The following is a 56265-nucleotide window of genomic DNA, read 5'->3' on the forward strand; positions in this document are numbered from 1 at the left end:
CGGGGGGCGGCGCAAGCCGACATATCGGAAGAATATCGTCATGCGCCGCCCCCCGCTGCCCGGCCAGGGAGACAACTCGTCTCACGGCGGCGAACCAGGGCATGGGGAACCGGGTAGAGTGCGAAGCGGAACGGGTGTCCAGGGGGCCGAAGGCCCTTTGGCCGCCGGAGGCTTCTTAAGCCGGTTCTACTTGAGCCCCAGTTGCGCCCGCACCTCGGTCTTGGCCTGGGCGAAGTCGCTCTGGAACTGCGGGCTGGCGTACAGCGCGGGCAGCAGGAGCGCGGCCTCCATCTGCCCGGCGGTGACATCGGTGGGCCAGTGCGCCCCCAGGATCAGGCGGTTCAGGCCGAACTGCACGCCGTAGGTCAGCAGCTGGTCCTTCTTCTCGGGCACCATGTCGGCCAGGATGACGCCGTCCACAAAACCCAGCAGGGTGTGCGCGCTGGGGTAGGAGTCCGGGCTCACCGGTCCCTGGCTGTGGTAGAGCTTGTCCAGGTTTATGTTCGTGTTTTCGATGTTGATGATGACTTTGTTGAAGAAGGTGTTGGTCACGGGCAGCTTCTCCGCCGAGAAGTTCGGCCCCAACACCTGGGAGAAATCGAACACCGAGGGGTTGGCGTCCCACTGGGCCGCCGCCACCATCTGCGGGGTGGCCGTGCTGCTGACGATGTTCAAGAGCTGCACGTTGGCGGCCTGGTTGGCCGTGCCGGGCTGCGGGGGCGCGGGCAGGAGCGTCAGGGCCTCCAGCGTGGCCGCCTGGCTGGGGAAGTAGGGGTCCGGCCCGAGGACTTGGGCGCGACCGTGGCCGGGAGAGGAAAGAATCGGAAGGGCCAGGGCCGCCAAGACCATCAAGGACCGTAGCAACAGTGACTGCATGGTTCCCCCTCGTGTGAGCGTCGCGGGCCGTGCTCAGACCCGCAGCCTGACGGTAGCGGTTTGCATGTTTGGCGTCCATCGGAAAATCGCTACAATACCGAGTGGATGCATCCACCATACTGTAGTCCGTTGAGGCAATCCGCAGGCCGGAGGGGGGTGAAGGCGAAAGGGGCTCCGCCCTGCACCCGCCAGGGGGATGATCCCCCCGGACCCTGCGATTGGGCGGGGCAAGCCGGAATATGCGCCATGAACGCGAAGCGATATGGGAGTCGAGAGGGAGGAACTCCCTCTCGCGGGGTCCAGGGGCGGCGCCCCTGGCCGCCGGAGGGCTGCCGATTGTCTCGGCCACGGCTGGCCCCGTTACGGTTCACCGCGCCTGAAACGTGGCAACCATGCAAGGCGCGCTCTCAGCGAACCGGATCAGCGGATGTACTGCGGGATGGCCAGGATCAGGTCCCGCGTGAAGGCGAGCATGGTGTCCATGAGCCATGGAAAGGCGATGATGAGCGTGATGAACATGGCGACCAACTTGGGCACGAAGGTGAGCGTGGTCTCCTGGATCTGGGTGGCGGCCTGGAACACGGAGAGCACCACGCCCACGATGAGGCTCACTGCCAAAAGCGGCAGCGAGAGCATCAGGGTGGTCTCGATGGCCGAGCGGGCCAGGGTGATGACTGTTTCGGGCGTCACGGCGTGCTCCGGCGATAAAAATTGCTACAGGCGGCCTAGCTGAAGCTGTTGACCAGCGAGGCCGTCATCAGGGCCCAGCCATCCACCATGACGAAGAGCAGCAGCTTGAACGGCATGGAGACCATGGCCGGGGGCAGCATCATCATGCCCATGGCCAGGAGCACGCTCGATACCACCATGTCCAGCACCAGGAAGGGGATGTACACCAGGAAACCGATGGTGAAGCCGGTCTTGAGCTCGCTGATCATGTACCCGGCGGCCAGCATCATGGTGGGCACGTCCTGCTTGGTCTTGGGCTGCTCCATCTTGGTGATGGTGTAGAAGATGGAGAGGTCCTTCTCCCGGGTGTGCTTGAACAGGAACTCGCGCAGCGGGGCCTCGGCCTTCTTGAGGGCCTCGTTGAAGCCCATGCGCTCCTCCATGTAGGGGTTCAGGGCCTCGTCGTAGATCTGCTTGCCCGTGGGGTACATGATGACCACGGTCATGAAGATGGCCAGGCTGGCCAGTATCTGGTTGGGCGGCATCTGACCCGTGCCCATGGCCTGGCGCAGAAAGGAGAACACCACGATGATGCGCGTGAAGGAGGTGACGCACAAGACGATGGAGGGCGCCAGCGAGAGCACCGTGAGCAGGAAGAGGATCTCCAGCAGCAGGCTGACCTTTTCCGGCTGCGGCTGCCCCCCCGCCAGGTTGAGCGTGAGGGTCGGCTCAGCCGCCAGCGCCAGTGTCGCCAGGCCCAGCGTCGCCAGGACGCTGGCGAGCGTCGTCAAGAGCGGTCTTGAAATCCGTGCTTTCATCGGTGCAGTCCGTTTGCGAGAGCAGGTTGATGCTGTTGTCGGTGACGCCAAGGAGCAACAGCTTGCCCGCGAAGCGCACCACCATGAGCGACTTGCGGGGCCCCAGGCCCATGTGCCCCTCCAGGCGCAGGCCGTGGGGCCTGGCCATGGCGCCGAGGCCCAGGCGCGGCCCGAAGCGGCGCAGCATCCAGTACCCCAGCAGGATGATGCCCAGGATGAGCGCCAGGGCCAGGGCCATCTGCAGCACCGTGCCCCCCAGGCTGACCTGGTGGACCGTGGAGATCGTCTCGGCCGCGTCAGCCAAGCTGTTTCACCCGCTCGATGGGGCTGATGATGTCGGTGAGGCGCACGCCGAACTTCTCGTTGATGACCACCGCCTCGCCCCGCGCCACCAGCTTGCCGTTGACGTAGATCTCCAGCGGCTCGCCGGCCAGCTTGTTCAGCTCGATGACGGAGCCCTGGCCGAGCTGGAGAAGCTCGTTGATGAGCAGCTTGGTGCGCCCCAGCTCCGCCGAGACGTCCAGGGGGATGTCCAGGATGAAGTCCAGGTCGCGCCTCCCGGTTTCGGGCCGGGGGGCCTTGGACTCCTGGGTCATGTCCTTGAAGGTGGCCTCGCGGCTCTTGGAGGCCAGCTGGGCCTGGGCCCGCTCGTTCTTGACCGAGACCTCCTCGTCGCCCGCCAGGGCCGAGGCCCACTGCTCGGCCAGGGCCGCGTCGCCGCCGCCTCCGCCCGCCGCGCCCAGGGCCTGCTCAAAGGGGTCCAGCGCGCCGTTGGAACTGTCGGTCTCCTCCAGGGCTGCGGCCCATTCTGCGGCCAGCTGGTCTTGATCTACATCGTCGGCCATCGGAGCCTCCTCCGCTTAGAAATGCGTTTCCTCTTCCCGGAGAACCTGGAAGGCTTTGTTCGATTTCACCGTGCCGGGGATGCCCCAGAACTTCCTCACGCCCTGCACTTCGGCCTTGAGCAGGGCCTCCACGTCGGTGTTGAGCAGCAGGATGTCCCCCTCCTTGAGGGAGAGCAGCTGCCTGCCGGAAAGCTGCGTGGTGCCGAACTCCACCTTGAGCTCCACCGGGGTCTCCATCAGGCGCTCCTTGAAGCGGCTGATCCAGGCGTGGTCCACTTCCAGGCGCTCGGACTGGAAGGACGCGTACAGCTTGGAGCGGATGGGCTCGATGGTGGCGTAGGGCAGGCAGGCCACCATGGAGCCGATGGCGTTCTCCAGCTCCACCTCGAAAGTCACGACCACCACCACGTCCGAAGGCGGCACGATGGCCGCGAACTGGGGGTTGATCTCGGAGCGCACCAGCTCGATGTGCACCTCGTGCACGGGCCGCCAGGCGTCCTCCAGGTTGGCCAGGGCGATCTTGACCACCTTGGAGATGATGGCCTGCTCGATGGGCGTGAAGTCGCGGCCCTCCACCTTGGGCTGGGAGCCGGCCCCGCCGAAGAAGTTCTCCACCAGGGCGAACACCAGGCGCGAGTCCACCACGAGGATGGCGTTGCCGCGCAACGGGTCGAGCTTGAAGATGTTGATGGAGGTCGGCACCGGCAGGGAGCGCATGAAATCCCCGAACTTTGACATGTCGATGGAGATGGGGTTCACGTCCACGCGCTTGCGCATGGCGTTGGCCATGGCGTTGGTGGCCAGCCGGGAGAAGCGGTCGTTGATGATCTCCAGAACGGGCATGCGCCCGCGGATGATGCGGTCCTGGTTGGAGAGGTCGAAGGGCACTATGCCCGAGTCGTCCTCCAGGATGTCCGTCTCGGCCTCCAGCTCGCCGCCGGTGAGGCCGCGCAGGAGGGTATCGACCTCGTCCTGGCTGAGAATCTTGCTCATGGCCGTTCCCTATTGGATCACGCGGTCGGTGATGAACACCTGTTTCACTTTGCCCTGGCCCATGATCTGGTTCACCCGGGCCTGCAATTCGCTCCGGAAGGCGATCATGCCGTCCACGGAGGAGAGGTCCTCCGAGGTTTTGGACCACAGCAGCGTGAGCACGGCGTCCTTGATGCGGGCCTGGTACTTCTCCTCGAACTCTGCCTGGGCCTCTGAGTCCTTGAAGTCGAACTCCACGGAGAGGCGCACGTAACGCCTGCCGCCGGAGTCGGCCAGGTTGGTGACGACGTTCTGCAAGCCCACGGGGGGCTTCTTCTCGTCCTTCTTTCCGCCCTCTTTCTTTTCTTCCTTCTTCTCTTCTTTCTTTTCTTCTTTCTTTTCGGCCTTTTTCTCGTCCTTCTTCTCTTCCTTCTTTTCGCCCTCGGCTTGCCCCTCTTCCGTTGCGGGCTGGGCCTTGAAGTACTTCGGATAGACGTAGAAATACCCGGCGGCGCCCAAGCCGCCGAGGATCACCACCAGGATGATGATGAGCAGCAGCTTGCTTTTCTTCTTTTTGGGCTGCTCTTCGCCTTCTTCGATCTTGGCCATGTGCGGCTCCTTGAGAGTGTGCCAGTCAAGCTGCTGTCATCGGGCGCAGGGACGTTGCCCGAAAAGGTCCGTTCCCACGCGCACCAGGGTCGCGCCCTCTTCCACGGCCTGCTCCACATCGTGGGACATGCCCATGGAGAGCTCCGGCAGGGCCAGGCCCAGGTTCCGGGCCAGGGTGTCGCGCAGCTGGCGCGCCTGGGCGAAGAGGCCCCTGTTGGCCTCGGGGTCCGGGTCCCAGGGGGGCATGAGCATCAGGCCGTCGAGCCTGAGCCCTTCCATGCCCATGATGGCCCGGGCCAGCCCCTCGGCGTCCCCCGGCTCGCAACCGGCCTTCTGCTCCTCGTGGGCCAGGTTGACCTGCAGGAGCACCGGCTGGACCAGGCCCAACGCCGCGGATTTTTTATGCACAATCGATGCCAATTCAAGGCTGTCGATGGTGTGGAGCAGGGCGAACTTCCCTGCGATGTATTTCACCTTGTTCTTCTGCAACCGGCCGATGAAGTGCCAGGCCAGCGTCCGGCCTTCGCGTGCTTGGCCCGCAAGCTCCGCCATCTTGGGCAGGGCCTCCTGCACGTAGGACTCCCCGAAGAGGTCCTGCCCGGCCGCGTGCAGGGCCAGCACGTCCTCGGCGGGGTGCGTCTTGGAGACGGCCACCAGCGTGACCTCCGCCGGTTTGCGCCCGCACCTGGCGCAGGCCCGGGCGATGCGCTCCCGCACGGCGTCCAGGCGTTGTCTCGGGGTCATGGCGTCTTGCATGGCTGATGCCTACCACATTCGGAAGCGTTGGAAAATGGGGCGCGACCCCGCGCCGGGGCTTGAATTGCCTGCGGCAAGGCGTACTGATTTTCCCAGACAAGGAGTGCGCCATGCGAGACATCGTCCTGAACGTAGCGGCCTGGATGGACGACAGGTCCAACAACTCCATCGAGCCCGGGTCGGACCTGCCGGCCTTCGACACCCCGCTGCTGGGCTGCGCCTCGGGCGCGGACCCGCTCTTCGAGCGCATCAAGGCCGACATCGGCCCCGAATTCTACTGGACCCCCCTGGACGCCTACCGCAAGGCCTTCCCCGAGGAGGCCCCCGACCCGGCTGAACTCTCCGTGATCTCCTGGGTGCTGCCCCAGACGGCGCACACCCGAGCCGCCCAGCGCAAGGCCGGGCCCATGCCCAGCATCGAGTGGAGCCGCGCCCGCCACTTCGGTGAGATGGTCAACCGGGGGCTGCGGCTGTTCATGGTCGAGCTGCTGGAGCGCCGGGGCGTCAACGCGGTGGCGCCCGTGATGCTGCCCGCCTGGGGCCGGGCCATGTCGCCGCGCCACGGCTTCGCCTCCATGTGGTCGGAGCGGCACACCGCGCACGTCTGCGGCCTGGGCACCTTCGGTCACTGCGACGGGCTGATAACCCCCCTGGGAAAGGCCGTGCGCCTGGGTTCCGTGGTGGCCCGCATCGAGCTTGAACCCACGCCGCGCGCCTACGCGGCGCATAACGAGTGGTGCCTGCGCGTCTCCAAGGGGGTGTGCAAGGCCTGCATCAAGCGCTGCCCCGCCGGAGCCATCACCGAAAACGGCCACGACAAGCGCAAATGCAAGGACTACATCCGGGGCGTCACCGGACCCTTCGTGGAGAGCGACCAGCTTGGGTTCAGGGTCAACAGCTGCGGCCTGTGCCAGACCGGCACGCCCTGCGAGGCCCGCAACCCCAGCGCGCCCAAGGAGAAGAAACAAGAGGAGACGGCATAGCCTCCGGCGGCCAAAGGGACTTCGTCCCTCTGGACTCCCATCAGGCTTCGCGTCGCGTCCCCGCTAGTCGTCGCGCTTGGCGAAATTGCGTTGCGGGCCGCCGCACCCGGGGCAGGTCCACTCCGGGGGGAGCTTGTCCCCGGGGGTGCCGGGGGCGATGCCCCCTTTGGAGTCGCCGCGCTTGGGATCGTAGGTGTAGCCGCAGAGCAGGCAGACATACCGGTCGTTCATAGGTTTTCCTCCGTGAGGGGTTGGCGTATACTCCCTTGATGCGCATCCCATCAAGTTGGACCCTTCTTCGTCTCTGGCCCTTCGTGGCTCCGTACCGAAACCGCTATCTGTTCGGCATCGCCGCCAATATTCTGGCGCGCTCCTGCGACCTGGTGCCCATGGTCATCGTGGGCAAGGCCGTGGACGCCATCACCGCCGCCAAGGACGGCGCCGCACCCGGCGCGGACACCCTGGTCTACTACGGGCTGGCGGTGCTCCTCTCCTTCGTGCTGCTGGCCGTGTTCCAGTCCGTGTCGGACTACACCCTGGACGCCCTGGCCCAGCAGGTGCGCCACGACCTGCGCGTGGCCCTCTACGACCACCTCCAGCGCCAGGATATGCACTTTTTCGAGGAGCGCCAGTCCGGCGACCTCCTGAACATCGTCTCCTCCGACGTGGACACCCTGGAGAACTTCCTCTCCGACGCCACCACCTCCACCATACGGCTGATCATCACCTTCGTGGGCACCTTCGCGGTGCTCTTCTGGATCGACTGGCGTCTGGCCCTTTTGCTCATGGCCCCCATGCCCTTCGCATTCGCGGCGGTGCGCACCTTCTCCACGAACATCCGGCCGCGCTACCGCCTGGCGCGCCAGGCCGTGGGCCAGGTGGCGGGCATCATCGGCAACAACCTGCGCGGCATGGGCGTGATCCAGGCCTTCACGGCCGAGGCCGAGCAGTCCGCCCGGGTGGCGGAGCAGTCCGCGCACTACCGGGACGAGGCCATCGGGGCCTCCCTGGCCAGGGCGCGCTTCGTGCCCATCCTCTACGCGGTGGCGGGCGTGGCCTTCGCCCTGCTCATCGCGGGGGGCGGCTGGCTGACGCTCACAGGCAACGGCCCCACCGTGGGCGACTACGCCACCTTCATCCTGCTGGCCACGCGCCTGGTGCTGCCGCTGTTCGTGTTCGGCATGCTCATCAACCAGTTCCAGCGCTCCGAGGCCTCGGCCGGGCGCATCTGGGGCGTGCTCTCACTGGCCCCGGCCATCGCGGACCTGCCCGGGGCCGTGCCCCTGGAGGAGACCCCGCGCACCCTCGCCTTCGAGGACGTGCGCTTCTCCTACCCGGACCGCGATCCCGTGCTCAAGGGCGTCAGCTTCGAGCTGGAACGCGGCAAGGTGGTGGGCGTGGTGGGGCCCACGGGGGCGGGCAAGTCCACCCTGGTCAAGCTTCTGCTGCGCCACCTGGAGCCGGAATCCGGAGTGATCACGCTGAACGGCCGCGACCAGCGCGGCTTCACCCTGAATAGCCTGCGCCGCCGCCTGGGCTACGTCTCGCAGGAGGCCTTCCTGTTCACGGGCAGCGTGGCCCAGAACATCTGCCTGGGCGCGGCGGACGCCACGGACGCGCAGCTGCGCGAGGCCGCGCGCATCGCCGGGGCCCTGGAGTTCATCGAGGCCCTGCCCCAGGGCTTCGACACGGCCATCGGCGAAGGCGGGATCAAGCTCTCGGGCGGGCAGCGCCAGCGCATCTCATTGGCGCGGGCCGTGCTGCGCGACCCGGACGTGCTGGTGCTCGACGAGGCCACCTCGGCCGTGGACACCCGCACCGAGGAGGTCATCCAGGAGAACCTGCACGCCTTCCGCGAGAACAGGATGACCCTGGCCGTGGCGCACAGGCTCTCAACCGTGCGCCAGAGCGACCTGATCATCGTCATGGTGGACGGGGTCATCGTGGAGCGTGGGCGCCATGAGGAGCTGCTGGCGCTGAAGGGCGTGTACGCGGGCTTGTGGTCGGTGCAGAGCGGAGAGAGGAAATAACAGCACCCCACGGGCGATCAACCGTGGTTCTCGCGTCGGGAGCGCACCGGGAACGCGTCCTCGGGGGCAAGCCGTTGCAGTTGTCCCTGGGCGCGCCTGCGGCTCCGCCTTCCACCCGGCACAGGCGCTACGAAGCTACTTCGAATACGTGTCGCACAGGCTCCAAGCGCTCGCGCCGTCGCTGCAGTAGGTCTGCACGAGCAGCTTCGCCGTTGGCCCCGAGCCGTCCACGTCGACCACGGAATAGTTGTAGAGCGTCTTCACGTTCCAGTTCGGCGCGGCGTCCTTGTCCCCCTTCCCGGCCGAGGCTTTGCTGATGGGGGCGCCGCAGGTTCCGGCGATGATCTGGGGGACGGAATTCCTGAATTCGTAGCCCGGATTGCCGACGCTAAAGCCCGCGTCGACCTCTACCCGGGAATACAGGTGGACGTGGCCGTTGAACACGGCCGTGGCCTTGTGCTCGTCGACGATCTTCCAGAACTCGCACATGCTGGGCGAGCCGCAGGCGGTGGCGGCGTTTTCGGAGGGCCTGAAGGCCGGGTTGTGCATGAACACGAACTTGGTCTTGGCGCTGCTTTGCTCAAGGGTCGCCTTGAGGTAGTCCAGCTGGGCCCGGTCAAGGGAGCCCGCCCCGACGTAGGGCACGCTGGGGCAGTCGCCCACGAAGTAGCCGTCAAGCGCCACGAAGAGCGACTTCCCGCCATCCGCGGTGAAGGAATAGGCGAGACTCTCGTAGTCAGCGTTCAGGCTGGCTGTCTTGGGCATGAACGTGGCCGAGGCGTTGGCCCGGATGAAGCCTTGATAGTCCCTCTGGCATTCGCAGGTCAGCACGCCCGTGGGGCGCGTGGCGCTGGCGCGCTCGTCGTACAGCTCGTGGTTGCCCACCACCAGGTAGAGCGGCAGCGAGGCGGGCAGCCCTGTGTCGGGCGCGCGCATGAAGTCCAGCCAGGGCTGGTAGGTGTACGCCTCGCCCCCGCCGGACGGGACCTTGGCCCGGGCGGACATGTCCCCCAGGAACACGAGGAATTCCGGTGCCGGGCTCAAACTCTTGATGCGCTGGTTCACCTGGGCCAGGACCGCCGTGTTCACGAGATCAACGGCGTCGCGGCCGCGCGAATCGCCCATGACCACGAAGCGCAGGGCCTGGGCGTCCACAGGAGCCAGGGCGAACAGCAGGGCGCAGACCGCCAGGAGCCGGACGAACCGGTTGCGCGCGGAACCCGGGGCGGGCGCGGCGCTCACTGGCCCTGCCCTCCGCTCCGCAGCAGGAGCGAGTCGGCGGGCGCGACCGTGACGGGGGCGTTGGTGTAGCGGTCGCACAGGCTCCAGCTTCCGGACCCGTCCCCGCAATAGGAGTTGATGGTCACCTTCGCCTGTGGCCCTGAATCGTCCACGTCCACCACGGAATAATTGAACTGCAGCTTCCCGTTCCAACTGGCCGCGAGGGGGGGCTTGCCCGGTTCGTCGTAGGTGCCCGAGATGGGCGCCCCGCAGGTTCCCGCTATGACCTGGGGGATCGATTTCGTGAAGCTGTAGCCGGGATTCGCGCCGTTGAAGCCGGAATTCACGAGCACCCTGGAGAACAGATGATCGTGGCCGTTGAACACGGCCGTCGCCTTGTTGTCATTCACGATCTTCCAGAACTCGCACATGCTGGAAGCGACGCAGGCCGTCGTGGGCTGGGTGGAGGGGCCGAATGCGGGGTTGTGCACGAACACGAACTTGGTCTTGGCGCTGCTTTGCGAGAGCGTGGTCTGGAGATAGTCCCGCTGGGTCTGGTTCAGTGCGCCCGCCCCGTCATAGGGCTGCGTCGGGCCGGTGGCTATGTAGAAGCCGTCCAGGACCACGAAGAGCGACTTGCCGTCTTCCGAGGTGAAGGAATAGGCGAGGTTCTTGTAGTTGTCGTTCAGGCTGGTGACGTTAGGCATGAACGTGGACGAGGCGTTGGTCTGGATGAAATTTTGGTAGGCTTGCTGGCAGGCGAGGGTGATGGATGCCTCCGCGTGGGGAGCCAGGCCTTCGTCGTAGAGTTCGTGGTTGCCGATGACCATGTAGAGCGGCAGCGAGGCGGGCAGGCCGGTGGACGGGGCGCGCATGAAGTCCAGCCAGGTCTTGTAGGTGTAGTGGTCGTGGCCGTCCACCGGGATGTTGGCCCGGTAGGACAAGTCCCCGAGGAACACGAGGAACTCGGGCGCCGGGCTCAGGGCCTTGATCCGCTGGTTCACCTGGGCCAGCACGGCGGTGTTGAGGGGGGCGTCCACCGTATAGCCGCGCGAATCGCCCATGGTCACGAAGCGCAAGGCCGAGGCCTGCACCGGGATGAGCGCGAGGAGCAGGACGCCGAGGGCGGCGAGGCGGAGGGGAAGCCGGAACTGGCGAAGGGGAACCGGGGGGTGAGGCCGGGCGGCCGTGGGCCGTGTCGATGCTGTATCCATGACCAACTCCTTGAGGGTCGAATCATCATCGACACGGTCGAAAACAACCGTGCTCGCGGCATGTTGGCCTTATCCGGCCTTCGCCCGGCGACCCGACATTGCTACGCGACGCCCCGCGCGCTGTCCAGTTGGAGTCACCAGGCGATGTCCCCAGGGGGATGTCGGGGCCTGGTTGCGGCGCCCCCTCGGGAACTCAGTCGATCATCTGCCCGATGCTGCCCCAGCGGACCTTCATCGTGCCCGGCTCGCGGGAGAAATACTTGATCATGGCCTGGCCCTTGACGTTGGCCATGGGCACGAAGCCCCAGAAGCGGCTGTCGTAGGATTCGTCGCGGTTGTCGCCCATGACGAAGTAGGCGTCTTGGGGCACCTTCACGGGGCCGAAGTTGTCGCGCGGGCCCATGTAGGCGGGCAGCACGTTCTTGTCGCGGTGGTTCTCGCCGGGGAACTCGCGGAGCGCGCCGTTGACGTACACCCGCTTGTCGCGCACCTCCACCAGGTCCCCGGGCGCGCCCACCACGCGCTTGATGTAGTCCTGGCTGGTGTCCTGCGGGAACTCGAAGATGATCACGTCCCCGGGCTTGGGGTCGCGCAGGCCGGGCAGGCGGTGGGCGGTGAAGGGCACACGCACGCCGTAGACGAACTTGTTGGCCACCAGGTAGTCCCCGATCTGCAGGGTCTCCAGCATGGAGCCGGAGGGGATCTCGAAGGTCTGGATCACGGCCGTTCGGATCACCAAGGCCAGCACCAGGGCCCAGCCCAGGGCCGCGCAGTATTCCCGCAGCAGGTTCTTGGAGGGGGCCGCTCTCTCGGCGGCCAGGGTGGTCCCGGGCTGTTCGCTCATCTGTCTCTCCGGCCGCGCCGTGTGCGGCGGTCAAAAAAGCGGCCCTCCGTCGCCGGAGGGCCGCCGCGTGCGCCTATTGCTGAAGCTTTCGGTACTTGCAGGTCTTGACCGGGCAGGCCAGATGTTCGCCGTGGGTCTTGGTGGTCTTCTTCACCAGGATGGGCGAGGCGCACTGCGGGCAGGGCTCCACCACGGGCCAGTCCCACACGGCCATGTCGCAGTTGGGGTAGTTGGAGCAGGAGTAGAACAGCTTGCCGTAACGCGAGCTCTTCTCCACCAGCTCGCCGTTGCAGCCCTCGCGGGGGCAGGCCACGCCAGTGGTGAACGGCTTGGAGTACTTGCACTTGGGGTAGCCCGAGCAGGAATAGAAGCGGCTGCCGGTGCGGGTCTTCTTGAGCAGGACGTCCTTGCCGCATTCCGGGCAGGAGCCAACGACCTCGGGCACCATCTGCTCCGGGGTCTCGACGAACTGGTACTTGCCGGATTCATCCCGCGTGAAGTTGGCCGTGGTGCTGCAGTCGGGGTAGCCCGCGCAGGCCAGGAACGGCCCGCGCTTGCCGAACTTCACCAGCATGGGCTTGCCGCAGCTGGGGCAGACCAGGCCGCTGTCCGCGTTGGCGATCTTCTCGGCCAGCTGGTAGGCTCCGGTCTCGTCCTTGGTGAAGTTGGAGGTGAACTTGCACTCGGGATAGCCCGCGCAGGCCAGGAACGGGCCGGAGCGGCCGAACTTGGCCTTGAGCGCCTTGCCGCACTCGGGGCAGGCCAGGCCGGTGTCCTCGTTGGCCATGTCCTTGGAGGCCTTGTCCAGGTCGGCGTTGAAGCCGGAGGCGAACTCGGTGAGCAGGGCGCGCCAGTCCTTGCCGCCCTCGGCCACCTGGTCCAGGGCCTCCTCCATGCCGGCGGTGAAGCCCACGTCCATGACGGTCTGGAAGTGCGCGGTGAGCTGGTCGGACACGGTGACGCCGAGCTCGGTGGGGGCGAAGTGCTTCTCCTCCAGGCGGGCGTAGTCTCGGTCCAGCAGGGTGGAGATGATGGCCGCGTAGGTGGAGGGGCGTCCGATGCCCTTCTCCTCCAGCTCGCGCACCAGGGAGGCTTCGGTGTAGCGCGGGGGCGGCTGGGTGAATTTCTGTTCGCGCTTGAGCTCCAGGAGCTTGAGCTCCTGCCCCTTGGCCAGCGGCGGCAGGGCCTTGGAGGCCCCGGACTCGTCCTCGGCGTCCTGGCCGTAGACCTTGAGGAAGCCGGGGAAGATCAGGCGCTCGCCCTTGGCCTTGAACTCGGCCGGGCCGCACTCGATGGCGGCCGAGGTGTCCCAGAAGCGGGCCGCGGCCATCTGGGAGGCCACGAAGCGCTCCCAGACCAGCTTGTAGACCTGGTACTGGTCCTTGGGCAGAAGCCCGGCCACGTCGCGCGGGGTGATGGCCACGTCGATGGGCCGTATGGCTTCGTGGGCGTCCTGGGCGCCGGCCTTGGTCTTGAAGACCCGGGCCTTTGCGGGGTAGTATTCCTTGCCCAGCGTGTCGACGATGTAGGCCTTGGCGGCGTCGCGGGCCTCGTCGGCGATGCGCGTGGAGTCGGTACGCATGTAGGTGATGAGCGCCGTGGTGCCGCGTTCGCCCAGGTCCACGCCTTCGTAGAGCTTCTGGGCCGCGCCCATGGTCTTCTTGGCGGCGTAGCCCAGGCGCTGGTTGGCGGCCTGTTGCAGCGTGGAGGTGATGAACGGGGCCGGGGGCTGCTTGGAGCGCTCCTTCTCGGCCACCTCGCGCACCACGAAGGGCTTGCCATTGAGCTCGGCGTCGAGGGCCTGGGCGGCGTCGGCGCTGCCCACGTGGGCCTTCTTGCCGCCGATCTTGGCCAGGTCGGCCTCGAAGGGCGGGGGCGCGTCGCCTTCCAGGCGGGCCTTGAACAGCCAGTACTCCTCGGGCTTGAAGGCCAGGCGCTCCTTCTCGCGGTCCACCACGATGCGCAGCGCCACGGACTGCACGCGCCCGGCGCTGATGCCCTTGCGCACCTTGCGCCAGAGCAGGGGGGAAATCTTGTAGCCCACCAGCCGGTCCAGGATGCGCCGGGCCTGCTGGGACTGGAAGAGCTTCTCGTTGATCTCGCGCGGGTGCTCCAGGGCTTCGCGCACGGCCTTGGCCGTGATCTCGTTGAACTGGATGCGCTCGATGTTGGGGTTGGTCTCCTTGAGGAGCTCCGCCATGTGCCAGGCGATGGCCTCGCCCTCGCGGTCGGGGTCGGGGGCCAGGAAGACGGTCCCGGCCTTGGCGGCGACCTTCTGCAACTGGTCCACGACCTTCTGCTTGCCGGGGATCACTCCGTACTGGGGTTCGAAGCCCTTGGATTCGTCTACGCCGAGCTTCTTCTGGGGCAGATCGCGCACGTGCCCCACCGAAGCTTCCACGTAGAATTTTTCTCCGAGGAACTTCTTGATGGTTTTCACCTTGGCCGGGGACTCGACAATTATGAGGTCTTTCGCCATGACAGGGCGGCTATAGCCATCGTCAACCGCTAAGGCAAGGGGGCGCGGGCTCCCGGCAACCCCTTTTCATGTATATGGAGCAAGAAACATGAGCGCCCACCGCTTCGGCTACGTCGTCCTGATCGGACCCCCCAATGCGGGCAAGTCCACGTTATTGAACGCCCTTCTCGGGCAGAAGCTGGCCATCGTCAGCCCCAAACCCCAGACCACCCGCAACCAGCTTGCTGGCATCCTGACCACTGACGACGCCCAGATCGTCCTGCTGGACACCCCCGGCGTGCACATCCCGCGCGGCTCGCGCCTGAACAGCCGCCTGGTGGAGGCGGCCTGGCAGTCCCTGGCGCAGGCCCAGGCCATCGTGGTGGTGCTCGACGCCGCGCACCACGCCCGCAAGCCCGACGTGCTGGAGAGCGACCTGAAGATGCTCTCCCGCCCGGTGGAGCGCTCCGGCCTGCCCGTGATCGTGGCGCTCAACAAGACCGACGCCGTCTCGGACAAGGGCCTGCTGCTGCCGGTGATCTCCCGCGTGGCTGAGCAGTGGCCCGGCGCGGAGGTGGTGCCGGTGTCCGCGCTCAAGAAGCAGGGCCTGGACGGCCTGATCGGCCTGATGACGGCCCGCCTGCCCGAGGGCGACGCCATGTACGCCGACGACGAGCTGACCACCGCGCCCATGCGCTTCCTGGCCTCGGAGATCATCCGGGAGAAGCTCTTCCTGCAGCTCTCGCAGGAGCTGCCCTACAACACGGCCGTGGCCATCGAGCACTGGAAGGACACCCCCAAGGGCGCGCGCGTCTCCGCCGTGATCTACGTCGCCAAGGACCGCCACAAGGGCATGGTCATCGGCAAGGGCGGCAAGGTGCTCAAGGACGTGGGCTCCCAGGCCCGGCAGGAGATCATGGAGCTCACCGGCAGGCCCGTGCACCTGGAGCTGTGGGTCAAGGTGCGCGAGGACTGGACCGAGGACGACCACTTCATGAACGAACTGGGAGAGGACCTGGGATCGTAACGCGCCCGCGGCCCGTCGTACCCCCCGGACGGCATGTGCCGCCGGGGCCACGGCGGCCTTTCCGCCGTGACGCAAACGTCACCTGCGAAGGCCCCGCAAGGCTTGCCAACAGCCGCGATCCCGGCTACCAACGCTGCTTCGGACGTATTTACGTCCGTATGCCGCCTTTTCCAGATCCACATCAGGAGACCCGCATGTCCGCCCCCAAGCTTAAACTGGGCATTCCTAAAGGCTCCCTCCAGGAAGCCACCATCAAACTGTTCGAGAAGTCCGGCTGGAAGATCAAAGAACACCACCGGAACTACTTCCCCGAGATAGACGACGACGAGATCACCTGCTCCATGTGCCGCGCGCAGGAAATGTCGCGCTACGTGGAGAGCGGCCTGCTGGATTGCGGCCTCACCGGCAAGGACTGGATCCTCGAGAACCAGTCCGACGTGGTGGTCGTCACCGACCTGATCTACTCCAAGGTCAGCTCGCGCCCGGCGCGCTGGGTGCTGGCCGTGGCCGGCGACTCCCCCTTCCGCCGCCCCGAGGACCTGCAGGGCAAGCGCATCGCCACCGAGCTGGTGGGCTACACCACCCGCTACTTCGCCCAGGCTGGGGTTGACGTGGAGGTCCAGTTCTCCTGGGGCGCCACCGAGGCCAAGGTGGTCGAGGGCCTGGCCGACGCCATCGTGGAGGTCACCGAGACCGGCACCACCATCAAGGCCCACGGCCTGCGCATCATCGCCGAGGTGTTGGTGACCAACACCCAGTTCATCGCCAACAAGGAAGCCTGGGCCGACCCCTGGAAGCGCGCCAAGATCGAGAACATGATCATGATGCTCCAGGGCGCGCTGCGCGCCGAGAAGCTGGTGGGCCTGAAGATGAACGTGCCCCTGGCCGCCAAGGAGGCCGTGCTGGCCCAGCTGCCCAGCCTGAACTCGCCCACCGTGTCCCACCTGCTGGATTCCGACTGGCTCTCCGTGGAGATCGTGGTGGCCGAGAACGTGGTGCGCGACCTGATCCCCAAGCTCAAGCAGGCCGGCGCCGAAGGCATCATCGAGTATTCGCTGAACAAGGTCGTCTAGGTTCCGTACCGTGCCGCACCAACTGAACGCTCCCTGCACTCCCGTATGCAGGGAGCGTTTTTGTTTGGCCCTGGTCCTGGCCGCCGCGGCGCTCATCCGGCTGTGGCAGTTCGACACGCCCTCGCTGTGGTTCGACGAGGCCCTGGTGGCCATGGTCGCCAAGCTGCCCGTGGACTCGGTGATCCGCCGGGCCCTGATGACCGACTTCCACCCTCCCGCCTACTACCTCCTGACCAAGCTCATGCTGGCCGTGGGCGACGACGACGCGGTGCTGCGCGCGCCCTCCCTCATTTTCGGGCTGGGCGGGGTATGGCTGGCCTGGTGGACGGGCCGCAGCCTCTGGAACGCGCGGATAGGCCTGTCCATGGCGGCTGTCGTGGCCGTGCTCCCATGGCACGTGCTGCTGTCGAGGCAGCTCAGGCCCTATGCGATCATCTTCTTTTTCTCCCTGCTGGCGTTCTCCTTCACCTGCCGCTACGCCCGCGAAAAACGAACCCGCGACGCCGCCTGGGCCGCCCTGGCCCTGTGGCCGCCGCTGCTGCTCAACCACGGGGCGCTCCTGTGCGCGGGCGGGGCCGGGCTCGCGCTGCTCGCCGCCTCCATCGGGCGGGCGAAGCGCCTGTTGAACGTCCTGGCCTTCGGGCTGCTCTGCCTGGTGCCCGTGGCCGCGAACCTTCCGTTCCTGCTGGCCTCCCTCGGGCACGAGCGGGGCCTGGAGCAGCCCGCCGACAGGGGACAGCTCGCCCTGACCTGCCTCGTCAAACTGTCGGAGCTGCTCTTCCGGGAGAACATCGCCTGGGCGCGCCTGGCTCTGGCCGCCTCCGCCCTCGCGGGGTTGGCCCTGCTCCTGCGCCGGGACCGCCCCCTGGCCCAAGCGTCCGCCATCTGGCTGGCCGCGCCCCTGGCGGCCCTGGTGGTGGTGGGGTACGGCTCCTACTTCAACCCCTGGCACCTCATCTTCCTGCTCCCCGTGGCCGCCGTGTGGCTGGGCTGGACCCTGAGCCTGCTCCCCGGCCCGCTGCCGCCGCTCGCCTTGTGCTTCGCAACGGCCTGGCTGTACCTGGGCTTCGGCGCCCCGGCCTACTACCAGGAGCAGAGCTACACCGGCACGGCCAAGGCGGCCGCGCGCCTCCTGGCCGGCAGCGGTTTCCCCGGGAAGGTCTACGTCTACCCCGAGGCCGGGGTGGTCAGCCCCATCAACTGGTATCTCGACCGCTTCAGCGACCCCAACCCGCTACGCGCCCAGCGCCTGACGCCGCGGGACGCCACGGCCTGCGTCAACGTCCCCGGCCAGGGCACTGGCTGCGCCCCGCTGGCGCGGACGCCCGTGCAGGAGCTCGGCACCCTCCCGGCCCGGCATTGGCTCACGGCGCGCCCGGCGGACCTGCTCTCCAAGGTGTCGTCCCTTGAAAACCTGGCCTGCATGCCCGTGCTCGAGGACATCCTGGTCGCCACCCAGCCCGGCGTCACCGGCTTCGCAGAGTTCCAGTACCGCAACGCGGACCCCCGCGGCCAGATCGTCACGGTTCATTTCGGCTTCTCCAACCGGCTGTCGGGCAACCGCTTCACCGTGCGATGCCGCTTCGACGACGAACCGTGGGTCGCCGCCTTTGAGAGCACCGGCCCGGACCCGCGCGGGTTCGACAAGCTGGTTCTGGAGCGGCGCGCCCCCTACCGGATGCTCACCGTGCGTTTCGAGTTGCGGCGCACCGGCCACGACCCCAGCCATACCGGGGAAGACCTGGAGGCCGTCCGCATGACCGACTTCAAGGTGGAAGCCGACCAAGCCCCCTGAATAATCAGCGGTTTCCATCGGTTGCCCTTCCATGTCCCAAAATTAATAATTTTGAGGCCATTTCCTCTTGCCATCGCCACGGCAATGACTATTTTCTGTAATCAGAAGTGAGAGGATGCGGCGCCAGCCAACCCCGAACAGGAGAACGCCGACACTGCCGCACCTCGAGCCGGGGCCAAGGCCCCAAAGCCGTCGGGCGGAGAACGCCCCCGGCCGGGCCCATCCAGCCCGACCGGCTCGGGCGCCCAAGGGCCCGAACCGAACGGCGGCAAGACGCGGCACTGGAGACAGGCAACAGGGCAACCAACCGGATTCCGCTTCGGGCGGGATCAAGCCGGACAGCGTGAGCCTCGAATATTCGCCCCCAACGAGTCGAGGCGACAGCAGCAGGTCCGGGTGGTTCGAATGGACGGCACTGGAATCAGGCAACTGCGTAAACAAAAGCCCCAAGCCGCGATCGGCGGGGCAGGCCGGTAAAAAGCCCTCCACGGCCCAAGCGGGAGAGGGCGGCGAGGTCCCAAGAGGACCCCTACCGGCCAGGTTTTTCGGACAGGCTCTGAGTCAGGTAAACGAGCAACCAAGCGCGCCCAGTCCATGTGGGCTGGCGTGCCGGACGAAAAAGCCTCCAAAGGCCGCCTGCAGGCGATTCCCGGAGGCCCGAGCGACCAAACGTCCGAGATGGTTTTCGAAACCCTGGAGACAGGCAACCGGGCAACCGAACCCACAACAAAACACTCCGGCTCACGCATCATGCGTCAGCCCCGTCTGAGCCCCCCTCCCGCGCGGAGGGGGGCTTCTTTTTTCACCCCGGCCCAGCCTGCCGGTGAAAATGCCCGCATCCGCCCCTCGCCCCGCAAGTGGGCCGGCCCGGCCTGAAACTCCCGCTGGCGCGGTCCACCGACCCCTTTGCCTGACCCCGGTTTCGTTGTATCGGGCCTCCATGGACGCACAGCCATTCCAGCTCCCCATCTTCCTGGACCTCTCCGCCGTGTTCCTCATGGCCCTCACGGGCGTGATCGAGGCCATCCGCCGCGAGTTCGACATCATCGGCCTGTGCGTGCTGGCCCTGGCCACGGGCGTGGGCGGAGCGCTCATCCGCGACGGGGTGTTCCTGCATGCGGGCGTGCCCGCCGTGCTCTCGGACGACCGCTACCTCATGGTGGTGGCGGCCGCGGCCGTGTTGGGCGTGGCCTTCGGCACCCGGGCGGTGCTCTCAGAGCGGCTGATCGCCTGGGTGGACGCGGCCGCGCTGGGGGCCTACGCCGTGGTGGGGGTCGAGAAGTCACTCGCCCTGGGCCTGGGCTTCGCCCCGGCCGTGCTGGTGGGCGTGGTCAACTCCTGCGGCGGCGGCGTGCTGCGCGACCTGTTCACGGGCGAGCGCCCCATGGTCTTCAAACCCGGGCAGTTCTACGCCTTCGCCGCGCTCATCGGCTGCCTGGTCTACATCCCTCTGCGCCTGCACACCGCCGCGCCCCCGCTGCTGGCCGCCCTGGCCGCCATCGTGGTCACCTTCGGGCTGCGCGTGCTGGCCATCACCCGGAACTGGACCACCGCGCCCGTGGGGGAACGGGGGCTGCTCAGCATGAAGCGCAAGACGCGCCGCAAGAAGCGCTGACGCATCCGCCAACGGAATGGGCGTGCCCAGGTCGCGGATTCCTCACGCTCCCAGCGGCTCCGGGGCGCTCACGCCAAGGCGGTCGAAATAGCCTGGCCTTTCGGCCACGTAGCGCATGGAGGCCTTGTAGGCGTCCTGGGTGTGGGGCTCGAAGGTGACGGTGGGCTCCAGGCCGCGCGCCTCCAGCCAGGGGAATACGGTTTCCCAGGGGATGGAGCCCTGGCCCAGGCCCTTGTGCTGGTCCGTGGAGCCGTCGTTGTCGTGCAGATGCAGATGGGAGAGCCTGGGCGCGAAGCCCTCCAGCCACTCCAGCAGGTTGCCCCGCCCCTGCCCGCCCGCGAAGCTGTACCAGTGGCCCACGTCCAGGCAGATGCCCACATTGCGCCCGCGCCCGGCCAGGGCCTCCACCAGCCGGGCCACCATCCAGGGTTCGGGCTCGAAGGTGTTCTCCAGGTACAGGGGCGGGTGGTCCGGCCAGGCGTCCATCACGGCCTCCCAGGTCTCCACGGAGCGCTCCAGCCATTGGTCGTAGGTGCGCATGTAGAGCAGGTGGTCGTACTTCACGTGGCCCACCAGGTGCGCGGGCCGGTAGATGCGCGCGGTCTGCATGGCGCGGACGAGCCTGTCCCGGCTGGCGGCGCGGATCATGGCGTCGGCGCTGCCGGGCTGCAGGTCGAAGAAGGGCAGGTGCAGCGAAGGGGTCAGGCCCTGGGCGTCCAGCCGCTCGGCCAGTGCCTGGTGCCAGCCCTCCCCGGCGCGGTCCATGAGCACGGGGTCCAGTCCCAGTTCGGGGTTCACGCCGCGCGCGAGGAACTCCGTAAGCAACTGCGGATCGCGGTGCGCGGCGCGCAGCGTGAGGTTGACGAAAAACATGGCGTCTCCTGTCGACAATCTGCTAAAAGCGTCTATTATTTCCTTTTCCAGGCCAATACAACAAGGAGCCGCACATGTCCGATACGCGCCGCGTCCCATGCCCGCACTGCCACACCAAGAACCGCGTCATCCCCGGCAAGGAGCTTTCGGCCGTGTGCGGCAAGTGCTCCAAGCCCCTGTTCCCCGGCAGATCCGTGGAACTCACGGAGGCCACCTTCCCCAAGCACGTTCTCGAATCCGACGTGCCCGTGCTGGTGGACTTCTGGGCGCCCTGGTGCGGCCCGTGCAAGATGATGGCGAACGCCTTCGAGGAGGTGGCCCGCCGCCTGGAGCCTGAAATCCGCGCCGCCAAGGTCAACACCGAGACGGAACAGGTGCTGGCTGGACAGATGGGCATCCGCAGCATTCCCACTTTGATACTGTTCAAGAACGGCCGCGCCGTGGACTCCATCTCCGGAGCCCTGGACGCCAACAACCTTGAAAGCTGGGCCAGATCCCGCGCCATGTAGACCATCCTCCCCGGGGCGCCGGCCGGCGCCCCGCCCCCGCGCCATCCATACCGCGAAAGTAGCCTTTGCATTTGTTCTTGCCCTGAAATTGGGAAGGGGTGTAACTTCCAAGCAAAGAAAACAAATCAGGACGCCCGCTTCTCCCGCGCGGGCGCGTTTCGGCTCAGTGCGTCCGCGTCTGCCACGACGCTTCCGCCCAAACCGGGCGCAACACTTCCGCTCCCGTCGGAATGCGAGCGCAAGGACATGCACAACGGCCAGTCAGGCACCTGCGAATTCGAGCTTTCCAGCCTCTTCGACATGGAGGAGCTGCAGGCCATGCAGGACGCCTTCGCCCTCGCTACGGGCGTGGCCTCCGTTGTCACTGATACCCGCGGCACCCCCCTCACCAGGCCGAGCAACTTCTGCAGGCTCTGCAAAGACATCATCCGCAAGACTGAAACAGGCCGGCTGAACTGCTTCAAGTCCGACTCCGTGCTGGGCCGGTTCAACCCGGTGGGCCCAACCGTGCGCCGCTGCCTGAGCAGCGGGCTCTGGGACGCGGGAGCCTGCATCGTGGTGGGCGGCATGCACGTGGCCAACTGGCTGATCGGACAGGTGCGGGTGGACATGGCCGACGACGAATCCATACTCGCCTACGCCGACGCCATCGGAGCCGACAGGGACGCCTACCGCGAGGCCCTCTTCGAGGTGCCCATCATGCCCATGGAGCGGTTCCAGGCCGTCGCCAGGGCCCTGTACCTCATCGCCAACAAGCTGGCCGAATCCGCCTACCAGAACCTTCGCCAGGCCCAAATCATCCGGGAGAAAAGCGCCGCCGAAAGGTCCTTGCGCGCCAGCGAGGGCCGCTTCCGGCGGCTGCTTGAGATGGCACCCTTGCCCATCTCCATCTGCGGTCCGGATGGAAGCGTCGAATACCTCAACGAGAAATTCCTGAGCACCTTCGGCTACACCATCGATGACATTCCGCATCTGGACGACTGGTGGCCCCTGGCCTACCCCGACCCGGCTTACCGAGCCTATGTGCACGAAAGCTGGCGGAGCAGGATGACCCTCGCGCATATCCCCCCCAAGCCGTTCGAGGTGACATGCAAGGACGGCTCGATTCGCCACGTGGAGATATCGGGAGCCAACATCGGCGAGAACATCCTGATCCTCTTCCGGGACGTCACCGAACAGCACCTGGCCGCACTCAAGCAGCGCGAGAGCGAGGAGAGTCTCCAGACCATCTTCGACTCCGTGAGCGAGTGCATCTTCGTGCACGACACCGGCTCCGGCGCCCTGTTGGACGTCAACCAGCGGGCCTGCGAGACCTACGGCTACTCCCGCGAGGAACTGCTCGCGCTGGACGTGGGCCAGCTCAGCTCCGGCGAACCGCCCTATGACCAGCGCCATGCCTTGGCGGTGATGCGCAAGGCCACCAAGGGCCAGACCCAGACCCTGGAATGGCGCGCGCGCAAGCGCTCGGGCGAGCTTTTCTGGATGGAGGTCTCCTGCCGGATAGCCCGCTTCGGCCAGCAGGACCGCCTGATCGTCTCCGGACGCGACATCTCCGACCGAAGACAGGCCCAGGAGGCCATGCTGCGGGAGAAGGCATTCTCCGAGGCCGTCATGGACAGCATTCCGGGGCTTCTCTACGTCTACGACGACCAGGGCCGCCTGGTGCGCTGGAACAGGAAGCACTCCGAGCTCACCGGCTACTCGGACGAGGAGCTGGCCCGCATGACCCTCTTCGACTGGTACAAGGACGACCCAGAAGAGATCGCGAACATCACCGCCGCCGTGGCGCGCATCCCCGTGGACGGCTACTCCGAGGCCGAGGGCAACCTGCAGTGCAAGGACGGCTCCAAGAGGCTCTTCCTGTTCACCGCCGTGCCGCTGACCATGGAAGGCAAGAACTACTTCACCGGCATCGGCATCGACATCACCGAACGCAAGCGCATGAACGAGCTCATGGTCCAGACCGAGAAGATGATGAGCATCGGCGGGCTGGCAGCGGGAATGGCTCATGAGATCAACAACCCGCTCTCGGCCATCCTGCAGAGCGCCCAGGTGCTCAGGATGCGCCTCTTCTCCGAAACTTCGGCCAACATCGCCGCCGCCGAGGCCACCGGCTGCGCCATGGCTCCCCTGCGGGACTACCTGGAGAAGCGCAGCATCCCCCGGATGCTCGAAGGCATCGAGGAAGCCGGGCGCAGGGCCGCGCGCATCGTGGCCCACATGCTGGAGTTCAGCCGCAAGGCCGAGTCCTCCAAGTCTCCGGTGCCCGTGGGCGAACTGTTCGCCAAGGCCGTGGAGTTCTGCTCCAACGACTACGACCTGAAGAAAAAGTACGACTTCCGCAAGATCAGCATCCACACCGACATCGAAGAGGGCCTGCCTCCCGTGCCCTGCACCTCCACCCAGATCGAGCAAGTGCTCATGAACCTGCTCAGGAACGCCGCCCAGGCCATGAACGCGGCACGGGAGAACGGTCGCGAGCCACGCATCGACCTCCGGGCGCACAGGGAAGGGGATGGCGTCGTGCTGGAGGTGGCCGACAACGGCCCGGGCATGCCCGAAGCCGTTCGCAAGCGCGTGTTCGAGCCTTTCTTCACCACCAAGGGCACGGGCGAAGGCACGGGCCTGGGGCTTTCGGTCTCCTATTTCATCATCGTGGACAACCACAAGGGCAGCATCGAGGTGGACTCGGCCCCCGGGGCGGGCACCCGCTTCGCCATCCGCCTCCCCCTGCACCCCACGGGCTGAAAGCCGCGCCGGAAAGTAAAAAAAGAACCCCGCCGGGAGGTGTCGCCCGGCGGGGTCTTGCTTGTTGCCGCCTCAGCCGATCAGGACTTCAGGGTCTGGTCGATCCACTCGTCGAGCTTCCTGCCCTTGTCCTGGAAACTATCCTTGAACTTGTCTTTGCGCTCCTGCTTGAGCTGGGCCAGCTTGACCTTCTGCTCCTGGGTGAGCACCCCGTCGATTCGGGCCTTGACCTTGCCCGCGTGCACCGCAAGCTCCTCCCCGGCCTTGGACACGACCTGGGCGGCCTTGCGCACCGCGGTCTCGTCGCCGGGGGCGGAATCCATCACGGCGTGCATGCCGTCCATGGCCTTGCGCATGGATTCGCGCAGGGCCTTGCCCTGTTCGCGGCTTTCCTTGAGGATCTGGGCCACGGAGCGCTTCTGCTCCGCGGAGAGGCCAAGCTCCTCCGACATCTTGATTATGCCGCGCCCGCCGTCGTGCATGAAGCCTCCGCCCGGATGCGGCGGCATCTGCGGGGCGTCCTGCGCCGCGTAGGCCGACACGGCCAGCGCGGCCACGACCGCCAGTGCTGCTGCGAAATGTTTCATTGCGATAACCTCCGAGAGTGATTCGATGCGAACGCGTTCGATGTGATAGTGCCCTCCAGCCCGGGATCGGTTACATCGCACTTCCACGTTGCATGGACCCGCCCGGGAACGCTATTGAATCCGTGCCCGGCGTCGGAAGCCGCCATCACAACGGCAAGGAGGCCCCATGCTGCCCACGGCCCTTCGCACACTTCTCTGCGCACTCCTGCTCGCGGCGCTGGCGCACGCCCCGGCCCGCGCCCAGACGCCGGCCGCCCAGGCCATCTACGTGCCCTGCTACTCCCACATCTACCACGGCATGAAGAACCTGCCACTGGACCTGACGGTAACGCTCTCCATCCGCAACACGGACCCCGAGCGCCCCCTCCGGCTCGTCTCCGTGGACTACTACGACACCAACGGCGGGCTTGTGCGCTCCTACCTGACGGAAAAGGCGACGCTCGGCCCCATGATGACCTGGGAGGCCATCGTGGCCGAGCGGGACCGCTCCGGGGGATCCGGAGCCAACTTCCTGGTGCGCTGGGAGGCCGACGCCCCGGTGAGCCAACCCCTGGCCGAGGCCGTGATGATCGGCACCAGCTCACAGCAAGGCATCTCGTTCTCTTCCCGCGGGGTGCCGGTGCGCTGAGGCTCCGCCGGGGATGTTGCTTTCCGCGGGCGCACGTGTATTCATGCCTTGTCGGGCCCTGTCAGGCGCCCAAGGAGGAAAAATCCCATGCGTACTCTGTCGCTCTGCGCGCTGCTGACGGTGCTTGCCGCCACCGCCGGCTGCCTGGCCACGACCCCCCTGACCATCTCCGAATTCAGGGGCAACTGCTACCAGACCAGCACGGGCCGATTCAGCGACTGCGACTCCATTCAGGTATGCGAGGCCTACGCCACCATGCTCGAAGCCGAGGTGGCCAACCAGGAATCCTGCATGGCCGGATGCCAGAAATCCTACGCCATCCTCACACGGCAGTACGCCTACGGTGGCTGCGGCCCGGTTGTGGACGCCGGGAACGACTGGTGCGTCCGCTTCTGCCGCACCAACTACCCGCCGTCCGGTAAATGACGGCCCGGCAAGGCTATCACACCCAACGCGCAACCCTGGAGGTTCCATATGGAATGGATCGATAAAGTGAAGGGTTTCTTCGCGGGAGAAAGGAGGGACCTGACAGACCCCGAAATCCGCAAAGAGGCATTCTTCCTGCTGTCCGAGATCTACGGCATCGCCCGCTGGGACGAATTCGCCATGACGGTGCGCCAGACCATCATCACCCGCCACCCGGTGCAGAAACCCTCCTTCGCGGAGATGGAGGCGGAGATGAGAGAGGTTCACAAACTCTTCGAGCCCTGGCTGAACTGATCGCCCTAACCCGGACGCGCCTGCCCGCCGGGGTGCGCCCCGCCTTTCCACGCTCTAAAGAACCGGGAGCGGACGCCAGTGCGCGTCGCGGCTCCCGGCTTTCTCGCCTTCCGGGCCGGGTCTGCCCCTCTATTCTTTGCCGCGCCGGGGCACCAGAACGTTGACCGGCTCCTGAATGGACCGCGTCCTGGAAAGGCTCGTCAGCCTCCCCAGCATGTAGCCGCTCAGCTCCAGTCCTTTGGCCAGCACCAGCACACCTTCCGGCGTGCGCGCGTCCTGCGCGAGGATCATGCCCGGCTCCAGCCCCGAAAGCGGCACCTGGAGCAGTTCGTACCCTTCCTGGCGCAGCACGGTGCGCTCGAAGGCCAGGAACACGTCCTCTCCGTAAGCCTGCCTCCCTTTGGAAAGCTCCGCCGCAGCCTCGTCGCGGGCCATGCCGCGCTGGAGCAGGTCGTCGAAGTCCTGGGCCAGTTTGAGCAGCCTGGCCCCAAGCGGGGGGGTCCGCTCCTGGCAGAGCCCGCTGGTCTGGCAGGCGATGATCTGGCTCACCTCCTCCATGCGCGGGATGTTCGAAACCAGGCTCACGGCAATGCTTATGCGCATGTCGTAGATCTGCTGCTCCTCGGGGCTCAGCTTCTCGCCCGCGTACTTGCGGTGCAGGATGTCTTCCGGGATGGACACGCACCCGATCTGCGAGAGCATGGCCGCCAGTTCGTACTTCCAGGCCCCGCTCAGGCCCAGCTCCGCCACGGTCTCGGTGACGGTGCGCTTGATGCGCTCGCCGCGGCCGAAGGCCTCCGGGTTCACCAGGGAGAGTATCTCGGTGAGTATCTTGATGGAGCCGCGCAGCGTGCCGCGCAGCAGCTCCTTTTCGGCGGTCACCAGCCTGTGCTGCTCCACGCAGGCGTCCAGGGTGCGGATCAGGACTTCGGTTGAGCAGGGCTTGGTCAGGAAGCGGAAGACGTGCCCCTCGTTGATGGCCGCGATGGCCGAGTCCACGTCGGCGTAGCCGGTGAGCATCACGCGCACCGTGTTGGGTGAGCTCTCCCCGATGAGCGAGAGCAGCTTGATGCCGTTCATGCGCGGCATCTTGAAGTCGGAGACAACCACCGCGAAAGGGCCCTCCTCGGCCGCCATGCGCAGGGCCTCCTCCGGGCCCAGGGCGGTGTGCACGTCGAATTGCCTGCGCAGGGTCAGGCGGAAGGTGTTGAGGATCTGCTGGTCGTCGTCCACGAACAGGACTCTGGCTGCCATCGGCTCCCCCTACTCAGGTGACCGCACCCCCTCCCGGCAGGAGGCACGGGGCATTCGCGCAATCTGGTTTGTTGCCGCAACATAGCACCAGGCCCGGGCCCTGTCAGCCAGTGGCCCGGGTATACCCTGCGCCCGGGGATGGGCTGCGGGATGGCGTGAACACGCGGGAGCGCTGATACGGCGGACGGACCGGGGAAGCGTCATCGGGACTGGCTGGAAGGGGCGGCGAGGGAGACGGAGGAAGAGCGGGGCGCCGCCCCGCACCCCGCCGGGGGGATGATCCCCCCGGACCCCGCATCGGCTTCGCGCCCAGGGAGGCGGATGGCGCGTTCTCAGGCCCCATTACTACGAATAAAGCCCGGGAAGGCTACGCCTTCCCGGGCTTTAGAGTATTTTATAAGACCGCAAGCCGTACGCCCACGAATGCGAAGCTATTGCGGGGTCCAGGGGGATCATCCCCCTGGCGGAGGGGTCCGGGGAGGCTGGCCTCCCCGGGAATCGCATCCCGCGTTAATTGGCGACGATGTTCACCAGCTTGCCCGGCACCACGATGATCTTGCGCACCGTCTTGCCTTCGATGTGGCGCGCCACGTTCTCCTCGGCCAGGGCCTGGGCCTTCACGGACTCTTCGTCCGCGTCGGTGGCCACGTCGATCTTGCCGCGCAGCTTGCCGCAGACCTGAACCACCACGGTCACGGTGTCCGTGGCCAGGGCGGCGGGGTCGTGGGCGGGCCAGGGGGTCTGGGCCAGCAGGGTCTTGTGTCCGAGCATCTCCCACAGCTCCTCGCAGATGTGCGGCGCCATGGGGGAGAGCGCGGTGATCAGCGAGTTCACCGCCGAGGACAGGGCGTCGCCGCCCTCGCGGCGCAGCTCCTCGGCGTTGGCGAACAGGAAGTTCACGAACTCCATGATGGAGGCGATGGCCGTGTTGAACTGGAACTGGCCCTCCACGTCCTTGACCACCTTGGCGATCATGGCGTGTTCGCGGCGGCGCATGTCCTTGGCGAGGGGGGAGAGGGCGGCGGGGTCCAGGGCCAGGCAGGGGCCGGTGGGGCGCACCAGCCCGGCGAACTCCTCGGTGGCCAGGCGCCAGGTGCGCGAGAGGAAGCGCGCCGCGCCCTCGATGCCCGTGTCGGACCATTCCAGGTCCTTCTCGGGGGGGGCCGCGAAGAGCATGAACACGCGCACGGTGTCCGCGCCGTACTTGGCCACCATCACGTCCGGGTCCACCACGTTGCCCTTGGACTTGGACATCTTGGCCCCGTCCTTGATGACCATGCCCTGGGTGAGCAGGTTGGCGAAGGGCTCGGAGTGCTCGATGAAGCCCAGGTCGCGCAGGGCCTTCACCCAGAAGCGCGCGTAGAGCAGGTGCAGGATGGCGTGCTCGATGCCGCCCACGTACTGGTCCACCGGGGACCAGTAGGACACGGCGGCCTTGTCGAAGGGCTCGGTGTCCAGCTTGGGGCAGCAGTAGCGCAGGAAATACCAACTGGACTCCACGAAGGTGTCCAGGGTGTCGGTTTCGCGCCGGGCAGGGCCGCCGCAGGTGGGGCACACGGCGTTGACGAATCCCGGGGTGTCGGCCAGGGGCGAGCGGCCGTCGGGGCGCACCTGGGCGTCCAGGGGCAGGAGCACCGGCAGGTCGGACTCATTCACCGGGGTCATGCCGCACTTCTCGCAGTAGACCACCGGGATGGGCGCGCCCCAGTAACGCTGGCGGGAGATGTTCCAGTCGCGCAGGCGGTAATTCACGGCGCGCGTGCCCAGGCCCTTGGACTCCAGCCAGTCGGCGATGGCGATCTTGGCCTCGTCGCTGCGCTTGCCGCTGAACTCGCCGGAATCAACCAGCACGCCGGGCGTGGTGAAGGCCTCGTCAAGGGCAGCGGCGTCCAGGGTCTCGCCCGGCGGGGTGATGACCACCTTGAGGGGCAGGTCGTACTTCCTGGCGAACTCGAAGTCTCGCTGGTCGTGGGCGGGCACGGCCATGACCGCGCCGGTGCCGTAACCCATGAGCACGAAGTTGGCCAGGTAGATGGGCATTTTCGCGCCGGTGACCGGGTTCAGGCAGTAGCTGCCGGTGAACACGCCCTCTTTCTCCAGGTCGTCGGCCTGGCGCTTGATGCGGTCCAGGTTGCGGATCTTCTCGATGAAGGCCTCGGCCTGGGCCTGCTGGGGCTTGCCCGCGATGAGCTTCTGGGCCAGCGGGTGCTCGGCGGCCAGCGACATGAAGGTGGCGCCCCAGAGGGTGTCCTGCCGGGTGGTGAACACGCGCACGCTGCCGGAGCCGTCCTCCAGGGGGAAGTCGATCTCGCAGCCCACGGACTTGCCGATCCAGTTGCGCTGCATGGTCAGCACGCGCTCGGGCCAGGCCCCGGACAGGGTGTCCAGGTCGGTGAGCAGCTCCTCGGCGTAGTCCGTGATGCGCAGGAACCACTGCTCCAGGTCCTTCTGTTCGACCTCGGAGTCGCAGCGCCAGCACTTGCCCTCCTCCACCTGCTCGTTGGCCAGCACGGTGTGGCAGTCCGGGCACCAGTTCTGGGGGGAGTTCTTGCGATAGACGAGGCCCTTTTCCAGGAACTTGAGGAACATGAGCTGCTCCCAGCGGTAGTAGCTGGGGTCGCAGGTGGCCAGCTCGCGCTCCCAGTCCAGGGAGTAGCCCATCTTCTGGAGCTGGGCGCGCATGTTGGCGATGTTCTCGTAGGTCCACTTGGCGGGGTGGAGGTTGTTCTTGATGGCCGCGTTCTCGGCGGGCAGGCCGAAGGCGTCCCAGCCCATGGGATGGAGCACGTTGAACCCCGCCATGCGCTTGATGCGCGCCACCACGTCGCCGATGGTGTAGACGCGCACATGGCCCATGTGGATGCGCCCGGACGGATAGGGGAACATCTCCAGCACGTAGTACTTGGGCTTGGAGGGATCCGCCTCCACGTGGAAGTGGCGGCCTTCGGTCCAGCGCTGCTGCCACTTGGCTTCGATGGAAAGGGGTTCGTAGCGTTTCATCTCAGCTGTCTTCCCTGCTTCGTGAGAGGTCTTTCTTCACGTCGAAGCGGCCCTGGTCCACGGCCTTGGCCACGGCGTCCAGGATGCCGTTGACGAAGCCCGGGGAGTTGTCGTCCCCGAACTCCTTGGAGAGCTCCACGGCCTCGTTGAGGGCCACCCGCAAGGGGATGTCCTCCACGTTCATGATTTCATAGAGGGCCAGGCGCAGCACGGTGAGCTCCACCTTGCCGATGCGCTCCAGCTTCCAGTTCTGGGAGTGCTGCCCGATGACGCGGTCCAGCTCCTCGTGGCGGGTCCAGACGCCGCGGCAGAGCTCCAGCACGTATTCGTCGCCGGATTCGGGCACGTTCTCGTCCCTGGGGGCCTCCTTGACGGCCTTGAGCAGGGCGCGCTCGTTGACCGGGGGCTCGAAGGCGAAACCGTAGAGGATCTGGAAGGCGCGGCGCCTGGCCTTGCGCCTGGGGGTCTGCGGTCCTGACACTAGCACTGCTCCAGAACGCGGACCAGCTCCAGCGCGGCGGCGGCGGCCTCGACGCCCTTGTTGCCGGCCTTGGTGCCCGCGCGCTCGATGGCCTGCTCCAGGTTGTCGGTGGTCAGCAGGCCGAAGCCCACGGGCACGCCGGTCTCCAGGGAGATCATGGCCAGGCCCTTGGTGCATTCGCCGGCCACGAAGTCGAAGTGGGGGGTGTGGCCCCGGATCACCGCGCCCAGGCAGATCACGGCGCTGTACTTGCCGGAGGCGGCCAGCTTCTTGGCGGCCAGGGGCATCTCGAAGGCGCCGGGGACGCGCACCAGGGTGATCTCCTCGCGGGAGGCGCCGTGGCGCGCGAGGTAGTCGATGGCGCCGCCAACCAGGCGGTCCACGATGGTGTCGTTGAAACGGGCGGCCAGGATGGCGAAGGAAAGGCCCGAGGCGTTCATCTGGCCTTCAATGGTGCGGATGTGCGGCATGGCTGCGGCTCCTTACTTGTTCTCGGTGGAGAGGTTGAGCATGTGGCCCATTTTTTCTTTCTTGGTGAGCAGGTAGTCCAGGTTCTGCTCGCAGGCGTTCATCTCGATGGGCACGCGGTCCACCACTTCCAGCCCGTAGCCCTGCAGCCCGATGATCTTCTTGGGGTTGTTGGTCATCAGGCGCATCTTGGTGACGCCCAGGGCCACCAGCATCTGCGCGCCGATGCCGTAGTCGCGCAGGTCGGCCTTGAAGCCCAGCTTCTGGTTGGCTTCGACGGTGTCGTAGCCCTTGTCCTGCAGGGCGTAGGCCTTGATCTTGTTGGCCAGGCCGATGCCACGGCCCTCCTGGCGCATGTAGAGCAGCACGCCCTTGCCCTCGCGCTCGATCATGCGCAGGGCCTGGTGCAGCTGGCCGCCGCAGTCGCAGCGCATGGAGCCCAGCACGTCGCCGGTGAGGCACTCGGAGTGCACGCGCACCAGGGTGGGCTCGCCGGGCTTGATGTCCCCCTTGACCACGGCCACGTGGGTCTTGGGGTTCTCCTTGTCGTCGGTCTCGAAGGCGATGACCTTGAAGCCCGAGCCGTAGCAGGTGGGCAGGTCGGCCTCGGCCACCTTGTTCACCGAGAGGTTTCCGAAACGCATGCGGTAGCGGATGAGGTCGGCGATGGAGGCGATCTTGAGGCCGTGCGTCTTGGCGAACTCGATCAGGTCCGGCATGCGGGCCATGTTGCCGTCCTCGCGCATGATCTCGCAAATGACGGCGCAGGGCTTGAGCCCGGCCAGCTTGGCCAGGTCCACGCTGCCCTCGGTCTGCCCGGCGCGCACGAGCACGCCCCCGGCCTTGGAGCGCAGGGGGAAGATGTGGCCGGGGGAGACCACGTCCTCGGCGACCACGTCGTCGGCAACGGCGGTGAGGATGGTGGTGGCGCGGTCGAAGGCCGATATGCCGGTGGTGACGCCCTTGCGCGCCTCGATGGAGACGGTGAACCCGGTGCCGAACTGGGACTGGTTCTGGTTCGTCATCATGGGGAGCTTGAGCTTGTCGGTCCACTCGGGCGACATGGGCAGGCAGATGAGCCCGCGGCCGTGAACGGCCATGAAATTGATTATCTCGGGAGTGACCTTTTCGGCGGCGATGGTCAGATCGCCTTCGTTCTCGCGGTCCTCGTCGTCCACCAGGATGATCATGTTACCCTGGCGGATCTCCTCGATGGCTTCTTCGGTGGTGCAAAGGGGCATGGGAGTCCTCCTGACGGCGGGCTGGTGAGCGTCGCCGGAACACGTCCTCGTAGTGCAGAGCGGCTAAAAGGGCAAGACGCCCGGGAGGCCGGACCCGGCCTGGGTTAAAATCCGTGCTGCCTCAGGAAATCCTCGGTGATGCGCGAGGGTTTGGCCGCGCCCGGGTAAGGGCCCAGCATCCTGGCCACGTACTTGCCGATGATGTCGGTCTCCATGTTCACGGCGCGCCCGGGAGCCCAGGAGTTGATCGTGGTCTCCCCCTGGGTGGCGGGGATGATGTTCACGCTGAGCCAGTCCTTCCCGCAGGCGTTCACGGTGAGGCTCACGCCGTCCAGGGCCACGGAGCCCTTCTCCACCACCAGGGGGCCGAACTCCTCGGGGAAGTCCATGGTGATGCGGCGGGATTCGCCCGCCGGTTCAACCGCGCGCACGGTGGCCAGGCAGTCCACGTGGCCGCTGACCAGGTGCCCGCCCAGGCGGTCGCCAAGGGCCAGGGCCCGCTCCAGGTTCACCAGCGACCCCGCGCCCAGGCCGCCCAGGCTGGTCTTGTCCAGGGTCTCGGCGGAGGCGTAAGCGGTGAAGGCGTTGCTGCCCCCGCTCTCCACGGTGAGGCATGCGCCGTTGACCGCAATGGACTCGCCAAGCACGATGTCCGCAAGTTCGAACAACGCCCTGATGGTCAGCCGCATCTGGCCCCCGCGCGCCTGAAGCGACTCCACCTTCCCCATACCTTGAACCAAGCCGGTGAACATGCTCTCCTCCCCGATATATCGGCGCTACATTTGCCCGGGCGGGGCGTCTTTGTCAAAGCCGGGCGGGCGGACGCAACACGCCGCATCCGGGACGCATCGCCCGCGGACGTTGCGTTCCACATTTCGGACCATCCCTCAGTTCGCCGGGGCTTGCCCTCCAATTCCCGGGCGCTTTGCTCCAACCCTTCGGGAGCTTCCAGACCCACTTCCTGCGGCCGCTGCAACATGGCGTGCGGCCCGGTGCATTTTTTTTGATCACAAGAAAAAGTGCATTTCCGATATTTACATCAAGCTGCAGTTTCGTATACTGGTCGAGGACACCACCCGTGATTGTGAGGAGCCACACTATGGATGATTATCTTAAGGAAGCGCTTGAAATCGTCAAAGCGCAAGCGAGCGTCCGCAACATGACCGAGGAGGAAATCACCTCCATGGTCAAGAAGGTTTCCGAAGGCATCCGCGGCATCAGTGAGGGCGTCGTCGTTGTTGAAGAAGGCGCAGCACCTGTGAGCGACCCCAAAAAGGCCATCAAGGAAAAATCCGTCACCTGCCTGGAATGCGGAAAGACCTTCAAGATCCTCACCAAGAAGCATCTTGGCACCCACGGCCTGACCGCCGACGACTACAGGGCCAAGTACGGCTACAAGAAGGGCACCCCCCTGGTGAGCAAGTCCCTGCAGCGCGAGCGCCGCACCAAAATGAAGGACATGAAGCTCTGGGAAAAGCGCAAGAAAGCCGTTTAACCCGCATTTACACCACCACCCGCAGCATCGCCCCCCGAACCGCAGGTTCCGGGGGCGCTGTTGTTTCCGGATTCTCGGCTTCCTTTGAGGACTGCGCCCCTGCTGGCTCTTGGACCATGTTTCTGCGGGCGTCGTACACGCTGGATCCTTGAAACTTACATCACCGGCTGCCGGGACTGCATGCCGGGATCGTCCTTCGCCCTGACCAGACAACCGGATTGCATTTTATCAGGGAATCTCCCGCCGATGCAATCCGCCGCGATATGCTACCCCACCAGGATCATACACTTCAAGCGGCGTTGCCTTCCGCCACGACCACGGTGACCACGCCCGGCTTGGCCGCCTCCCCGCGCGGGCGGCCCGAGGCGACCACCTCGTGGGTCTGGAACAGGTGCCTGCAGGCGCCGTTGCGGCACCAGCGCACCCTGCACACCGTCTTGTTGAGCTTTTCGGTCTCCACAACCCGCGTATCCATGCCGCACTTGGGGCACCACATGCGCTTGTCTCCCCGGCGCTCCAAACGCCGCACTGTTTACCGCTTGCAACCAGTGGCGCAGCGCCACGACTTGCACATCCGACCCCGCCATGCGGCATGCTCCCGCATTCGCCGTAGCGGGACTGCCCGAACTGGCACGGCAGTCCTTCAACGCCTCAGGCTTGCCGGAAAGTCCTGCCCGGCCGCGCCGCGCAGCTCCCGCTGATGCCGGGATTCGGCCTCGGACTCGGCCCTGGCCTCCCCCGAGAGTCCGAAGCGCAGACACCAGCCCGTGGCGGATGTCCTGCACGTCGCCAGGCCGTGGACCAGCAGCGCCGCGTCCAGGCGCAGGTGCTCCGTGATCTCCTGGCAGAATCCCACCAGGCTGTCCCGGGTGTCCCAGTTCGAACAATTCGCGCACCGGCGCTGCATCTCGGCCACCTCTCGGATACTTCGGCACGGCGGCCGGAATGCCTGCCGGGCCTTGCTGGGAAGGCCGGGACGGACCCTGGCACATTTCCGTCCCGGCCTGGGTTATGAAGCGTGTCGCCTGCTGCCCCCGTGGAGGGCGGGGGGCCGGGTGCGTACGCCCTCACCGGCTTCGGGCAGTCCTGTATTGTAGGACGCCATACGCCTTTTGCGAACATGCGGCCGCCAGCTTGCGGACTTCCCTCCCCCCTGCCTAGCCCTCGTTATTGGGCCTTGGAGCGCATGGCGCTTCGGGTCTTCCGGTACTTGCCTCGCCGCGTCTGCCACATTCTTTCGCACTCGACGCGTGACCAAATCTATTCGTAAACGAATTTTTGTCAAGCTGGAGCGAATTATATGAATACGCTGAAACTCTGAGCTGTTAACGCTCAGCAAGCCTATTTCGCTGGAACATTTTTACGCAAAATGAATTTTTAAGTCCCAACTCATAGCAGAATCTGACAAACAGCAATCGGCCATGCTTTTTGCGGTACTGAACCCCAGGCCGGTTCTTAGCGCGAAGATATCCCCGGCCTCGTTGACGCAACGAAGACGGCGGCAGCTGATCCGGCACGCACTGAACGCATAGAGTGATCGAAAGAACCGGCTCCCAGCGCAATGACAGCCAGAGGGTACGGCTACGCCCTACGCTTTTACAAAAACACTGCATGCCTTGCCTCGCCAGCCAACCGCTTGCCGTACCGGCATGGGGCGGAGCCAACCTCATGGCGACGGGCAGACGGGGAGCGATCAGGCGTCAAGGGCATGCTCGGCTCCGGAACATGCTCGAAAACCAGTGGGAAGGACGGTATACGACGGGAAAACGTGGCCGCTGGCCGGCCTGAGAGGAACACTCGGGATTTGCCCGGCCGCCCGTACGCCACAGGAGTGCGGGCACCGGCCGGTACGAAGCTGCTCCCGGAGCCGAACGCGCGTTCGAGCGCCCGGGCAGCGAGGTCGCCGGCGGGCGGATGGCGGGCGCGAGGCCCGGGGCTATTTGCGGGTCATGTCCGACCAGGCCCAGACCACGCGGCCGACGATGGCGCGCCGCAGATCGCCCTGGTAGTCGGCGTCGAGGTTGTAGACCCTGGGTGGGAAGGAGCGTTTGTCCGGATTGTCCGAGATGAAGGTGACGAGCGTCTGCCCGTCGCGGCGGCTGGTATAGACGCGCTTGACCGAGACCTCGGAGTCCGGCCCGGGCTCCCGCACCAGGAAGATGGAGCCGTCAGGCTCGGGGCGGAAATCGTCGCGGTCCACCAGGACGATGTCCAGCGGATGCAGGGTGGGCACCATGGACTCCTGCCCGCGCCCGATCTCCAGGGCCACCAGGTTGGTGCGGTAGCGGATGGAAGACTGGTCCTTCATGGCCAGCACCCAGCCGCGCACGGCGTCCTCGGGGATCAGGCCGGCGCCCGCGGCCACCTGCCCCTGAGCCAGGGGGATGGCCATGTAGTTCTCCGGGTCGGGCTGGACGCCCCCGTCAACGGCCCCGCCGGAGCGCCTGGCGGACACGAAGACCACGGGCTTGGTGGTGTCGCGCTCCTCGTCGGGGAAAAGGATGCGCGCCCCCAGAGTCTCGAGGATGCGCGCGACCGTATCGAACCTGGGAACGGCCTTGCCGGAAAGGAACTTGGAGATGTTGGGCTGACCCACCCCGGATTTCTCCGCAAGGTTGGAGGGGCCGCCATGCTCGCGCGCCATCCGGGAGATGCCCTGCCTGACCTTTTCAACAAGATTCATGGCGTTCTTCCTTTCCCGAATTCCTAAAGAAATTTATATCGAATGTAAACACTCAAAAGGAATACACGGAAGACCCGCTGGCTCCAGACGGTCCGCCGTCCTAAACGCTGCAACACTGTAAAGCAATTCAACCCAATTGCAACCATTAACATGACAAGCCTCCCGCGCTGTCATGCCCTGCGGGGCAACATGCCCTGACAGCAGCCATTTGTCTTTACACAGCCTGCGCGGCTCACGGCTTTAAACCGCCTCTCCCGTGGGGTTTGGCGACAGACGGAGTTTCGGCGGCGCACGGACCAAGCATGTCGTGGAATGGCTGGAGGCGGCCGAAACATCAGTGGCGGGAGGTGGATGGCTCACAACATGACGGACCAGGGGTGAACCGCGCGCCAGCGGGAGCTTCACATGAGAACGGGATGCCCTCGTGGAGGCTTGGGCATGACCTGCAGCGCCTGGAGGCGCCACGACACACTTCGCCGTCCGGTAGCCAAACGGGGCACCCTGCGGGAAAAGACGAATAATTCGTCCTTCCACCCTCTGTGGACTTATTCTTCGTCCTCGCCGGTGCTCCGAAGAATCCTGCGCAGGGTGTCCTTGGTGATTCCAAGCTCACGGCAGGCCGCATTGCGGTTGCCCTGGTTGCGGCGAACGGCCCGCTGCGCGGCCTGGAGGCGTATCTCCACCATGCTCATGGGCAGATCCCCCCCGTTGTTGGCGGGAGCAGCCGGGCGCAGGTGCCTGGGCAGGTGCCCGGCCTCGATCAGCCCGCCCGGGCAGAGGATGCAGGCGTATTCGATGATGTTCTCCAGTTCGCGGATGTTGCCGGGGTAGTCGTAGCGGGTCAGGATGCGCATGACCTCCGGGGTCACCCCGCTGATCTGCTTGCCCGGCGTGGAGCCGCGCCGCAGCCGCAGGAAGTGCTCCACCAGCAGCGGGATGTCCTGGCTGCGCTCCCGCAGGGGCGGCAGCTTGAACTGCACAACGTTGAGCCGATAGTAGAGGTCGCCCCTGAACAGGCCCTCGTCCACCATCCTGGCCAGGTCACGGTTGGTGGAGGCCACCACGCGCACGTTGGCCTTCTGGCTGCGCACGCCGCCCAGCGGCTCGTAGACCCGCTCCTGCAGCACGCGCAGGATCTTGGCCTGAAGGGAATAGGGCAGGTCGCCGATCTCGTCGAGCAGCAGGGTGCCGCCTTCGGCCAGTTCGAACCGGCCGGGCTTGTCCTTGCGGGCGTCGGTGAAGGCCCCGGCCTTGTAGCCGAACAGCTCGGATTCCATGAGCTGCTCCGGCAGGGCCCCGCAGTTCACGGCCACGAAGGGCCCCTTGGAGCGCCCTGAGAGCCGGTGCACCGCACGGGCGAAGAGCTCCTTGCCGGTGCCGGATTCGCCCAGCAGAAGCACTGTGGCGTCGCTTTCGGCGATCTGCGGCAGGATGCGCACCACGTCGGAGAGGTACGGGTCGCGGGTGCAGAACTCCTGGGTGGTCCTGTCGTCCTTGGGGCGGCCGGGGCGCTCGAAGCCGGTGAGTTCGCGGAAGGTTTCCACCCCGCCGATGATGCGCCCTGTGTCGTCCTTCAGGGGGGCGGCGCTGATGGTTACCTGCATGGGGGTGCCGTCCTTGTGCAGGATGGTCATGGTGCGGTGCAGGATGCGCTGGTCCCGCTCGATGCAGGCTTTGAGCACGCAGGCCCCTTCGCAGTCGCGCGTGCGGAACACCTCGGCGCAGGTGCGCCCCAACGCGGATTCGGCCGACACGCCCGTGATGAGCTCGGCCGAACGGTTGAAGTAGGTGATCTTCCAGTTCAGATCGATGGTGAACACGCCGTCGGCCACGCTGTCCATGATGAACGAGCACATGGACGTGCAGCCGAACGGCTCCAGGAATGCTTCCATACCTCAGGTTCCCCCGCGTTTCTCCCCACGTTTCGAGGCCTGCCCCCCAGGCCACCGGACTAAAAATACGTCTACTCCGAAGCGGCGAAAGCCGCAACTTTTTGCAACATGGCGTAATTTTGGGGCATTCAACTTTGGCCCGGATTATGCTCTTTTTTTCACAAAAGCCAGCCGGCGCGGCCTCCCAGCGAAGCGCGCCGAATACCATAGGAGGCTCTTCATGAATCTCACACTCACCATCACCGGACGGCGCTGCGACCTCGCCCTGCACCCCGTGTCCTCCAAGACAGTCGAACGCATCAAGGAGCTCGGCCGCAAGTTCTACACCAAGAAGTACATCCACTGGTGGCGCAACGGCAACACCAGCACCTGCGGAATGAAGATCGACGACGAATGCGTCATCAAGGTGGACCTGGACGGCCAGCCCGCCGCCATGGACTCCACGGGCATCGCGGACAGCGCCGTGCTGCTGCGCCGCCGCCACTACCTGGACAGCAAGGCGCGCTACCTGGCCCTGCTCGGCTACGACGACGAATATTGCCACATGAACTGGACCTGGAAGGACGTGGACTCCTTCGACCCGGCCCGCTTCCACTTCTTCGTGCACCGCTGGGACCGCATCCTGGGCTCCACGGACTTCCTGATCCTCGACGACGTGCGCTACAACGGCCGTTTCGCAGACGAGCAGGACTGGGGCGGCAGCTGCGGCTTCAGCCTGGTGGACCCGACCATCATCGACCTGGAAGCCGTGCGCCGCGAAGTGGCCGTCGAGAGCGTCCCCGAGTTGGTCATGCACACGCCCGAACACGTGCCCGCCAGCACCAGCGCGGCCATCATGCCCATGATGCCCGAGACCCCGCTGACCATCGCCGTGGAAGGGGCCAACGCCTCGGGCACCTACGGCTGCACCAGCTGCAGCCTGCCCATCCGCATGGATCTGCGCATCAAGAACGGCACGGTGGAAGCCGCGGGCGGTTCGTCGGAGGGCTGCGAGTACAGCAAGCAGTGCCTCACCGCACTCTCCAATCTGGTGGAGGGCAAGAGCGTGGACGAGTGCGCCTACCTGACCCACGAGGACCTGCGCAAGCACCTGCCCAAGCTCCCCGGAAGCCTGTACTGCGACGTGTTCACTGTGGGCGCGCTCAAGATCGCCCTGCGCAACTGGGAGAGGAAGGCCGCCTAGCAGCCGCCTCCACGCGGAGGCGCGAAAGCTGAAAAGAAACCTCACGGCAACACATGTAACACCGGCCCCCCGTTACAACGGTGGCCGGGACCGATACAAAAGACTTCGTCCCGCCCCGGCCGCCCGCCCCCCCGGGCGGCCTGCGGACGAACTCGACAGAGAAGGCTCCAGGCCTCTGGGAGCGCCCAAGAGAGCGGGGCGCGCCCGAACCTCCTCGCATCCGCCCCCTGGCCGCCCCCCCGGCCAGGGGGCGGACTCGTTTCGCGGGGTCGCGTCAAGGCGCGCCGCAGCTTCCCAAGAACTGAAGGCGACCCGCCCATCGGAGCGGAGAGCATCGAATGTACATGCTGCGCCGCCCGGGCTGATCTGAGGGGGCAAAGGCCCGGACGGCGGGCGCCGCGTCAGGCCGGAGTGCCCGGGTCGCCGGGGACCGGGTGCCGGTCGTCCGCTTCGCGGTGCCTGCGGGAGGTCTGGAAGAATTCGCGCTCCATGCGCAGGAAGGCGTCCACCACCTGCGGGTCGAAGTGGGCACCCCTGCCCTGGAGGATGATCTCCCTGGCCTGGTCGTGCGTCATGCGCGCCCGGTACACCCTGCTGCTGGTGAGGGCATCGTAGACGTCCGCCAGGGCCATGAGCCTGGACGACAGGGGGATGTTCTTCCCGGACAGGCCGCGCGGGTATCCGCTGCCGTCCCATTTCTCATGGTGGCTCTGGATGATCTCGCGAGCCACGTCCATGAAGTCACTGCCGCCCATGCTGCTGATGATCCTCTCCAGGGTTTTGACCCCGTACTCGGGGTGGCGCTTGATCTCCTCGAACTCTTCCGGGGTGAGCCCGCCGGGCTTGCGCAGGATGGCGTCGGGCACGCCGACCTTGCCGATGTCGTGCAGTGGCCCTGCTTCGGCGATCAGCTCGTCGCGCCCGTCGTTCAGCTGCTCCTCGTAGACGGCGCCCTCCTTGAGCCCCCTGATGAGAAGCCGCAGGTAGCGTTTGGTGCGCAGCAGATGCTCGCCCGTCTCCTGGTCGCGCATTTCGGCCAGGTCGGCCAGCCCGAAGGCCAGGGCGTCCCTGCTGCGGAGCGCGGAGGCGTAGGCCCGGGCCCTCTCGCTGACCACGGAATGCACCAGCAGGCACAACAGCGCGATGATCACGAAATAGGACTGCAGCAACAGGTAGGACTGCGTCGCGGACGAGGTGGGGAACAGCTGGTATCCCGCGTGGGTGGCCCACACGGCGATGGCCGCCAGGGCCAGCAGCAGGGAGTAGAACTCGCGGTGGCCGAGGCGGAAGGCCCCCCAGACGAAGAACGGCATGAGGATGAACGGCGTGGGGTAACCCTCCGCGAAGAAGTTGGTTCCCGTCAGGAGGAGAAAACCGGTGAGCAGCGCGCAGCAGAAGATCGCCGCCAGCTCCCGGAGGTTGCCCCCCAGGCCGCGAAGCCCCATCCTGGCCAGGGCCAGGATCAGGGGGGCGACCAGCGTGACTCCGGTGAAGTCCCCCAGCAGCCAGAGCCACCATATCCTGGCTGTCTCGCAGCCCGGCAGGTTCGCCAGCGCGTACTCCGTGGCCGTGCCCACGGCGGATGAGATGACGCTCAGCGCCAGAACCGACGCGATGAAGACGAACATGCCCCGGGGGTGGAGATAAAACTCCCTTCGCCCCCCGAATCGGGATGTGATCCGGCAGCCGGCGTACAAGGCCAGGCCGTTGCCGCAGGCGAACAGCAGGGATTGCAACGGAGGCGCGAAGAAGAGCGTGGCGGCGAAGTCGGCGGCCATGGTGGCCGGGATGATCTTGCGGCCCCAGAGCAGGGCCATGGCGTAGCCGACCCCGGCCGCCGGCCAGACGACCGCAATGGAGCTGGTGGCCATGGCTATATTGAACGACAGGATAGCGCAGGCGAAATAGCTCGCCGCCGCAAACAGCAGCCGTAAGGGGGCAGACACTTCTCGCTCCAAAACTTATGGATATACCGGCTTGTCAGCGGGCAAGGCGCATGTCAACAACAATAGATAAACCAACATGCGAATCTGTGGCGATAGGTGCGCGAACGGCCGATACTCGTCCGGCCGTCGGCAGAGAACAACGAGCCGGGCCTGTCGAGCCGGACCTTTCGCGGACGCAGCCCCTCCGCGGCGCCGCCCATCGGGACAACGTGGTGCAGCCATGCCTGAACAGACCGCACAGGATACCCTCGACAGGACGCCGCCCTGCAATGCGGGCGGCCAGGCGCATACGTTCCTGTGGCGCATCGCGCTGGAAGCGCGTTCCAGGATGGAAGCCCGCGCGGGATGCTCCCCCGGGGACGGCGTCATCGCGCTGGTCTTTTCGTTCATGGCCCTGGAGGCCTACGTCAACTTCATCGGACCCCGCCTGGACCCGCTCTGGCCCGCCGACTTCAAGGCCGAAAAGAAGTACTTCGGCAAACTCGACACCAGGGGGACCGTCAGGAAGATCAACTATGTAGCCAGGCTGGCCGGACTCGCAGACTTCAGCGAACACGCCAGGCCCCTGAGGACGGTCATCGCCCTGCGCGAACTGCGCCACGCCCTCGCCCACGCCAGGCCCGGAAAGGCCAACGGGTCACTGTCGGAATTGGCGTCCCCCGGACACGCGGAGGAGGCCATGCGCGATGTGGAGGAACTGGCCGAGGCGCTGCACGCGGCCACGCTGCGCGCCCTGGCGGACCGAAACACGCAACCGGCCGGCTTGCCCGCCCTGGGGCTCAAGGCCTTCAGCGAACCGGGCGGGGCCTGAGCGGTCCTGGGCGCAACACGCTCCGTCAACGCGCCTCTATGAGCAGATGTCTGTACTTGGCGGGGATATCCGACGCCTGCGCGTAGGGGCTCGCAAGCTCGATGGAGGTTCTGCCGCGGAACACGGCTGTGTCGATCTTTCCTTTATAGTGTTCGAATATCCTGATGAACGATCCGTCGCGAGCCATGATATCCAGCCCTCTTTCCAGGCCCTCCAGCAGGGCCGCCGCATTCGGGGCCGTCTTGGAAACCCAGATGAACCGGAACCACGGATAGCGGATGACGATATGGTTGTCCGCCACGATGCCCAGACCTTCCTCCTTCGAGCGGTCCAGAAAGGCCTGGAACTCGCTGGCCCCCATCGGCAGCAGATCGAAATGCCCGGAGGCCAGCGCGCGCAGCGGCGCGGACTGCGACGTGAACGGGGCCTCTACAACGGAGACGCCAGCCGCCGCATAGACATCTATGTCCCCCCAGCCGTAGCCCTGCCCCACTTTGAACCGCCTGAAGGCCTCAAGGGATTTGACGTCCTTGAGCAGGTCCTTGTCGGTGCCCCGGACGAGGCAGACCCTGGACCCCAGCAGTCCCCGTTCCAGGGGTATCCTGATGGCTGCGATCAACTGCCTGCCCTCAAGGGCCAGGCGGTTGGCGTTGGGGGGGATGAAGGCCAGGTGAAGCTTGCCCGAGGCCATCTCGGCGTCGAGGCGATTTTCCGCCGCAACGGGGAACGGTTCGAAACCGGCGTCCAGGCCAGCCTTCCTCAATGCCTCGATGCAAATCTCTCTGGCGAAAGCCAGATGCTGGTCGGACTGGACATAAAAGGTATATTTTTCGGCCGATGCCTGGCCTGAATGCAATACGATCTGTAGAAGAATTAGAATGGCGGCGGAGGCAACTTTCATTTTCCACCGATAATAATTAGTCGGTCAACAAGCAAGATGTGCCCGGGCGGAATCCTGGCAAGAGTCCATGCGGGAGCGCCGGTTTTGTGCTTCCGGAACCGGGATGAGGGGGGCCGCCCTCGCGGGCGCGGTTCCAGTTACGGGCGGAAGGCGTCTGCATACCCGGGGATATCGGTGGCACCGCGGCGATCACCTTCCCAGGCCATGTTATGGCCGCATGCGTTCCCCAACCTCGGGCTGAAACGAAAAACCCCGCCCGAAACTCGTCCGGGCGGGGTTTGAACTGACTTTTCTGGCGGAGAGGGCGGGATTTGAACCCGCGATACCGGTTTTGCCAGTATACTCCCTTAGCAGAGACGGTCTTGTTTCCAGTAGCCCAGGCGTAGCCTGTATTTTCAGTGAGTTATGCGCTCAACCGGGGGTCAACAGGGGGCCAATTCTAGGCATCTGGGGGATGAAAGTACCCATGGCGGTACCCATGAAAATGACGCCCAGGGCTGGCCGCACCTCGAAATATCTAATGACAGATTCAGGGGCCGTCTCCAACGGGAGGCGGCTCCCCACAGGAACCGACTCGTCAGACTGCTCCAGACCCCTCCATTGCTTTGTAACAATATTGATCAACGGAAGATTTCTCTGCAGATCATCATACAGAGCATTGCCAGACAATCGCTGAGCTCGCACATCCCAGAGCTGGTTAGGATCAACGAGTTCACGAGCCCAAGCACATTCCTGGAGGATCTGGACCGCTGGATCGACGGCTACAATGCCAACCATCTGCACTCGACCCTCGGCTACAGATCGCCGGAGGCTTACGAGGCAGAACAACTTAGCCACTAGAATTAATTAGCAGACGCTTGCTAAACGAGGGGCAGTACAATTCATCTCCGCAACTGCCCACGCTCCAGAGACCGCTTGCCAAGGGCTCGCGACGTGGTGTAGTCTCTCATAGATTTTCAATGTTTAGCCATCATTAGGTGCACAGGCCAACCATGCTCCGAGGGCATATGCGATCATACAACCTGCTCCGCTCCACGAGCTACTTCATCCTCTCGGCGCTTCCGCTCGTTGCCACTTGGCTCTTTTATCACATTTTTGCCCAGGCATCATTGTTCGAGGTCGTCCCTTATCCCCATTTCGACCCATTCGACTACTTCCTGCAAATCAACGGGTTCGCGGCCCACGGGTTCTCCATGGGTCACTTCAGCCAGAACGAGGTGGTCCCCTTCATCGCCACGAGCCCTTTCGGAGTGCACGGGCCAGTCTATGTCTCCATCGTCGGCCTGCTTGCCGGCGCCTTCGGCGGACTCGGCGTTCAATCAGCTCCAATCTTCAACTTCACGCTGCTGACAGCGAGCATTCTTACCTTCTATTTCTTGGTGCGTCCCAAGCCCGTAGCCGCGCTCTACTCCATCGCCCTGATCCTCGTGTATCCGGAGATGATGCATTTCACGGCGACATACTGGCAAGAGCCCGCCAACATGGGCCTGGCCTACGTACTGGCCGCCCTTTTCCACTGCATGCTGCTGAACCCGGGCAATAAGCGGTACACGGCCTCGCTTTTCGTCATGCTCATACTCGCCAGCCTGATCCGCCCCACATGGGGATTCCTCCTGCCAGGGTATTTTGTCGCAATCTCGGACTTCCGCCGATTGTCTATCATTCGCGGGCTTTTTACCGGCATCGGCTGCCATGTGGCCACGTTCTTCTGCTACCAGTTCTTCGCCTCCCCCTGGGTGGGCCACTACGCGCCCTGGCAGCTGGTGCTGATGGACTTGGGCACGAAGAACGCCCTGGACGTGCTTCTCCAGTTCTCTGCACTGCTAGGAGATAATTTCTTAGCGATTTGGCGCCTGGTCTCCCAGGACCGTTTCCTATTCCTGGTGGCGGGTTTTCTTCCCGTGATCATGGGCGTGCTCGAATACAGACGCAGGCGCGCCACATCGCCAGACGAGAGACTGCTCTATCTCAAATTGTTATGGGTTTTCGGAGGCTATGCCGCCCTCATCTGCGCAACCAGCTTGAGCCAGTCTTTGCAAACCCGGCATCTGTACCCGGTATTCCTGTTCAGCTGCCTGCTCCTGGCCTGCCTGGGCCTTATGCCCGGGGTCCGGATGTTTCTGCTCGGCGCCCAGGTCGCGGCCCTTGGCTTCGGGTTCCAGCTGCTTCAGGAGCGGGCCTATGACATGACGCAGAATTCAGCTGGGCGGCTTGAGCGCATAGAGTGGTTTTCCAGTTTTACAAAAGACATCTTGCGCTACGAGCCAACCAACAACGCCTGGTGCAACAGCTTACTGGTGACCGACTTCGCTACCAGTACTGAGTTTCTTGGTCTGCAACCGGGTTTTGGTTTGTCTTACATCCTCCATCCGGCACAGTTCTCCTGGAAGGCCAAATCGCGCTTTCTCCTGATTAAGCTTGACCAGGCGGCCGAGCTGTTGCGACAAAAGAATTCCCTGCGGTACCTGGCGAGCACGACCGCAGGCGACATCTATGTCAACCTGGACTGCAATTGTCCGGAAAGAGTCGACCCGGACGAACCAAATGGCAGTCCACAGAAGGACCTGGAGCCAGTGATTCTGGCTTCCATCGTCTCCGGCAACCGCAACGTACGGCTGTCCGAAGTGCTCCGGAACCCGATAGTCACCGGCATGTCCCTGCTGCCGAAACGCACCGCCGCGGACGAGCGGATTATAACAGCAAGGGTCAACCTCGAGCCAAGACTGTTTCTCAACCTACAACACTCTGGCAGCACGACAGATGACAAAGCGACAGTGGCTCCTTTGAACTCATACGACAGCATATCTCTCGACTTTGTCTTCATTGAAAAATCCAAGGGGATCTCGCTGGTTGTCAAATCCATCCGCATTCATTGTGATTCGGGCCGTTTCATGAACTATGTTTTGACAAACTCCGACCTGGAAAACATTGTGGACGGCAAGCCTATCTCAAGCACCATGTGGACCCACAACGACCGCAGAATTCCAATCTGTCAGGAGCCATGAGCCGTGGCCAAACTCAAAATTCTGTCCGCCATGGTCCTTTTCATCTTGGGCGTCGTATTTGTCGCCAGCGGCCAAGGCAACCCCTTGAATCAAATATACTGCAGTGTCCTATTGCCCGTGACCAGGTGGTCGCCGTCTATCGTCGGTTTTTTCTCTTGCAGCAATGTGGTTCAGTCTAAACTGAACGAATTTGATCGCAACCTTGCGCTGGAGCCTCAGCCAGACTTCCAGGGTTATGCGGTGTTCACCCCCCTCGATGCCAGCCAGCCAGGTGTATTCCGCATGCAGGTGAAGCACGATCGCCAGCTCATGTTCTTCTTTCCTCGAATGCATGGGGATGATTGCAGGGTGGAGGTCTACGAGGTCGTAGATGAGTACAAGAGGAAACTTTTCACCATTCGTGGAGACAAATCAAATTGGACACCCGTTGCACAAAGACAGGTGTTAAACATGGGCTGCACGCAGGACGCAGTCCTGGGCAAGGTATCCGACACAGTGCTTGAGTTTGTGCTCATTGGAAAGTGGGCACAGATATGGACCAAAGATTCTGCTGTCTTGTATTGAAAGGCTACGGCGTAAACATGAGCACTCTTGATTTTTCCCTAATCGTACCCTGCTACAATGAGCAGGACATGCTCCCCCTCTTTCTCCAGGAGGCTGTCCCGCAACTCGACACACAAATCGGGCGGTCGTGGGAGATCATCGTCGTCGACGACGGCAGCCAGGACAATACGGCCGCGATAGTCGCCCTGCACAATGCCAAAGACCCCCGGATCAAGGGTGTGTTCCTCAGCCGCAACTTCGGCCACCAGGCGGCGGTCAATGCCGGGCTGGCCTACGCCATCGGGGATGCCGTCGGGGTGATCGACTGCGACCTGCAGGACCCGATAGCCGTGCTCATCGAGATGTACAACGCCTGCAGCCAAGGCGTCGAAGTTTGCTACGGAATCCGCCAGAAGCGTGATGCCCCCGCCCTGCTGAGGTTCTTCTATTCCTTGTTCTACTGGCTGATGAGCAACACCTCGAACCACGCCTGGCCGCGCGACGCTGGGGATTTTTGCGTGATGTCCAGGCGGGCGCTCAACGCGATCCTGCTGCTGCCAGAGCGCTCGCGCATGCTGCGTGGGCTTCGCTCCTGGGTCGGCTTCCCGCAGAAGGGGTTCCCCTACGCTAGGCCGCGCAGGCTCTCCGGCAGGAGCAAGTACAACATCCGCAAACTTGTCGACCTCGCCCTGCTGGGCTTTGTCGGATTCTCGGACGCCCCACTGAGGCTGATCGGGGTATTCGGCTTTGCCGTCGGGCTCGTGGCCCTGCTGATCATGCTTTCCGTCGTAATCAACCGCCTTTTCCCCCATTTCACCCTGCTTGGCTACTGGGTGGGCTCCAGCCCCATGGCTGCGACGATCCTTGTGGTCTTTCTCTTCTTCATGGGCCTGCTGTTCATCTTTCTCGGCATCCTCGGCGAGTACATCCGTGTCGTGCTGCATGAAGTCAAAGGTCGCCCCGTAGCCCTGGTTACCACGACCGTGGGAAGCCTGCCGGCCTCGAACTCAACCTCCGTCGTGTCACCCACAGAGGTCTCCAATTGTCCATGCGAGAAATAATCCGACTCTCAGAGAGCATCCCCGTCAGCATGACTGAGCACTGGCATGATATCGCCAGCCTGGACCATTTCTGGATCCGCCGCCGATTTGAAGTGCTGACCCGCCTTGTGCCTGGATTCGACCAGGCCCGGCTCCCCGTCGCCGACATCGGTTGCGGGCGGGGCCTGTTGCAGCGGCAGCTTGAAACCGCGTTCGGTCTAAGCGTCGACGGGTTCGACCTCGACGAGCAAGCACTTTCCCGGAACATCAGCACGGCCAGTCGCGTCTTTCTCTACAACATCCATGACCGTTCTGAGAAACTGTATAAGGCTTACGGCACCATCTTCCTCTTCGACGTCCTTGAGCATATTGAGGACCAACAGCATTTTCTCCAGTCAGCACTGCACCACCTCCGGCCAGGCGGACAGATGCTGGTCAACCTCCCTGCCTACAATCACCTGTTCTCGACCTATGACACCATGGCGGGCCATCTCAGGCGGTACACGCTGCCCCAGGCCGTCTCCGTGCTACAGGCCGCAGGGCTCAAGCTGCGCAAGGTGACATATTGGGGGGCCCCCTACTATCCGCTGCTGCTGGTGCGGAAGGTGATTCTCTCCCGGAAGCAATCGGAAAAGGACGTCATCGAGAAAGGGTTCGAGGTCAATACCGACACCTTGAACAAACTGCTCGGCTTGTTCGGTCGTCTGGAGCCACTGCCCCAGAAACTGTTCGGCACCTCTGTCATGGCCGTGTGCGAAAAGATGGCGTGACCGACCTTTGCCACGGCTCGTGATCCCGCCAAGGCGAGCCATGCAATCCCGATCACCCTGCACCGGACCGCAAAACCTCCGCAAAAACAAAAAACCCCGTTTGGGACGGCTGGTCCAAAACGGGGTTTCTCTCTGGAAATTTTGGCGGAGAGGGCGGGATTTGAACCCGCGATACCGGTTTTGCCAGTATACTCCCTTAGCAGGGGAGCGCCTTCGGCCAGCTCGGCCACCTCTCCGCGCAAAGCGGGTTGATACATAACCCTCCCTTCCCCGTCAAGAGGGCATTTGCGCCTTTGACACCACGGCCCGCCCCGGCTACATTTTCACATTCACTCACCATAGAAGGAGCCGTTCGCGATGCATAAATTCGCGCGCATGGAGCGCCTGCCTCCCTATGTCTTCGCCGTCGTCAACGAACTGAAGATGCAGATGCGCCGTCAGGGCGTGGACATTGTCGACCTCGGCATGGGCAACCCGGACATTCCCACCCCCAAGCACATCGTGGACAAGCTCACCGAGGCTTCCCAGAAGGGTGTGAACCACCGCTACTCGGCATCCAAGGGCATCCCGGGCCTGCGCCTGGCCATGGCCAACTGGTACCTGCGCCGCTTCGGCGTGGAGCTCGACGCCGACTCCGAGGTGGTGGTGACCATGGGCGCCAAGGAAGGCCTGGCCCACCTGGCCCTGGCCATGCTCCAGCCCGGCGACGTCGTGTTCGCCACGGACCCCGCCTATCCCATCCATCCGTACGCCTCCATCATTTCGGGCGCGGACGTCCGGCGCATTCCCTTCGGCAAGGGGCGCGACTTCTTCGAGGACCTGCTGGCCGCCACCAAGCAGACCTGGCCCCAGCCCAAGCTGCTCATCATCAGCTACCCGCAGAACCCCACCGCCGAAGTGGTCGAACTGGAGTTCTTCGACAAGATCGTGGCCTTCTGCAAAGACCACAACATGCTCTGCATCCACGACTTCGCCTACGCCGACCTCTGCTTCGACGGCTACAAGGCCCCCTCCTTCCTGCAGGCCAAGGGCGCCAAGGACGTGGGCGTGGAGTTCTTCTCCATGTCCAAGAGCTACTCCATGGCCGGCTGGCGCGTGGGCTTCTGCTGTGGCAACAAGGAGATCGTCCAGGCCCTGACCCGCATCAAGAGCTACCTGGACTACGGCATCTTCCAGCCCATCCAGATCGCGGCCGCCGTGGCCCTCAACGGCCCGCAGGACTGCGTGACCGAAATCTGCGACATCTACCGCGACCGCCGCGACGCCCTGATCGAAGGGCTGGAGCGCGCCGGATGGATCGTCCCGCCGCCCAAGGCCACCATGTTCGTCTGGGCCCAGATTCCCGAGGAATTCCGGCACATGGGCTCGGTGGAGTTCTCCAAGATGCTCCTCAAGGAGGGCCACGTGGCCGTCTCGCCCGGCCTTGGCTTCGGCCACTTCGGCGACGACCACGTCCGCTTCGCCCTGGTGGAGAACCGCCACCGCATCAACCAGGCCGTGCGCGGCATCAAAAAGGCCCTGTCGGGAGAATCATGATGTCCGCCCAGCAGGTGCGCATCGGCCTCGCCGGGTTCGGCGTCGTGGGGCAGGGGCTCACGTCCATCCTCTCCGGCAGCGCCCAGTGGATCGAACGCCGCCTGGGCCGCCCGGTGGCCGTGCACGCCGTGGCCCTGCGCGACCCGCACAAGCAGCGGGCCGTGCCCATTCCCGAGGGGGCGCGCGTGGTCTTGAGCCCGCTCGAACTCGCGCAGGACCCGGACATCGACATCGTGGTCGAGCTCATGGGCGGGCTGGGCATGGCCTACGACCTCATCCGACTGGCCCTGGCCTCGGGCAAGCACGTGGTCACCGCCAACAAGCACCTGCTGGCCGAACGCGGGGAGGAGCTCTTCGCCCTGGCCGCCCAGAAGGGCGTGGGCCTCTACTACGAGGCCAGCGTCTGCGGCGGCATCCCCATCGTGCAGACCCTCAAGGAGTCCCTGGCGGGCAACCGCATCCTGGCGGTCACCGGCATATTGAACGGCACCTCCAACTTCATCCTCTCGCGCATGTCCTCCAAGGGGCTGACCTACCAGGCCGCGCTCAAGAAGGCCCAGAGGAAAGGCTACGCGGAAGCGGACCCCACCCTGGACGTGGAAGGCTTCGACGCCGCCCACAAGCTGGTGCTGCTCATCCGGCTGGCCTACGGGCACGACTACCCGCTGCACAAGCTCCCGGTGACGGGCATCACCGGCGTGACCCCGCTGGACATCGCCTACGCCAAGGAGTTCGGCTGCCAGGTCAAGCTCATCGGACAGGCCAAGATGGTGGACGGCAAGATCATGGCCGGCGTGCATCCCATGATGCTCAGCCACTCCTACCTGCTGGCCCAGGTGCATGGCGCGTTCAACGCCGTGCGCGTGGTGGGCGACGCCGTGGGCGCGGTGATGCTCTACGGGCAGGGCGCGGGCGGGCTGCCCACCGGCAGCGCCGTGCTGGCCGACATCATGGACCTTGCCCGCGACGGCGCGGCCCCCAACAACACCGGCTTCCCCGAAAAGATCCTCCCTCCCGCGGACATCCTGCCGCCCGAGGAGGAGTGCAGCCGCCGCTACTTCCGCTTCAACGTGGAGGACAAGCCCGGCGTGCTCGCCGCCCTGGCCCAGGCCCTGGGCGACGTGGGCATCTCCATCTACCAGGTGGTGCAGAAGGTGGACCCCTCGGCCCCCGACAGCAATATCGTGCCCATCGTGTTCATGACCCATCAGGCCAAGCAGCGCGACGTGGAGAAGGCCCTGGAGAGCATCCGGGCCATGCCCTTCGTCAAGGCCGAACCCGTGCACCTTCGGGTGCTGTAACGCTCCGGGCGGGGGGCCTTGGCTCCCCGCCCATTCTTCACCCGCCCCGAAGGAGGCCTTATGCCCAGGCCCGGACGCTGCCTCTTCGCCGTACTTCTCCTGACCCTGACGATCCTTGCCGCACCCCGCCTCTCTCTCGCCGCCGATACGCTGTCCTTCGAACCCGGCGACAGCCTCGAAACCCTGCGCGAGAAGATCCGCCTCAACGGCTACGACTTCACCGTGGGCGAGACCTGGGTTTACGCGCTGCCCGAAGCCGCCAAGAAGAACCTGCGCACCAGGGGGGCAATCCCCTCATCCCCCCCCAAAACCCCGGCCCCGCGCCTGACCTCCCTGGACGCCGCCGCGCCCCTGGCGCTCCCGGCCTCCTTCGACTGGCGCGACAAGGGCGGCAAGAGCTACATCGGCCCGATCAGGAACCAGGGCGACTGCGGCTCGTGCTACGCCTTCGCCGCCGCGGCCACGGCCGAAGGCGCCTACAACGTGGCCACCGGCAGGACCGGCGCCAACTGCGCCGACTTTTCCGAGCAGTTCATCGCCTTCTGCCTGGGCACCTACGGCCCCTACTCCAGCCATTTCAACGGCTGCGACGGCGCGGACTACGACTACGCCGAACTGCTCGCCCTGACCCAGGTGGGCGTGGCCCGCGAGTCCGCCCTGCCCTACACCGGCGTGCCCCCCTCCGGCTGCGACCGCTCGGCCTACGCCGTGATCCGCTTCAAGGGCTGGGGCCGCGTGGCCTGCTCCGACATCGACGCCATCAAGGCCGCCATCATGGCCAACGGCCCGGTGGACGCGGCCGTGAACGTCACCTCGGCCTTCGACGCCTACAATGGCGGCGTCTACCAGGACGACCAGGCCGGCTGCCCCGGCTACGACTGCGCCTACACCACCACCAACCACGCCATCACCCTGGTGGGTTGGAACGACAACGGCGACGCCGCCAACAACGGCTACTGGATCCTGCGCAACAGCTGGGGCACCAGCTGGGGGGAGCAGGGCTACATGCGCATCAAGTACGGCTCGGCCCGCGTCTCCTGCTCGGTGGCCTACCTGACCTACCCGCGCCAGACGGGCGACCGCCTGAACGGGGCGCTCAAGCTGCTGCTGCAGTAGCCTCACCCGCGAACGGACATGAAAAGGCCGCGACGGGCAACCGTCGCGGCTTTTGTTAAAGGGAAGATGTGGAGGAAGACGCCTCCGGCGGGCAAAGGGCCTTCAGCCCTCTGCACTCCCTTTCCGCTTCGCACTCACTGCTGTGACACTGGTTCTAGCGCGCTAAGAAGCGCTGTCTCCGGGTGTGGCCTCCTGGCGCGCAGCCGATAGATGTTCTTCAAATACATCTTTCGGCTGCGCGCCAGGAGGCCACACCCGGAGACTCCAATCACAACAGGAACGCCCTCCCCCAACAGATGTGTCGTACCCCCACGACCCATATGGGATTCCAAAGGGAGTTCCTCCCTCCCCGCCTTTGCGCTACGACCTCCTGGTCCGCACGGCGTAGCCGTATTGCGTGGGCCATTTGGCCTCGCCGCCCAGCGCCTGGGCCGCGTTGAGCGCGAAGTAGGGCTCGCGCAGCATCTGGCGGCCCAGCATCACCATGTCCGCCTGGCCCGAGGACACGATGGCCTCGGCCTGGGCCGGGTCGGTGATCATGCCCACCGCGCTCACGGGCATGTCCGCCCTCTTGCGCACGGCCTCGGCGAAGGGCACCTGGTACCCCGGCCCCACGGGGATCTTGGCGTGGGGCACGAGCCCGCCTGAGGTGATGTCCATCAGGTCCACGCCGACGCCCTTGAGCTCCTTGGCCAGGGCCACGGTCTGCTCCAGGTCCCATCCGCCGTCCACCCAGTCCGTGGCGGAGACGCGCACGAAGAGCGGCATGGATTCGGGCAGGGTCTCGCGCACGGCCTGGGCCGTCTCCAGGGTCAGGCGCATGCGGTTCTCCAGCGTGCCGCCGTAGGCGTCGTCGCGCTTGTTGGAGAGAGGGGAGAGGAATTGGTGCAACAGGTAGCCGTGGGCCGCGTGCAGCTCCACCACATCGAACCCCGCGGCCACGGAGCGGCGGGCGGCCGCCACGAAGGCGGCCTTGATCTCGGCGATGGAGTCAACGTCCAGCGCTCGGGGTGCGGGCTCGCCTTCGGAGAAGGGGATGGCGCTCGGGGCCACGATCTCCCAGCCGTCCTCGGCCTCGGGGGCCACGCGCGCCCCGCCCAGCCAGGGCGGCAGACAGCTAGCCTTGCGCCCGGCGTGGGCCAGCTGCATGCCCGAGACCGCGCCCATGCGCCGCAGGAACGCGGTGACGCGCGCCAGGGGTTCGATGTGTGCTTCGGTCCATATGCCCAGATCGGTCGAGGAGATGCGGCCCCGGGCCGTGACGGCCGTGGCCTCGGCGAAGACCAGGCCCGCCCCGCCCACGGCCCGGCTGCCCAGGTGAACCAGGTGCCAGTCGTCCGCGAAGCCGTCCTGCGCGCAGTACTGGCACATGGGGGAAACGACGATGCGGCTGGGGATGGTCACGCCGCGTAGGGTCAAGGGCCGCAGCAGTTCCGCCGTGGCCTGACCCGTTGTATTTGGAGTGGAATCAGCGTTCATGGGATGCCTCCTTGCGATGCCCCGCCTGCTGAGGCGGAGCTTATCAGCCGTATGGCCCATAGCGGGCGCTATGGCAACCCGATGGGACGCGAGACTCCTGACTTGCGAGGGGCGGCAAAAGAAAAAGGCCGCCCGGAGGCGGCCTTCCCAAGACTGGGCGTAGGGGGGGCTAGCCCTTCTTCTTGGATTTCTTCATCGACATGCCCACACCTTCGAACATGAAGAAGATGCTGTAGCCGTACCACATGGTGTAGACCACGTAGAAGGCCAGCAGGAAGGCCAGCAGGAACACGTTCTTGGAGACGGGCTCGCCCACCACGCCGTAGAAGTTGTAGGCGGGCTCCAGGCCCTTCTTCATGGCGGTGTCCAGGGCCTTGGCCTCGGCGACCTTTCCTTCCTTCTGCAGGGGCTTGATCATCGCGCTGAAGCCCTTCCACAGGGCCTTGATCTGCTTGCGCTCGGCGACGTTCTCGGGCTTCTCGGCATCGGCGCCGACCACCGAGAACACCTTCAGGGCGCGGTCGGAACTGGCCGTCAGCAGGACGCCCATGTCCGCCTTGACGGTGATCACGTTGTCCTTCACTTCCACCTGCGCGCCCATGGCCTGGAGGGCCTTGGCCGATTCCTGGGCGTCCTTGTTGGCCTTGTCCTGGGCCTTGGCGGGGTCGGGCTCGTCCTTGATGTCGGGCTTGGGCATGGTGGCGGCCACCATGATCTGCTTGCCCTTCTGCTTCTCGGCGGAAGCCTTCACCTGGTCGGAGTAATCGGAGGAGTTCTTGGAGAGCTTGTTGAAGAACTCGTCCGCGAATTCAAGACCGGTCTGCTTGTTGCCGTTCTGGTCCTTGAACACGGGGGACATGATCAGCATGAACACAGCGCAGAAGCTGATCATCAGAATCATGCCCTTGCTGAACGCACCTTTATTGACAATGATCATTGGTTACTCCTCCCCGCGCAGCATGGAAATGTTGGCGAAGAACTTCCCGAACACCCACACGCCGAACAGGCCGACGCTGACCCAGAACACGATGTTGCCGACGTATTCGATCATGTTGTTGAGTTCGGGGGACCAGCCCAGGTAGCCCAGCTCGGTGAGCTTCTTGGGCAGGGTGGCCGCACGGTTGATGAAGCCGGAGATGATGGACAGCGCGTAGAAGCCGCGGATGTGCACGCCCTTGACCACCTTGGTCACCAGCGCGCCCACCTGGATGCCCAGCAGGGAGCCGATGAGCATGCCCATGGCCAGGGTGTAGAACACGAAGCCGTACACCGCGTACTGGGCGATGCCCGCGAAACCGGCGGTGAAGATGATCTGCAGGATGTCGGTGCCCACCGTGGTCATGGAGGAGACGCCGAACACGTACACGAACATGGGGAAGGTGATGAAGCCGCCGCCCACGCCCATGATGGCGGCCAGGGCGCCAACGATGAAGCCGCCGCAGGCCAGCACCCACATGGAGAGCTGACGGCCGCCGGGGACGAAGTCCTCGTCGAAGGTGATCATCGGGGGGATGCGCAGGGCCTGGACCTTGGCGGCCAGGGGCGGCACGTCGCCGCCGGAGGGGCCGCCGTGGGCGTCGCCGCCGGCGGCCTCGTTGCGGGACTTCAGGAAGTCATACGCGCCGTAGAAGCCCAGGAAGCCCAGCAGCACCGCGTAGATGGTGGAGATGAACAGCTCCGACATCAGGGGGTCGGTGTCGTAGAGCCACTTGTTGAGCGTTCCGCCCGCCACCGCGCCGAAGCCCGAGCCGAGCAGGAAGCCAAGGGCCAGCTTCACCGAGACGTTGCCCAGCTTCTTGTGCACCGCGGTGCCCATGATGGCCTTGGCGAAGATGTGGAACAGGTCCGTGCCGACGGCCAGGATGCCCTTGACGCCAGCGGCCATCAGCGCCGGGGTGATGATGAAGCCGCCGCCCGCGCCGATGCAGCCCGTGATCAGGCCGGCGGCCAGGCCCACGCCGATGGAGGCCAGGAAGATCGTGGTGTTGTAGTAGGAAGGCATGTAGGCGGTCTTGCCGCCGATCACGTCGGCCGCCTCGACCAGGCTCAAGCCCAGGATGGGCAGGGCCAGGACCGCGAGAATCAAAAGTTTCTTGCGGTTCTTGATGATGCTCATGGAGACTTCGTAGTCCCATCTGGCATGGGCTCGAGTCCCCTCCATCATGAACTGGTATACTTCCCTGAAAAATCGCATCCGCACCACCTCCGGTTAATCAACGCGTTTGGCCCCTCGGGGCGTTGCATCGGAGC

General features: G+C 65.3%; 51 protein-coding genes and 1 tRNA gene. 21 read left to right on the top strand and 31 right to left on the bottom strand.

The features are described 5' to 3' along the window. Positions 1-186 precede the first annotated feature (186 nt). From MLE18_RS10740 to MLE18_RS10775, 8 genes are all read right to left on the bottom strand, one after another. Positions 187-876: a phosphatase PAP2 family protein gene (locus MLE18_RS10740; RefSeq protein WP_243438801.1), complete on the bottom strand. Its 690-nt coding sequence runs from the start codon at positions 874-876 to the stop codon at positions 187-189. 420 nt (positions 877-1296) lie between these two features. Beyond that, on the bottom strand, positions 1297-1566 hold the full coding sequence (gene fliQ, locus MLE18_RS10745; protein ID WP_336605573.1) for a flagellar biosynthesis protein FliQ: 270 nt from the start codon (positions 1564-1566) through the stop codon (positions 1297-1299). Positions 1567-1601: 35 nt separating this feature from the next. After that, on the bottom strand, positions 1602-2363 hold the full coding sequence (gene fliP / locus MLE18_RS10750) for a flagellar type III secretion system pore protein FliP (protein WP_243438802.1): 762 nt from the start codon (positions 2361-2363) through the stop codon (positions 1602-1604). Beyond that, a complete protein-coding gene (gene fliO, locus MLE18_RS10755) occupies positions 2275-2667 on the bottom strand; it encodes a flagellar biosynthetic protein FliO (RefSeq protein WP_243438803.1) in 393 nt (130 codons plus the stop codon). Before fliO ends, fliP begins: the two co-directional genes overlap by 89 nt. Then, positions 2660-3208, bottom strand: a complete 549-nt coding sequence (gene fliN / locus MLE18_RS10760; protein ID WP_243438804.1) for a flagellar motor switch protein FliN — start codon at positions 3206-3208, stop codon at positions 2660-2662. The genes fliO and fliN overlap by 8 nt, the downstream gene beginning before the upstream one ends. Before the next feature lie 15 nt (positions 3209-3223). Next, positions 3224-4201 (bottom strand): flagellar motor switch protein FliM, encoded by a 978-nt coding sequence (gene fliM / locus MLE18_RS10765; protein WP_243438805.1) that lies wholly within the window; start codon positions 4199-4201, stop codon positions 3224-3226. A 9-nt stretch (positions 4202-4210) separates the two neighbouring features. After that, on the bottom strand, positions 4211-4789 hold the full coding sequence (locus tag MLE18_RS10770) for a flagellar basal body-associated FliL family protein (protein WP_243438806.1): 579 nt from the start codon (positions 4787-4789) through the stop codon (positions 4211-4213). Between the two features lie 36 nt (positions 4790-4825). Then, positions 4826-5545 carry a YggS family pyridoxal phosphate-dependent enzyme gene (locus MLE18_RS10775; RefSeq protein WP_243438807.1) on the bottom strand — a complete coding sequence of 240 codons (720 nt, stop codon included), beginning with the start codon at positions 5543-5545 and terminating at the stop codon, positions 4826-4828. Between the two features lie 110 nt (positions 5546-5655). Between MLE18_RS10775 and MLE18_RS10780 the strand changes: the two genes are divergently transcribed. Beyond that, positions 5656-6528 (top strand): 4Fe-4S ferredoxin, encoded by an 873-nt coding sequence (locus MLE18_RS10780; protein WP_243438808.1) that lies wholly within the window; start codon positions 5656-5658, stop codon positions 6526-6528. Between the two features lie 63 nt (positions 6529-6591). On the opposite strand, the gene MLE18_RS10785 is transcribed toward MLE18_RS10780, so the two are convergent. Next, the gene (locus MLE18_RS10785) at positions 6592-6759 is read right to left on the bottom strand and encodes a rubredoxin (protein WP_243438809.1); all 168 of its coding nucleotides are present in this window, start codon (positions 6757-6759) and stop codon (positions 6592-6594) included. Positions 6760-6842: 83 nt separating this feature from the next. On the opposite strand from MLE18_RS10785, the gene MLE18_RS10790 reads away from it, so the two are divergent. Beyond that, complete coding sequence (locus MLE18_RS10790) at positions 6843-8558, top strand: ABC transporter ATP-binding protein (RefSeq protein ID WP_336605574.1); 1716 nt, start codon at positions 6843-6845, stop codon at positions 8556-8558. Positions 8559-8693: 135 nt separating this feature from the next. Here the strand turns inward: MLE18_RS10790 and MLE18_RS10795 are convergent, their stop codons facing one another. The 4 genes from MLE18_RS10795 to topA form a co-directional block, all read right to left on the bottom strand. Beyond that, the gene (locus MLE18_RS10795; RefSeq protein WP_243438811.1) at positions 8694-9800 is read right to left on the bottom strand and encodes a metallophosphoesterase family protein; all 1107 of its coding nucleotides are present in this window, start codon (positions 9798-9800) and stop codon (positions 8694-8696) included. Beyond that, positions 9797-10993, bottom strand: coding sequence for a metallophosphoesterase family protein (locus MLE18_RS10800; protein ID WP_243438812.1), 1197 nt, complete (start codon positions 10991-10993; stop codon positions 9797-9799). Before MLE18_RS10800 ends, MLE18_RS10795 begins: the two co-directional genes overlap by 4 nt. A 193-nt stretch (positions 10994-11186) precedes the next feature. After that, the gene (lepB, locus tag MLE18_RS10805; protein ID WP_243438813.1) at positions 11187-11837 is read right to left on the bottom strand and encodes a signal peptidase I; all 651 of its coding nucleotides are present in this window, start codon (positions 11835-11837) and stop codon (positions 11187-11189) included. 73 nt (positions 11838-11910) lie between these two features. Continuing rightward, positions 11911-14316: a type I DNA topoisomerase gene (gene topA, locus MLE18_RS10810; protein ID WP_243438814.1), complete on the bottom strand. Its 2406-nt coding sequence runs from the start codon at positions 14314-14316 to the stop codon at positions 11911-11913. A gap of 88 nt (positions 14317-14404) precedes the next feature. On the opposite strand from topA, the gene era reads away from it, so the two are divergent. The 4 genes from era (at position 14405) to MLE18_RS10830 (ending at position 19805) form a co-directional block, all read left to right on the top strand. Further along, positions 14405-15322, top strand: coding sequence for a GTPase Era (era, locus tag MLE18_RS10815; protein ID WP_243438815.1), 918 nt, complete (start codon positions 14405-14407; stop codon positions 15320-15322). Between the two features lie 194 nt (positions 15323-15516). Then, positions 15517-16395, top strand: coding sequence for an ATP phosphoribosyltransferase (gene hisG, locus MLE18_RS10820; RefSeq protein ID WP_243438816.1), 879 nt, complete (start codon positions 15517-15519; stop codon positions 16393-16395). A gap of 64 nt (positions 16396-16459) precedes the next feature. Then, on the top strand, positions 16460-18190 hold the full coding sequence (locus MLE18_RS10825; RefSeq protein ID WP_243438817.1) for a glycosyltransferase family 39 protein: 1731 nt from the start codon (positions 16460-16462) through the stop codon (positions 18188-18190). A gap of 940 nt (positions 18191-19130) precedes the next feature. Beyond that, entirely contained in the window at positions 19131-19805 is a 675-nt protein-coding gene (locus MLE18_RS10830) for a trimeric intracellular cation channel family protein (RefSeq protein WP_243438818.1), read from the top strand. Positions 19806-19847: 42 nt separating this feature from the next. On the opposite strand, the gene MLE18_RS10835 is transcribed toward MLE18_RS10830, so the two are convergent. After that, complete coding sequence (locus MLE18_RS10835; protein ID WP_243438819.1) at positions 19848-20678, bottom strand: sugar phosphate isomerase/epimerase family protein; 831 nt, start codon at positions 20676-20678, stop codon at positions 19848-19850. A 74-nt stretch (positions 20679-20752) separates the two neighbouring features. Here MLE18_RS10835 and trxC point away from each other — a divergent pair, with 74 nt between their 5' ends. Continuing rightward, positions 20753-21187, top strand: coding sequence for a thioredoxin TrxC (gene trxC / locus MLE18_RS10840; RefSeq protein WP_243438820.1), 435 nt, complete (start codon positions 20753-20755; stop codon positions 21185-21187). Positions 21188-21433: 246 nt separating this feature from the next. Then, positions 21434-23935, top strand: coding sequence for a PocR ligand-binding domain-containing protein (locus MLE18_RS10845; RefSeq protein WP_243438821.1), 2502 nt, complete (start codon positions 21434-21436; stop codon positions 23933-23935). An 80-nt stretch (positions 23936-24015) separates the two neighbouring features. Here MLE18_RS10845 and MLE18_RS10850 read toward each other — a convergent pair whose 3' ends face one another. Continuing rightward, complete coding sequence (locus MLE18_RS10850; RefSeq protein ID WP_243438822.1) at positions 24016-24522, bottom strand: Spy/CpxP family protein refolding chaperone; 507 nt, start codon at positions 24520-24522, stop codon at positions 24016-24018. A gap of 166 nt (positions 24523-24688) precedes the next feature. Here MLE18_RS10850 and MLE18_RS10855 point away from each other — a divergent pair, with 166 nt between their 5' ends. From MLE18_RS10855 to MLE18_RS10865, 3 genes are all read left to right on the top strand, one after another. Then, a complete protein-coding gene (locus MLE18_RS10855) occupies positions 24689-25150 on the top strand; it encodes a DUF3124 domain-containing protein (RefSeq protein WP_243438823.1) in 462 nt (153 codons plus the stop codon). Between the two features lie 87 nt (positions 25151-25237). Beyond that, positions 25238-25576: a hypothetical protein gene (locus MLE18_RS10860; RefSeq protein ID WP_243438824.1), complete on the top strand. Its 339-nt coding sequence runs from the start codon at positions 25238-25240 to the stop codon at positions 25574-25576. A 48-nt stretch (positions 25577-25624) separates the two neighbouring features. Next, positions 25625-25870: a hypothetical protein gene (locus MLE18_RS10865; protein ID WP_243438825.1), complete on the top strand. Its 246-nt coding sequence runs from the start codon at positions 25625-25627 to the stop codon at positions 25868-25870. Positions 25871-25999: 129 nt separating this feature from the next. Here the strand turns inward: MLE18_RS10865 and MLE18_RS10870 are convergent, their stop codons facing one another. From MLE18_RS10870 to MLE18_RS10895, 6 genes are all read right to left on the bottom strand, one after another. After that, positions 26000-27124, bottom strand: a complete 1125-nt coding sequence (locus MLE18_RS10870) for an HD domain-containing phosphohydrolase (protein WP_243438826.1) — start codon at positions 27122-27124, stop codon at positions 26000-26002. Between the two features lie 510 nt (positions 27125-27634). Beyond that, entirely contained in the window at positions 27635-30124 is a 2490-nt protein-coding gene (gene leuS, locus MLE18_RS10875; protein ID WP_243438827.1) for a leucine--tRNA ligase, read from the bottom strand. Between the two features lies 1 nt (position 30125). Continuing rightward, positions 30126-30605 (bottom strand): transcription antitermination factor NusB, encoded by a 480-nt coding sequence (gene nusB, locus MLE18_RS10880; RefSeq protein WP_243438828.1) that lies wholly within the window; start codon positions 30603-30605, stop codon positions 30126-30128. Continuing rightward, positions 30605-31075: a 6,7-dimethyl-8-ribityllumazine synthase gene (ribH, locus tag MLE18_RS10885; protein ID WP_243438829.1), complete on the bottom strand. Its 471-nt coding sequence runs from the start codon at positions 31073-31075 to the stop codon at positions 30605-30607. Before ribH ends, nusB begins: the two co-directional genes overlap by 1 nt. Positions 31076-31087: 12 nt before the next feature. After that, positions 31088-32314 (bottom strand): bifunctional 3,4-dihydroxy-2-butanone-4-phosphate synthase/GTP cyclohydrolase II, encoded by a 1227-nt coding sequence (locus MLE18_RS10890; protein WP_243438830.1) that lies wholly within the window; start codon positions 32312-32314, stop codon positions 31088-31090. Between the two features lie 104 nt (positions 32315-32418). Then, positions 32419-33066, bottom strand: a complete 648-nt coding sequence (locus MLE18_RS10895; RefSeq protein WP_243438831.1) for a riboflavin synthase — start codon at positions 33064-33066, stop codon at positions 32419-32421. Between the two features lie 347 nt (positions 33067-33413). Between MLE18_RS10895 and MLE18_RS10900 the strand changes: the two genes are divergently transcribed. Further along, complete coding sequence (locus tag MLE18_RS10900; RefSeq protein ID WP_243438832.1) at positions 33414-33809, top strand: Ros/MucR family transcriptional regulator; 396 nt, start codon at positions 33414-33416, stop codon at positions 33807-33809. Between the two features lie 289 nt (positions 33810-34098). Here the strand turns inward: MLE18_RS10900 and MLE18_RS10905 are convergent, their stop codons facing one another. The 4 genes from MLE18_RS10905 to MLE18_RS10920 form a co-directional block, all read right to left on the bottom strand. Then, the gene (locus MLE18_RS10905; protein WP_243438833.1) at positions 34099-34305 is read right to left on the bottom strand and encodes a hypothetical protein; all 207 of its coding nucleotides are present in this window, start codon (positions 34303-34305) and stop codon (positions 34099-34101) included. 147 nt (positions 34306-34452) lie between these two features. Then, a complete protein-coding gene (locus MLE18_RS10910) occupies positions 34453-34716 on the bottom strand; it encodes a hypothetical protein (RefSeq protein ID WP_243438834.1) in 264 nt (87 codons plus the stop codon). A gap of 1029 nt (positions 34717-35745) precedes the next feature. Next, entirely contained in the window at positions 35746-36492 is a 747-nt protein-coding gene (locus MLE18_RS10915; protein WP_243438835.1) for an XRE family transcriptional regulator, read from the bottom strand. A 545-nt stretch (positions 36493-37037) separates the two neighbouring features. Next, entirely contained in the window at positions 37038-38384 is a 1347-nt protein-coding gene (locus MLE18_RS10920) for a sigma-54 interaction domain-containing protein (protein WP_243438836.1), read from the bottom strand. Positions 38385-38604: 220 nt separating this feature from the next. Between MLE18_RS10920 and MLE18_RS10925 the strand changes: the two genes are divergently transcribed. Beyond that, positions 38605-39567, top strand: coding sequence for an iron-sulfur cluster assembly scaffold protein (locus MLE18_RS10925; RefSeq protein WP_243438837.1), 963 nt, complete (start codon positions 38605-38607; stop codon positions 39565-39567). A 401-nt stretch (positions 39568-39968) separates the two neighbouring features. On the opposite strand, the gene MLE18_RS10930 is transcribed toward MLE18_RS10925, so the two are convergent. Beyond that, on the bottom strand, positions 39969-41513 hold the full coding sequence (locus MLE18_RS10930) for an MASE1 domain-containing protein (protein WP_243438838.1): 1545 nt from the start codon (positions 41511-41513) through the stop codon (positions 39969-39971). Positions 41514-41733: 220 nt separating this feature from the next. Here MLE18_RS10930 and MLE18_RS10935 point away from each other — a divergent pair, with 220 nt between their 5' ends. After that, on the top strand, positions 41734-42324 hold the full coding sequence (locus MLE18_RS10935; RefSeq protein ID WP_243438839.1) for a hypothetical protein: 591 nt from the start codon (positions 41734-41736) through the stop codon (positions 42322-42324). Positions 42325-42349: 25 nt separating this feature from the next. On the opposite strand, the gene MLE18_RS10940 is transcribed toward MLE18_RS10935, so the two are convergent. Next, positions 42350-43087: a transporter substrate-binding domain-containing protein gene (locus MLE18_RS10940; protein ID WP_243438840.1), complete on the bottom strand. Its 738-nt coding sequence runs from the start codon at positions 43085-43087 to the stop codon at positions 42350-42352. Between the two features lie 1145 nt (positions 43088-44232). On the opposite strand from MLE18_RS10940, the gene MLE18_RS10945 reads away from it, so the two are divergent. From MLE18_RS10945 to MLE18_RS10960, 4 genes are read left to right on the top strand one after another with little or no spacing between them, the layout of a single operon-like run. After that, complete coding sequence (locus MLE18_RS10945) at positions 44233-46230, top strand: hypothetical protein (protein WP_243438841.1); 1998 nt, start codon at positions 44233-44235, stop codon at positions 46228-46230. Positions 46231-46233: 3 nt separating this feature from the next. Further along, the gene (locus tag MLE18_RS10950) at positions 46234-46794 is read left to right on the top strand and encodes a hypothetical protein (RefSeq protein WP_243438842.1); all 561 of its coding nucleotides are present in this window, start codon (positions 46234-46236) and stop codon (positions 46792-46794) included. Positions 46795-46811: 17 nt separating this feature from the next. Beyond that, the gene (locus MLE18_RS10955) at positions 46812-47834 is read left to right on the top strand and encodes a glycosyltransferase family 2 protein (protein ID WP_243438843.1); all 1023 of its coding nucleotides are present in this window, start codon (positions 46812-46814) and stop codon (positions 47832-47834) included. Positions 47835-47863: 29 nt separating this feature from the next. Continuing rightward, the gene (locus MLE18_RS10960; protein ID WP_243438844.1) at positions 47864-48583 is read left to right on the top strand and encodes a class I SAM-dependent methyltransferase; all 720 of its coding nucleotides are present in this window, start codon (positions 47864-47866) and stop codon (positions 48581-48583) included. 142 nt (positions 48584-48725) lie between these two features. Here the strand turns inward: MLE18_RS10960 and MLE18_RS10965 are convergent. Continuing rightward, a tRNA-Ser gene (locus tag MLE18_RS10965) sits at positions 48726-48819 on the bottom strand. Positions 48820-48940: 121 nt separating this feature from the next. Between MLE18_RS10965 and MLE18_RS10970 the strand changes: the two genes are divergently transcribed. From MLE18_RS10970 to MLE18_RS10980, 3 genes are read left to right on the top strand one after another with little or no spacing between them, the layout of a single operon-like run. Next, positions 48941-50119, top strand: coding sequence for an aminotransferase class I/II-fold pyridoxal phosphate-dependent enzyme (locus MLE18_RS10970; RefSeq protein ID WP_243438845.1), 1179 nt, complete (start codon positions 48941-48943; stop codon positions 50117-50119). Continuing rightward, positions 50119-51420, top strand: coding sequence for a homoserine dehydrogenase (locus tag MLE18_RS10975; protein WP_243438846.1), 1302 nt, complete (start codon positions 50119-50121; stop codon positions 51418-51420). The genes MLE18_RS10970 and MLE18_RS10975 overlap by 1 nt, the downstream gene beginning before the upstream one ends. Before the next feature lie 60 nt (positions 51421-51480). Beyond that, positions 51481-52536, top strand: a complete 1056-nt coding sequence (locus MLE18_RS10980; protein ID WP_243438847.1) for a C1 family peptidase — start codon at positions 51481-51483, stop codon at positions 52534-52536. Between the two features lie 360 nt (positions 52537-52896). Here MLE18_RS10980 and MLE18_RS10985 read toward each other — a convergent pair whose 3' ends face one another. The 3 genes from MLE18_RS10985 to MLE18_RS10995 form a co-directional block, all read right to left on the bottom strand. After that, on the bottom strand, positions 52897-54015 hold the full coding sequence (locus MLE18_RS10985) for an NADH:flavin oxidoreductase/NADH oxidase (protein ID WP_243438848.1): 1119 nt from the start codon (positions 54013-54015) through the stop codon (positions 52897-52899). Between the two features lie 169 nt (positions 54016-54184). Beyond that, complete coding sequence (locus tag MLE18_RS10990) at positions 54185-54952, bottom strand: hypothetical protein (protein ID WP_243438849.1); 768 nt, start codon at positions 54950-54952, stop codon at positions 54185-54187. A 3-nt stretch (positions 54953-54955) separates the two neighbouring features. After that, positions 54956-56209, bottom strand: a complete 1254-nt coding sequence (locus tag MLE18_RS10995) for a sulfite exporter TauE/SafE family protein (protein ID WP_243438850.1) — start codon at positions 56207-56209, stop codon at positions 54956-54958. Positions 56210-56265 lie beyond the last annotated feature (56 nt).

It is taken from the genome of Fundidesulfovibrio soli (assembly GCF_022808695.1).
Lineage (GTDB): Bacteria > Desulfobacterota > Desulfovibrionia > Desulfovibrionales > Desulfovibrionaceae > Fundidesulfovibrio > Fundidesulfovibrio soli.

What these genes read in the sequence shown, in the direction of transcription:
- MLE18_RS10740 (WP_243438801.1), bottom strand. Translation starts at nt 876, where the DNA reads ATGCAGTCACTGTTGCTACGGTCCTTGATGGTCTTGGCGGCCCTGGCC.
- fliP (WP_243438802.1), bottom strand. Translation starts at nt 2,363, where the DNA reads ATGAAAGCACGGATTTCAAGACCGCTCTTGACGACGCTCGCCAGCGTC.
- fliN (WP_243438804.1), bottom strand. Translation starts at nt 3,208, where the DNA reads ATGGCCGACGATGTAGATCAAGACCAGCTGGCCGCAGAATGGGCCGCA.
- fliM (WP_243438805.1), bottom strand. Translation starts at nt 4,201, where the DNA reads ATGAGCAAGATTCTCAGCCAGGACGAGGTCGATACCCTCCTGCGCGGC.
- MLE18_RS10770 (WP_243438806.1), bottom strand. Translation starts at nt 4,789, where the DNA reads ATGGCCAAGATCGAAGAAGGCGAAGAGCAGCCCAAAAAGAAGAAAAGC.
- MLE18_RS10775 (WP_243438807.1), bottom strand. Translation starts at nt 5,545, where the DNA reads ATGCAAGACGCCATGACCCCGAGACAACGCCTGGACGCCGTGCGGGAG.
- MLE18_RS10780 (WP_243438808.1), top strand. Translation starts at nt 5,656, where the DNA reads ATGCGAGACATCGTCCTGAACGTAGCGGCCTGGATGGACGACAGGTCC.
- MLE18_RS10785 (WP_243438809.1), bottom strand. Translation starts at nt 6,759, where the DNA reads ATGAACGACCGGTATGTCTGCCTGCTCTGCGGCTACACCTACGATCCC.
- MLE18_RS10800 (WP_243438812.1), bottom strand. Translation starts at nt 10,993, where the DNA reads ATGGATACAGCATCGACACGGCCCACGGCCGCCCGGCCTCACCCCCCG.
- lepB (WP_243438813.1), bottom strand. Translation starts at nt 11,837, where the DNA reads ATGAGCGAACAGCCCGGGACCACCCTGGCCGCCGAGAGAGCGGCCCCC.
- topA (WP_243438814.1), bottom strand. Translation starts at nt 14,316, where the DNA reads ATGGCGAAAGACCTCATAATTGTCGAGTCCCCGGCCAAGGTGAAAACC.
- era (WP_243438815.1), top strand. Translation starts at nt 14,405, where the DNA reads ATGAGCGCCCACCGCTTCGGCTACGTCGTCCTGATCGGACCCCCCAAT.
- hisG (WP_243438816.1), top strand. Translation starts at nt 15,517, where the DNA reads ATGTCCGCCCCCAAGCTTAAACTGGGCATTCCTAAAGGCTCCCTCCAG.
- MLE18_RS10830 (WP_243438818.1), top strand. Translation starts at nt 19,131, where the DNA reads ATGGACGCACAGCCATTCCAGCTCCCCATCTTCCTGGACCTCTCCGCC.
- MLE18_RS10835 (WP_243438819.1), bottom strand. Translation starts at nt 20,678, where the DNA reads ATGTTTTTCGTCAACCTCACGCTGCGCGCCGCGCACCGCGATCCGCAG.
- trxC (WP_243438820.1), top strand. Translation starts at nt 20,753, where the DNA reads ATGTCCGATACGCGCCGCGTCCCATGCCCGCACTGCCACACCAAGAAC.
- MLE18_RS10845 (WP_243438821.1), top strand. Translation starts at nt 21,434, where the DNA reads ATGCACAACGGCCAGTCAGGCACCTGCGAATTCGAGCTTTCCAGCCTC.
- MLE18_RS10850 (WP_243438822.1), bottom strand. Translation starts at nt 24,522, where the DNA reads ATGAAACATTTCGCAGCAGCACTGGCGGTCGTGGCCGCGCTGGCCGTG.
- MLE18_RS10855 (WP_243438823.1), top strand. Translation starts at nt 24,689, where the DNA reads ATGCTGCCCACGGCCCTTCGCACACTTCTCTGCGCACTCCTGCTCGCG.
- MLE18_RS10860 (WP_243438824.1), top strand. Translation starts at nt 25,238, where the DNA reads ATGCGTACTCTGTCGCTCTGCGCGCTGCTGACGGTGCTTGCCGCCACC.
- MLE18_RS10865 (WP_243438825.1), top strand. Translation starts at nt 25,625, where the DNA reads ATGGAATGGATCGATAAAGTGAAGGGTTTCTTCGCGGGAGAAAGGAGG.
- MLE18_RS10870 (WP_243438826.1), bottom strand. Translation starts at nt 27,124, where the DNA reads ATGGCAGCCAGAGTCCTGTTCGTGGACGACGACCAGCAGATCCTCAAC.
- leuS (WP_243438827.1), bottom strand. Translation starts at nt 30,124, where the DNA reads ATGAAACGCTACGAACCCCTTTCCATCGAAGCCAAGTGGCAGCAGCGC.
- ribH (WP_243438829.1), bottom strand. Translation starts at nt 31,075, where the DNA reads ATGCCGCACATCCGCACCATTGAAGGCCAGATGAACGCCTCGGGCCTT.
- MLE18_RS10890 (WP_243438830.1), bottom strand. Translation starts at nt 32,314, where the DNA reads ATGCCCCTTTGCACCACCGAAGAAGCCATCGAGGAGATCCGCCAGGGT.
- MLE18_RS10895 (WP_243438831.1), bottom strand. Translation starts at nt 33,066, where the DNA reads ATGTTCACCGGCTTGGTTCAAGGTATGGGGAAGGTGGAGTCGCTTCAG.
- MLE18_RS10900 (WP_243438832.1), top strand. Translation starts at nt 33,414, where the DNA reads ATGGATGATTATCTTAAGGAAGCGCTTGAAATCGTCAAAGCGCAAGCG.
- MLE18_RS10905 (WP_243438833.1), bottom strand. Translation starts at nt 34,305, where the DNA reads ATGTGGTGCCCCAAGTGCGGCATGGATACGCGGGTTGTGGAGACCGAA.
- MLE18_RS10910 (WP_243438834.1), bottom strand. Translation starts at nt 34,716, where the DNA reads ATGCAGCGCCGGTGCGCGAATTGTTCGAACTGGGACACCCGGGACAGC.
- MLE18_RS10915 (WP_243438835.1), bottom strand. Translation starts at nt 36,492, where the DNA reads ATGAATCTTGTTGAAAAGGTCAGGCAGGGCATCTCCCGGATGGCGCGC.
- MLE18_RS10920 (WP_243438836.1), bottom strand. Translation starts at nt 38,384, where the DNA reads ATGGAAGCATTCCTGGAGCCGTTCGGCTGCACGTCCATGTGCTCGTTC.
- MLE18_RS10925 (WP_243438837.1), top strand. Translation starts at nt 38,605, where the DNA reads ATGAATCTCACACTCACCATCACCGGACGGCGCTGCGACCTCGCCCTG.
- MLE18_RS10935 (WP_243438839.1), top strand. Translation starts at nt 41,734, where the DNA reads ATGCCTGAACAGACCGCACAGGATACCCTCGACAGGACGCCGCCCTGC.
- MLE18_RS10945 (WP_243438841.1), top strand. Translation starts at nt 44,233, where the DNA reads ATGCGATCATACAACCTGCTCCGCTCCACGAGCTACTTCATCCTCTCG.
- MLE18_RS10955 (WP_243438843.1), top strand. Translation starts at nt 46,812, where the DNA reads ATGAGCACTCTTGATTTTTCCCTAATCGTACCCTGCTACAATGAGCAG.
- MLE18_RS10960 (WP_243438844.1), top strand. Translation starts at nt 47,864, where the DNA reads ATGACTGAGCACTGGCATGATATCGCCAGCCTGGACCATTTCTGGATC.
- MLE18_RS10970 (WP_243438845.1), top strand. Translation starts at nt 48,941, where the DNA reads ATGCATAAATTCGCGCGCATGGAGCGCCTGCCTCCCTATGTCTTCGCC.
- MLE18_RS10975 (WP_243438846.1), top strand. Translation starts at nt 50,119, where the DNA reads ATGTCCGCCCAGCAGGTGCGCATCGGCCTCGCCGGGTTCGGCGTCGTG.
- MLE18_RS10980 (WP_243438847.1), top strand. Translation starts at nt 51,481, where the DNA reads ATGCCCAGGCCCGGACGCTGCCTCTTCGCCGTACTTCTCCTGACCCTG.
- MLE18_RS10985 (WP_243438848.1), bottom strand. Translation starts at nt 54,015, where the DNA reads ATGAACGCTGATTCCACTCCAAATACAACGGGTCAGGCCACGGCGGAA.
- MLE18_RS10990 (WP_243438849.1), bottom strand. Translation starts at nt 54,952, where the DNA reads ATGATCATTGTCAATAAAGGTGCGTTCAGCAAGGGCATGATTCTGATG.
- MLE18_RS10995 (WP_243438850.1), bottom strand. Translation starts at nt 56,209, where the DNA reads ATGCGATTTTTCAGGGAAGTATACCAGTTCATGATGGAGGGGACTCGA.